This window comes from Saonia flava (genome assembly GCF_011927795.1).
Classification (GTDB): Bacteria; Bacteroidota; Bacteroidia; order Flavobacteriales; family Flavobacteriaceae; genus Saonia; species Saonia flava.
Map to the genome: position 1 here is coordinate 518,926 of NZ_JAATJJ010000001.1, position 57,671 is coordinate 576,596.

46 protein-coding genes (2 of these 46 only partly in view) are annotated in these 57,671 nt (G+C 37.0%); 24 read left to right on the forward strand and 22 right to left on the reverse strand.

The window, feature by feature from the left end:
- Positions 1-173, forward strand: the end of a protein-coding gene (locus tag GGR42_RS02435; protein WP_245201377.1) for a response regulator. The gene continues 331 nt to the left of window position 1, outside the view; only the last 173 of its 504 coding nucleotides appear in the window; the start codon falls outside the window, past its left edge; its stop codon occupies positions 171-173.
- 310 nt (positions 174-483) lie between these two features.
- A complete protein-coding gene (locus tag GGR42_RS02440) occupies positions 484-2,289 on the forward strand; it encodes a sensor histidine kinase (protein ID WP_167960502.1) in 1,806 nt (601 codons plus the stop codon).
- Positions 2,290-2,335: 46 nt separating this feature from the next.
- Here the strand turns inward: GGR42_RS02440 and GGR42_RS02445 are convergent, their stop codons facing one another.
- On the reverse strand, positions 2,336-3,094 hold the full coding sequence (locus GGR42_RS02445) for an XRE family transcriptional regulator (RefSeq protein ID WP_167964304.1): 759 nt from the start codon (positions 3,092-3,094) through the stop codon (positions 2,336-2,338).
- Positions 3,095-3,430: 336 nt separating this feature from the next.
- On the opposite strand from GGR42_RS02445, the gene GGR42_RS02450 reads away from it, so the two are divergent.
- The 7 genes from GGR42_RS02450 to GGR42_RS02480 all read left to right on the forward strand — a co-directional run bounded on the left by GGR42_RS02450 (position 3,431) and on the right by GGR42_RS02480 (position 15,268).
- Positions 3,431-4,432, forward strand: coding sequence for an alpha/beta hydrolase family protein (locus GGR42_RS02450; RefSeq protein ID WP_167960504.1), 1,002 nt, complete (start codon positions 3,431-3,433; stop codon positions 4,430-4,432).
- Positions 4,433-4,733: 301 nt separating this feature from the next.
- Positions 4,734-5,558 carry a class I SAM-dependent methyltransferase gene (locus GGR42_RS02455; RefSeq protein ID WP_167960506.1) on the forward strand — a complete coding sequence of 275 codons (825 nt, stop codon included), beginning with the start codon at positions 4,734-4,736 and terminating at the stop codon, positions 5,556-5,558.
- A gap of 139 nt (positions 5,559-5,697) precedes the next feature.
- Positions 5,698-6,222 (forward strand): DinB family protein, encoded by a 525-nt coding sequence (locus GGR42_RS02460; RefSeq protein WP_167960508.1) that lies wholly within the window; start codon positions 5,698-5,700, stop codon positions 6,220-6,222.
- 105 nt (positions 6,223-6,327) lie between these two features.
- A complete protein-coding gene (uvrA, locus tag GGR42_RS02465; RefSeq protein ID WP_167960510.1) occupies positions 6,328-9,183 on the forward strand; it encodes an excinuclease ABC subunit UvrA in 2,856 nt (951 codons plus the stop codon).
- Positions 9,184-9,245: 62 nt separating this feature from the next.
- Positions 9,246-9,932: an LOG family protein gene (locus GGR42_RS02470; RefSeq protein WP_167960512.1), complete on the forward strand. Its 687-nt coding sequence runs from the start codon at positions 9,246-9,248 to the stop codon at positions 9,930-9,932.
- Positions 9,933-9,935: 3 nt separating this feature from the next.
- Positions 9,936-12,779: a gluzincin family metallopeptidase gene (locus GGR42_RS02475; protein WP_209023916.1), complete on the forward strand. Its 2,844-nt coding sequence runs from the start codon at positions 9,936-9,938 to the stop codon at positions 12,777-12,779.
- 77 nt (positions 12,780-12,856) lie between these two features.
- Positions 12,857-15,268, forward strand: a complete 2,412-nt coding sequence (locus tag GGR42_RS02480) for an alpha-ketoacid dehydrogenase subunit alpha/beta (protein WP_167960514.1) — start codon at positions 12,857-12,859, stop codon at positions 15,266-15,268.
- A 65-nt stretch (positions 15,269-15,333) separates the two neighbouring features.
- On the opposite strand, the gene GGR42_RS02485 is transcribed toward GGR42_RS02480, so the two are convergent.
- Complete coding sequence (locus tag GGR42_RS02485) at positions 15,334-18,114, reverse strand: M16 family metallopeptidase (RefSeq protein ID WP_167960516.1); 2,781 nt, start codon at positions 18,112-18,114, stop codon at positions 15,334-15,336.
- A gap of 209 nt (positions 18,115-18,323) precedes the next feature.
- Here GGR42_RS02485 and GGR42_RS02490 point away from each other — a divergent pair, with 209 nt between their 5' ends.
- Positions 18,324-18,701 (forward strand): DoxX family protein, encoded by a 378-nt coding sequence (locus tag GGR42_RS02490; protein WP_167960518.1) that lies wholly within the window; start codon positions 18,324-18,326, stop codon positions 18,699-18,701.
- 1 nt (position 18,702) lies between these two features.
- Here the strand turns inward: GGR42_RS02490 and holA are convergent, their stop codons facing one another.
- On the reverse strand, positions 18,703-19,704 hold the full coding sequence (gene holA, locus GGR42_RS02495) for a DNA polymerase III subunit delta (RefSeq protein ID WP_167960520.1): 1,002 nt from the start codon (positions 19,702-19,704) through the stop codon (positions 18,703-18,705).
- Between the two features lie 26 nt (positions 19,705-19,730).
- On the opposite strand from holA, the gene GGR42_RS02500 reads away from it, so the two are divergent.
- The 3 genes from GGR42_RS02500 (at position 19,731) to GGR42_RS02510 (ending at position 22,139) form a co-directional block, all read left to right on the forward strand.
- Positions 19,731-20,177, forward strand: coding sequence for a type I restriction enzyme HsdR N-terminal domain-containing protein (locus tag GGR42_RS02500; protein WP_167960522.1), 447 nt, complete (start codon positions 19,731-19,733; stop codon positions 20,175-20,177).
- A gap of 12 nt (positions 20,178-20,189) precedes the next feature.
- Positions 20,190-21,191: a glycosyltransferase family 2 protein gene (locus tag GGR42_RS02505; protein WP_167960524.1), complete on the forward strand. Its 1,002-nt coding sequence runs from the start codon at positions 20,190-20,192 to the stop codon at positions 21,189-21,191.
- 96 nt (positions 21,192-21,287) lie between these two features.
- Entirely contained in the window at positions 21,288-22,139 is an 852-nt protein-coding gene (locus GGR42_RS02510; RefSeq protein WP_167960526.1) for an OmpA family protein, read from the forward strand.
- A 57-nt stretch (positions 22,140-22,196) separates the two neighbouring features.
- Here the strand turns inward: GGR42_RS02510 and GGR42_RS02515 are convergent, their stop codons facing one another.
- The 4 genes from GGR42_RS02515 to GGR42_RS02530 all read right to left on the reverse strand — a co-directional run bounded on the left by GGR42_RS02515 (position 22,197) and on the right by GGR42_RS02530 (position 26,926).
- On the reverse strand, positions 22,197-22,817 hold the full coding sequence (locus GGR42_RS02515) for an L-threonylcarbamoyladenylate synthase (RefSeq protein ID WP_167960528.1): 621 nt from the start codon (positions 22,815-22,817) through the stop codon (positions 22,197-22,199).
- Positions 22,818-23,288: a DUF6624 domain-containing protein gene (locus GGR42_RS02520; RefSeq protein ID WP_394352758.1), complete on the reverse strand. Its 471-nt coding sequence runs from the start codon at positions 23,286-23,288 to the stop codon at positions 22,818-22,820.
- Between the two features lie 166 nt (positions 23,289-23,454).
- Entirely contained in the window at positions 23,455-24,567 is a 1,113-nt protein-coding gene (locus GGR42_RS02525; protein WP_167960532.1) for a serine hydrolase domain-containing protein, read from the reverse strand.
- A gap of 31 nt (positions 24,568-24,598) precedes the next feature.
- Positions 24,599-26,926, reverse strand: coding sequence for an ATP-dependent helicase (locus GGR42_RS02530; protein WP_167960534.1), 2,328 nt, complete (start codon positions 26,924-26,926; stop codon positions 24,599-24,601).
- A gap of 142 nt (positions 26,927-27,068) precedes the next feature.
- Between GGR42_RS02530 and GGR42_RS02535 the strand changes: the two genes are divergently transcribed.
- From GGR42_RS02535 to GGR42_RS02555, 5 genes are all read left to right on the forward strand, one after another.
- Entirely contained in the window at positions 27,069-27,614 is a 546-nt protein-coding gene (locus GGR42_RS02535; RefSeq protein WP_167960536.1) for a DsrE family protein, read from the forward strand.
- A 10-nt stretch (positions 27,615-27,624) separates the two neighbouring features.
- A complete protein-coding gene (locus tag GGR42_RS02540) occupies positions 27,625-28,935 on the forward strand; it encodes an amidohydrolase (RefSeq protein WP_167960538.1) in 1,311 nt (436 codons plus the stop codon).
- Positions 28,935-30,506 (forward strand): FMN-binding glutamate synthase family protein, encoded by a 1,572-nt coding sequence (locus GGR42_RS02545; protein ID WP_167960540.1) that lies wholly within the window; start codon positions 28,935-28,937, stop codon positions 30,504-30,506. The genes GGR42_RS02540 and GGR42_RS02545 overlap by 1 nt, the downstream gene beginning before the upstream one ends.
- A gap of 43 nt (positions 30,507-30,549) precedes the next feature.
- Positions 30,550-31,332 (forward strand): OmpA family protein, encoded by a 783-nt coding sequence (locus GGR42_RS02550; RefSeq protein WP_167960542.1) that lies wholly within the window; start codon positions 30,550-30,552, stop codon positions 31,330-31,332.
- An 81-nt stretch (positions 31,333-31,413) separates the two neighbouring features.
- Positions 31,414-31,932, forward strand: a complete 519-nt coding sequence (locus GGR42_RS02555; protein WP_167960544.1) for a DUF7935 family protein — start codon at positions 31,414-31,416, stop codon at positions 31,930-31,932.
- A 5-nt stretch (positions 31,933-31,937) separates the two neighbouring features.
- On the opposite strand, the gene GGR42_RS02560 is transcribed toward GGR42_RS02555, so the two are convergent.
- The 3 genes from GGR42_RS02560 to GGR42_RS02570 are packed head-to-tail and all read right to left on the reverse strand — an operon-like array spanning position 31,938 to position 35,815.
- A complete protein-coding gene (locus GGR42_RS02560) occupies positions 31,938-32,828 on the reverse strand; it encodes a patatin-like phospholipase family protein (protein ID WP_167960546.1) in 891 nt (296 codons plus the stop codon).
- On the reverse strand, positions 32,829-33,734 hold the full coding sequence (locus GGR42_RS02565) for a patatin-like phospholipase family protein (protein ID WP_167960548.1): 906 nt from the start codon (positions 33,732-33,734) through the stop codon (positions 32,829-32,831).
- Positions 33,734-35,815 (reverse strand): M1 family metallopeptidase, encoded by a 2,082-nt coding sequence (locus GGR42_RS02570; protein ID WP_167960550.1) that lies wholly within the window; start codon positions 35,813-35,815, stop codon positions 33,734-33,736. Before GGR42_RS02570 ends, GGR42_RS02565 begins: the two co-directional genes overlap by 1 nt.
- Positions 35,816-35,861: 46 nt before the next feature.
- Between GGR42_RS02570 and recG the strand changes: the two genes are divergently transcribed.
- From recG to leuB, 5 genes are all read left to right on the forward strand, one after another.
- On the forward strand, positions 35,862-37,967 hold the full coding sequence (gene recG, locus GGR42_RS02575) for an ATP-dependent DNA helicase RecG (RefSeq protein WP_167960552.1): 2,106 nt from the start codon (positions 35,862-35,864) through the stop codon (positions 37,965-37,967).
- A gap of 95 nt (positions 37,968-38,062) precedes the next feature.
- Positions 38,063-39,478, forward strand: a complete 1,416-nt coding sequence (gene leuC / locus GGR42_RS02580) for a 3-isopropylmalate dehydratase large subunit (protein WP_167960554.1) — start codon at positions 38,063-38,065, stop codon at positions 39,476-39,478.
- Between the two features lie 24 nt (positions 39,479-39,502).
- A complete protein-coding gene (gene leuD, locus GGR42_RS02585; protein WP_167960556.1) occupies positions 39,503-40,099 on the forward strand; it encodes a 3-isopropylmalate dehydratase small subunit in 597 nt (198 codons plus the stop codon).
- 63 nt (positions 40,100-40,162) lie between these two features.
- Positions 40,163-41,677, forward strand: a complete 1,515-nt coding sequence (locus GGR42_RS02590) for an alpha-isopropylmalate synthase regulatory domain-containing protein (protein ID WP_167960557.1) — start codon at positions 40,163-40,165, stop codon at positions 41,675-41,677.
- A 21-nt stretch (positions 41,678-41,698) separates the two neighbouring features.
- Complete coding sequence (gene leuB, locus GGR42_RS02595; RefSeq protein ID WP_167960559.1) at positions 41,699-42,754, forward strand: 3-isopropylmalate dehydrogenase; 1,056 nt, start codon at positions 41,699-41,701, stop codon at positions 42,752-42,754.
- A gap of 74 nt (positions 42,755-42,828) precedes the next feature.
- Here leuB and GGR42_RS02600 read toward each other — a convergent pair whose 3' ends face one another.
- The 12 genes from GGR42_RS02600 to GGR42_RS02655 form a co-directional block, all read right to left on the reverse strand.
- Positions 42,829-44,028 carry an MFS transporter gene (locus GGR42_RS02600; protein ID WP_167960561.1) on the reverse strand — a complete coding sequence of 400 codons (1,200 nt, stop codon included), beginning with the start codon at positions 44,026-44,028 and terminating at the stop codon, positions 42,829-42,831.
- 213 nt (positions 44,029-44,241) lie between these two features.
- Complete coding sequence (locus tag GGR42_RS02605) at positions 44,242-45,834, reverse strand: NADP-dependent glyceraldehyde-3-phosphate dehydrogenase (RefSeq protein WP_167960563.1); 1,593 nt, start codon at positions 45,832-45,834, stop codon at positions 44,242-44,244.
- 11 nt (positions 45,835-45,845) lie between these two features.
- Positions 45,846-47,111 carry a threonine ammonia-lyase IlvA gene (gene ilvA, locus GGR42_RS02610; RefSeq protein WP_167960565.1) on the reverse strand — a complete coding sequence of 422 codons (1,266 nt, stop codon included), beginning with the start codon at positions 47,109-47,111 and terminating at the stop codon, positions 45,846-45,848.
- 118 nt (positions 47,112-47,229) lie between these two features.
- Positions 47,230-48,705, reverse strand: coding sequence for a ketol-acid reductoisomerase (gene ilvC, locus GGR42_RS02615; protein WP_167960567.1), 1,476 nt, complete (start codon positions 48,703-48,705; stop codon positions 47,230-47,232).
- A gap of 31 nt (positions 48,706-48,736) precedes the next feature.
- Positions 48,737-49,270: an acetolactate synthase small subunit gene (ilvN, locus tag GGR42_RS02620; RefSeq protein ID WP_167960569.1), complete on the reverse strand. Its 534-nt coding sequence runs from the start codon at positions 49,268-49,270 to the stop codon at positions 48,737-48,739.
- A gap of 52 nt (positions 49,271-49,322) precedes the next feature.
- The gene (locus GGR42_RS02625) at positions 49,323-49,916 is read right to left on the reverse strand and encodes an O-methyltransferase (protein WP_167960571.1); all 594 of its coding nucleotides are present in this window, start codon (positions 49,914-49,916) and stop codon (positions 49,323-49,325) included.
- Positions 49,917-49,918: 2 nt separating this feature from the next.
- On the reverse strand, positions 49,919-51,652 hold the full coding sequence (ilvB, locus tag GGR42_RS02630; protein WP_167960573.1) for a biosynthetic-type acetolactate synthase large subunit: 1,734 nt from the start codon (positions 51,650-51,652) through the stop codon (positions 49,919-49,921).
- A 27-nt stretch (positions 51,653-51,679) separates the two neighbouring features.
- Positions 51,680-53,356 carry a dihydroxy-acid dehydratase gene (gene ilvD, locus GGR42_RS02635; RefSeq protein WP_167960574.1) on the reverse strand — a complete coding sequence of 559 codons (1,677 nt, stop codon included), beginning with the start codon at positions 53,354-53,356 and terminating at the stop codon, positions 51,680-51,682.
- Positions 53,357-53,711: 355 nt separating this feature from the next.
- Positions 53,712-54,551, reverse strand: a complete 840-nt coding sequence (locus GGR42_RS02640) for a 5-oxoprolinase subunit C family protein (protein ID WP_167960576.1) — start codon at positions 54,549-54,551, stop codon at positions 53,712-53,714.
- Entirely contained in the window at positions 54,544-55,281 is a 738-nt protein-coding gene (gene pxpB, locus GGR42_RS02645) for a 5-oxoprolinase subunit PxpB (protein ID WP_167960578.1), read from the reverse strand. Before pxpB ends, GGR42_RS02640 begins: the two co-directional genes overlap by 8 nt.
- Positions 55,281-56,021 carry a 5-oxoprolinase subunit PxpA gene (gene pxpA / locus GGR42_RS02650; RefSeq protein WP_209023917.1) on the reverse strand — a complete coding sequence of 247 codons (741 nt, stop codon included), beginning with the start codon at positions 56,019-56,021 and terminating at the stop codon, positions 55,281-55,283. The genes pxpB and pxpA overlap by 1 nt, the downstream gene beginning before the upstream one ends.
- Positions 56,022-57,215, reverse strand: a complete 1,194-nt coding sequence (locus GGR42_RS02655) for an Nramp family divalent metal transporter (protein ID WP_167960580.1) — start codon at positions 57,213-57,215, stop codon at positions 56,022-56,024.
- A 202-nt stretch (positions 57,216-57,417) separates the two neighbouring features.
- Here GGR42_RS02655 and GGR42_RS02660 point away from each other — a divergent pair, with 202 nt between their 5' ends.
- Positions 57,418-57,671, forward strand: the 5' portion of a protein-coding gene (locus GGR42_RS02660; protein ID WP_167960582.1) for a hypothetical protein. It continues 190 nt past the right edge of the window; the window shows 254 of its 444 coding nt (coding positions 1-254); its start codon is at positions 57,418-57,420; the stop codon falls past the right edge of the window.

Genomic DNA, 57,671 nt, shown 5'->3' on the forward strand with positions numbered 1-57,671 from the left:
TAAACACCAATGAACAAGGTGACATTATTTTAATTATGCTGACCACATCCTTAAATCCTGACGATTTAAAGAAGGCCAATGGTTTTTCATCCATTAGTGGGTATCGGAACAAACCATTAACCGTTGAAATGATTGATGAAATCTGCGAAGAATTTTTTGCGAAAACCATTTAAAAATGCATCAATATGGCCATGGTCCTAATGAAAACAACTTGTTAAACAACCCATAAATAAAATTTAAAGCCCTTTTCTAATAAAGGGCCTATAGCACATAGCTTATTACTTCCCCCTTTATAATATCCTTAAAAAGGATGATTCAAATTGAATTTTTTCTAAACCTTGTATGGCATTCATTTCGATAAATAACAAATCAAAAAACATTAAGTTCGTCGGTATACTAAGTTTAGTTGTTGGCATAATTGTTAGTGCTGGGTGGTTGTTTAATTTACCCCTAATTTTAAACAGCATCCCCGGTGTTCCAACAATGAAATTTAGTTCCGGCCTTTGTTTTTTTCTTCTAGGTTTTGGGATTTTGGCAATGCAAAGAAAATCTGCTTTTTATATACTACTTAGTAGGGTCGCTACTAGTGCCGTGTGGATTATATCTATCCTTACCATGGCATATTATTTTTTTGGTTTTAACTATTCCATCGATAGCCTATATGTAGATGACATCTATTACTCAATATCGTCAAAAAGAATTTCGCTTATCACGGCAGCTTGCTTCTCTCTTTTAGCTCTTGCTATTTCTGGAATGCAATCAAAATCCCAGAGAACAAAAAGGATTATGCAATATGTTTTTTTTGCTGTAATATTAATCTCTTTTATTGATGTTCTTATTCATATATTAAACATTCCAGTTAAAGGTGGCAACAAGTTTCCCAATGCAATGGCAGTTCAAACCTCCTTTCTGTTATTCTGGTTCTCCAGTCTGTTATCGTTAAAAAACGCCACTAAAGATTTTAACAAGTTTTATTTTGGTAATTATGCGGGGAGCAAGATCATAAGGATTGTAGCTCCTTATAATTTTACCATGATTATGATTATGGGTATTCTATTGTTATACCTAATTAATAATAATATAGTAGATGTAAATTTTGGTTTTATTATTTATACCGTGGTAGCTGTGTTTGTTTCAATCGTATATCTCATTGTTGTAGCCAAACAATTGAACGAAACCGAGCATGAAAGAGAGGTTTATGAAAGTGCTTTTAGGGCTTCTACAAAGGAAATGAATCAATTTAAAGAAGCTTTGGATGATAGTTCCCTTGTAGATATTACAGATGCAAATGGCGTTATTACCTCTGTAAACGACAAATTTTGTGAAATATCAAAATATGAACGAAGTGAGCTTATAGGAAGAACGCATAGGATCCTAAACTCTGGCCACCATTCCAAAGAATTTTTTACGGAACTGTGGACAAAAATTAAAAAGGGTGAAGTCTGGGTAGGAGGCATTAAAAACAAAACAAAGACGGGTGAATTTTATTGGGTCCATACAGCAATTATCCCCTTTAAAAATGAATCTGGAGAAATATACCAGTTCCTCACCATTAGACAAGATATAACCAAACTTACCTTGTTATCTGTACAATATGAGAACCTTAAACTAAGAAATAAGGAAATTGAACAATTTACCTACATCGCCTCCCATGATTTACAAGAACCCCTGCGAACTGTAAGGAGCATGATTGATATTCTGCAGGATCAATATCAGGGAAAACTTGATAAAGATGCCCAATTATCACTTAATTTTATAACCGAAGCAACGGATAGAATGAGTGATCTAATAAAGGGGCTTTTGGATTACTCTAGAATTGGTGGTGGAAAAGAGCTGAGGTCCTTTGATAGCAATGACACTATTCGTATTATAAAAAGAGATCTAGCTTCTGCAATAAAAAGAACAAACACCTCTATTACAATGGATCAATTGCCTGTTTTAAAAGCCTACAGAACAGAAGTCCGTCTGCTATTCCAGAATCTGATTAGCAATGCCATAAAATTCCATAAAGAAGGAGTTTTTCCAAGAATTCACATATCGGCAAAAGAAGACGATGGCTACTGGAGGTTCTCGGTTCAAGATAACGGCATTGGTATTGCAGAAAAAGACAATAGAAATGTCTTTGCCATTTTTCAACGCCTTAATAAAAGAAATGCTTACGAAGGAACGGGTATAGGCCTCGCCCATTGTGAAAAAATAGTTCATTTGCACGGGGGAGAAATATGGGTAGAATCTAAATTAAATGAAGGAAGTACATTTTATTTTACGATACCCCGAAACCTAAATTAATTGCCCAAATAAGTTCCTTAACAACCCTTCTTTCTCCTGTAAGGTTTTACTTTGGCGTGCCCAATTGGGTTTTTAATTCTTCCATGGATTCTTGCAACTGCCTTAACAGCCCTTTTTCCGTAGTGGCATCCACTCCAAAGGTAATTTTACTGTTAACCTGCCAAAGTTCCTGTATGTGATAAGGTTTTATTTTATAGGGCGGATAGCTTTCGTTCAAGGAAATAAGGGTTATATCGTTAGATTTTGGCAACCGTTCTATTTTTTTAACCAAAACGGCATCTTCCAAAACCACCACGTACATTTTGTTTGGGCTAACATCATCAATTTTTTCTATAGCTTTTGCCAACACCCATTCGCCTGGCTTTAAATTGGGCAACATACTGTCCCCTTCCACTTGGAACCCTCTATAGGTAGCGTTCCTAAATTCTGGTATGGGAAGGTTAAAGGCGGGCAACTCCTTATACCAACTGGTATCCTGTATGTTTTGGGGATAGCCGGCAGCAGCTTTGGCATTTACCATCACAATATTCTCTTGTTCGGCATTGCTAACGGTCACCACTTTGGGAATCACCTGTACGGCATCTGTTGCCAAATGCTTTTGGTCGCTTTCTCCATACAGCCACATGGGATTTATCTTAAACTGTCGCAAAAGCTCTGTCACCAATTTGCCCGAAAGTTTAGTCTTCCCTCGCTCAATATCGGCCGTGGTATTTTTAATGCCCAAAAGAGCGGCAAACTCAGCCTGGGTGTACCCCAACTCCCTGCGTATATCTATAAAGCGTTTTATAGTCAATTCATTCTCCACCCTCAAATATACAAATTTTGGAATATTTCCAAATTAAAATATGGAAAATTTCCTTTTTTAGTGATTTTTATGTGGTTTTATAAGTAGTATATAATCAATAACTATATACCCTCTTAAGTTTGAAACTTATTGATATACATTTATAAATCAGAAAGAACAAAAGAGAGGATTAAGGTCAATATAGCCATAGGAAGTAATGATTCCGTCAACATTGAAGGCCCCCTCTCTCTTTTCCGCTAAGAATTCGTTAAGTTCTGTGAGACCCATGTTGGCAGTCATTATGAAGCAGTCAGTAACATTTTGACTTTAAAGTCGTCAAATAGAAAACTTAAATCAATGAAAATATTCTTTGCAACTTTATTCACTTTCATATTCTCTATTTGTTTAGCCCAAAAGGGTAATCCAACTATTTATAACGCGCTCATAGAGTATGACTTTATCCAAGAGCAAATAATCAGTGATAACGACACCATAATTTATTACCTAAAGAACCCTAAAGCAAAACCAAATAAATTGGTGGTCTTTATTCAAGGTACAGATGCAAATCCTATTTTTTCATATAAAATAGATAAAGATAAAATCACTTATTACCGTTGGTTTGGAGATGATTATAAAAAGTTGGATTCGACTTACACATATGCTATCATTCCAAAGCCTGGAATGGAGGGGCTTTATAAAGATGGAGAAATAGTTATTCCAAAAAGCTATTATAAAAAAAACTACCTTGAGTACAGAATAAAACAAATTAATACATCAATTAGCCATATCACCGAGAATCATCTTACTAATCCTGAAAAAATTATTGTTTACGGTCATTCAGAGGGTGCTGCAATTGGAGCTGCTCTGGCTACAACAAATAAAAAAATAACACACCTAGGTTTTTGGTCAGGAAATGTTCTAAACAACTTCTATGAATTTTCTCTCTTCAATAGAATTGAGTCATTAAAAGGTAAACTTTCCGATAAGGAAGCCCATCAGAACATAATGGGTATTTTAGAATGGTATACGTCAGTAGTGGAGAATCCAAATTTAACTGAAATAGACCATTTTGGATTCACTAATAAACGTTGGTCTACCTACGAAAAAGCACCGCTTGATTATTTAATTGAACTATCTATTCCAATATATGCCCTCTTCGGAACTGAAGATGAAAGTACGCCTATTGAAACAGCTTATTTGCTTCCAATTAAATTTATAGAAAATAGGAAAGATAATTTAACTTTTGAGGTTTGTATTAGTTGCAATCATTCCTATAAAGTAAAAACAGAAGATGGACAAAAGTCTTATTGGAGTGAGCAGTTTATAAAGTTCATTGAATGGACCGATAAAACAAAATAATGAACTGCCAACAAAGAACTGAGTTAAAAAGCAAGTTCTTTTAAGTTAATCCAGACGCATAATTCGCATCATAGGGCTCCCTGATTTTGCAATTGCAAATGCTTGTTTTTAAAAGTATTCATCGGTCGCTAGACTCGGTGGCACGACAAATTTTATTCCCAATACAGTCCAAAACCAAAAAAGATTTTTACTATATTTCCTTAAAATTAGCCCTAGCACTCTAACTCGCACACTGCTTTCGCAGATATCTTACATAGTGCGGTGGTATGCAATATTTCGAAACTCATTACGACCCTTTAGTTTGGAAGATTTAAATAGCAACATAGAGAAACATTACCTTAAAGAAGGACTTTATGAGGATATTGTAAATCGTTTAAAAGAGCAAAATATTTCTCAAAATAAGGTGAAAAGGTCAGATATTGCAGGTGCGGACGAGTTTCATGTGCGTGGAGCAGCAGTATCTAAAGAGCTTGCCAATAGTATTAACCTTAATGGACTTAATGTTTTGGACGTAGGCTGTGGATTAGGAGGCCCTTGTAGAATGCTTGCAGATGAATATAATTGTCACGCTACGGGAATAGACCTTAGCCAGGAATATATACGAACAGCCAACAAATTATCACAACTTGTAAATCTACATAATAATACAACCTTTATACAAGGTGATGCTACCGAGCTACCGTTCGAGAACCAAACCTTTGATGTAGTCTGGACACAACATGTCCAAATGAATATTCCAGATAAAAAAAAGTTCTATTCAGAAATAAATCGTGTTCTTAAAGAAGGCGGATATTTTCTCTATTATGAAATCTTAAGAAAAGGGACTGGGGAGATTAATTATCCAATGCCATGGGCAAGTGATTCCAATTTAAGTTTCTTATTCAAGGAAGAAGAAATGCACAACTTGTTGAAGGGATTAGGCTTAGCAAGCAAACAAACTAATGATCAGACCCAAGCAGGAATAGCTTTTTTTAATACCCTTCTTGCTAGATTGAAAGATTTTGGACCTCCTAAAATAGGGTTGAATGTTCTAATGGGTGAAACAACCCAACCCAAATTAATGAACTTACTTGCCCATCTAAGAAGTGGTGACCTAGAACTTAAAAGTGGAGTCTATAAAAAATAAAAACCAAATGCATTATGTAATTAATTGGGGGCGGGATTTCCACTTGGAAATTCTGGCAATCAATTATCTTTATGGTCATGTGAACATTTTTCTCTGGAAAAGTCCGCAACCAATAACTCATTACCGTTGATAAATACATATGAAATTTTCATTAGAAAAATCATTAGAAATACTAGAAAAAACACCTGAAACTTTGGAGCACTATTTGGGCAATTTGTCTACGGAATGGTTAACAAATAATGAGGGCAAAGACACCTGGAGTCCTTATGATGTCCTTGGACACTTATTATTTGGAGAAAAAACAGATTGGATGGTGCGTATTCAAATCATCATGAGTAACTCAGAAAACAAAGTTTTTAAGGCCTTTGATAGATTTGCCCAATTAAATGAAAATCAAAATAGGCCAATTGGTGAATTACTCAAAGAGTTTTACAAAATTAGAGCTAAAAACTTAAGCGAGTTAAAATCATTACAGATCACGGAACAAGATTTAAAACGGATTGGCTATCACCCAGAATTGGGAGAAGTTACCTTACAGCAGTTGATTGCTGCTTGGGTAGTACATGATTTAGGGCATATTGCCCAAATTTCCAGAGTTATGGCCAAACAATACAAAACAGAAGTTGGCTCTTGGAAGGAGTATTTGGGAATCCTAGAAAAGTAACATCTACAGCAATTAGCACATCCCTAAGTCCTTTAACAAAATCTAAAAGAACCCCACTTCCTTTTTAGGGGTCAAAATTGTACCTTTGCAACTTTGCAAAATACAATGGTAAATTACGAGGAAAATATTGAGGTTAAAGGTGCCAGGGTGCACAACCTTAAAAACATAGACGTTACCATTCCGAGGGAAAAACTGGTGGTCATCACCGGACTTTCTGGGAGTGGCAAATCCTCTTTGGCTTTTGACACCATTTATGCAGAGGGACAACGTAGGTACATTGAAACCTTTTCTGCCTATGCCAGACAATTCCTTGGTGGACTGGAGCGCCCAGATGTGGACAAAATAGATGGCCTCTCCCCTGTTATTGCCATTGAGCAAAAAACCACATCCAAATCGCCTCGATCAACAGTAGGTACCATTACAGAGGTCTATGATTTCCTTAGGCTGCTCTTTGCCAGAGGTGCCGATGCCTATAGTTACAATACGGGCGAAAAGATGGTAAGTTATAGTGATGAGCAGATAAAAGAACTCATTAAAACAGACTACCGGCACAAAAAAATAAACATTCTTTCCCCCGTTATAAAATCCAGAAAAGGCCATTACAGGGAACTATTTGAACAAATTGCCAAACAAGGTTTTGTAAAAGTGCGGGTGGATGGTGAAATTTTGGACATTGTAAAGGGCATGAAAGTGGACCGTTACAAAACCCATGATATAGAAATTGTCATAGACCGCCTAAAAATGATGGATAGTCCAGAGATGGACAAACGCCTTACGGAAACCATAAACACAGCCATGTACAGTGGGGAAAATGTGCTTATGGTCTTGGAAGAGGGAGAAAAAGTGGCTCGCTATTTTAGTCGGGATTTAATGTGTCCCACTACAGGTATATCCTATCCTTCCCCAGAACCCAATACCTTTTCCTTTAACTCCCCAAAAGGAATGTGCCCAAACTGCAATGGGTTGGGACATGTGTACCAGGTAAACGAAAATAAAATTTTCCCAGATATAAAACTGTCCATAGCATCTGGAGGAATTGCCCCTTTGGGTGAATATAAAAAATCTTGGGCCTTTAAACAGATAGAGACCATTGCACAGCGCTACAATTTTGAATTAACAGATCCCATTTCAAAAATTCCACAGGAAGCATTGGACATTATCCTGCACGGTGGTAAAGAGAGTTTTGAGGTAAATTCCAAAACATTGGGCGTAAAAAGGCAGTACAAAATTGATTATGAGGGTATTTCCAACTTTATAAAAAATCAGTTTGAGCAGGCGGATTCCACTTCCATAAAACGCTGGGCAAAGGAATACATGGACAAAACAGAATGTCCTACCTGTAATGGTTCCCGTCTCAAAATTGAATCCCTTTACTTTAAAATTGATGAAAAGAACATTGCCGACCTATCCAAAATGGATATTGTTGAGCTAGCGGGTTTCTTTAAAGATCTAGAAGAAAAGTTGGATGGGAATCAATTAAAGATTGCTGAAGAAATCATTAAAGAAATAAAGACCCGCGTTCAATTTTTATTGGATGTTGGGTTAGATTATCTATCGCTTGGGAGAAGTTCTAAATCCCTCTCGGGTGGGGAAGCACAACGTATAAGATTGGCAACCCAAATAGGTTCACAACTAGTTGGGGTACTTTATATTTTAGATGAGCCTAGTATTGGGCTCCACCAAAGGGACAATGAACGGTTGATAAAATCGCTTTTGTCCTTACGGGATATTGGAAACTCCGTCATCGTTGTGGAGCACGACAAGGACATGATAGAGCATGCGGACCATGTAATAGATATTGGCCCAAAAGCTGGAAAACATGGGGGCGAAATTATTTCCGAGGGAAAGCCAGGAGACTTAAAAAATTATAGCACACTTACAGCTGATTATATTACTGGCAAAAAACAGATTGAAGTCCCCAAAAAGCGTAGAAAGGGAAATGGAAAATCCATAAAGCTTTCCAATTGTACTGGCAACAATCTAAAAAACATTACGGCAGAATTTCCTTTAGGAAAAATGATTGGTGTTACTGGTGTTTCGGGAAGTGGTAAATCTACTTTAGTTAACGAAACCCTCTACCCTATTATGAATGCCCATTATTTTAATGGAGTTAAAAAACCGATGCCTTATGGCAAAATAACAGGGCTGGAACATATAGACAAGGTAATTGACATTAACCAATCGCCCATTGGAAGAACTCCACGGTCCAATCCGGCTACTTATACCGGTGTTTTTAGTGAAATTAGAACATTGTTCACCAAAACTCCAGAGGCGGCCATAAGAGGATATAAACCAGGAAGGTTTAGTTTTAACGTTAAAGGTGGGCGATGTGAAACCTGCCAAGGTGGTGGCCTAAAAGTCATAGAAATGAACTTTTTGCCGGATGTATATGTGGAATGCGAAACCTGTTATGGCAAACGTTTCAATAGGGAAACCTTGGAAATTCGCTATAAAGGAAAATCCATTTCCGATGTGTTGGAAATGACCATAAACGAAGCCGTCCCATTCTTTGAGAACATTCCCAAAATATATAGAAAACTCAAGACCATTCAAGATGTGGGTCTGGGGTATATCTCATTGGGGCAACAGTCCACCACCCTATCCGGTGGAGAGGCACAGCGTATTAAATTGGCCACAGAGCTTTCTAAACGGGATACGGGAAATACTTTCTATATTTTGGACGAACCTACCACAGGGCTCCATTTTGAGGATATTCGTGTTTTAATGGAAGTTTTGGATAGATTGGTTAATAAAGGAAACACCGTTTTGGTCATAGAGCATAATATGGACGTCATAAAAATCGTTGACCATATTATAGATATTGGATATGAAGGTGGACGTGGCGGTGGAATGATTGTTGCAGAGGGTACACCGGAAAAAGTAGCTAAAGACAAGAAAAGCTATACGGCAAGATTTTTAAGAAAAGAATTGGATATAATCCATCCTGTAACAAACAATTAATACAATCAAACTAGTAATTGTAAATCGATTATTGTTAATTGCAAATTGATATTTTATAAAATATGAGAAAAGAACAGCACCATAAAGGTTGGAATGAAATGAAAACCAATGATTCTTGGGCCATTTTCAAGATCATGGGAGAGTTTGTCAATGGATTCGAGAAAATGAGTGTTATAGGACCTTGTGTGTCCATCTTTGGTTCTGCACGTACCAAAGAAAATGAAGCGTATTATCAACTAACCATTGATATTGCAAAAAGTGTTTCAGAAGCTGGTTATGGAATCATTACAGGTGGTGGTCCTGGAATAATGGAGGCAGGAAACAAAGGGGCACATTTGGCCGGGGGGACTTCCGTTGGACTCAATATCGATTTACCATTTGAACAGCATGATAATCCTTATATTGACAGTGATAAGAGCTTGGATTTTGACTATTTCTTTGTGAGAAAGGTCATGTTTGTAAAATATTCCCAAGGTTTTGTTGTAATGCCTGGAGGATTTGGAACATTGGATGAGCTTTTTGAGGCAATAACCCTGATACAGACGAACAAGATTGCAAAATTTCCCATTATATTGGTTGGCACCAAATTTTGGCAAGGCTTATGGGATTGGATAAAAGAAACCATGCTTGAAGCCGGTAATATAAGTCCTAAAGATTTAGATTTGGTAAAACTTGTTGATACCAAAGAAGAAGTTGTTGAAGTTATTGACGCCTTTTATAAAGGACATATTCTCAGTCCTAATTTTTAATGCATGTCCATTAAACCTCACATACCCACTTACTGGATAATTGTTTTTTCCCTATGCGTATTGTGTGGAAAAAAAATCCATGGGCAGCATACTAATTCCATTACTGCTACTTTGGATGGTGAGACCAAGAAAATTGATGTCCAACAACAGTTTGTATATGTAAACGATTCCCGAGATACCTTAACCACAATCTATTTCAATGATTGGGCACATGCCTACGCCAATAAGCATACAGCACTCGCCAAACGTTTTGCCGAAGAATTTAAAAAGAGCTTGCATTTGGCCAAAGAAAATGAAAGAGGACATACAGATATAGTCAGTATTGTGGCAAGTGGATACCAAGGTTTACAATGGAAAAGAATGCCAGGGCATGACATCATAAAAATTGAGCTGAACAGACCATTGGCCCCCGGTGCATCTACAAGCATGTTCCTTACCTATAATGTTCAACTTCCTCCAAGTAGGTATACTCCTTATGGCTACAGTCAGTATGGGTATTATTTAAAAGATTGGTATTTGTCACCAGCAGTTTATGATGGAGAATGGCATTTATATTCCAACAAAAATCTTGAAGACTTATATACTGGAATGACCAATACGCGAATCAATTTTATTTATCCCGAAAACCTTTTTCTTAATTCCAATTTTAAAGTGAACAATAATTCCAGTTTTCCCAGTGGGCAGCATGCCTCATTGGAAGGTATTAACCAAAAGAATTGCGAAATCATTTTAAGCCCTCATAATACCTATACCAATCATGTAACCCATTCCTTGAACATTGTATCCAATATAAGTTCGCCAAAGTACAATGCCATTTCCCAAAGTATCTCTATAGACAAGGTAGCGAAGTACATCACAGAGAAATTGGGGACTTTCCCCCACCACCAGCTATTGGTAAGCCAAATAGATTACAACAAGGACCCTCTTTATGGTATAAATCAGCTACCCTCCTTTATACGTCCCTATGATGAGCAGTTTCAATTTGAGATGAAATTTTTAAAAACCGCATTGAACAGTTATATAAAGGAAACTATCTATCTAGACCCAAGAAAGGAAAAATGGGTGTCGGATGCCATTATAAACTACCTCATGATCAACTATGTTGAGGAAAAATATCCAGACTATAAACTGTTGGGGAAATTATCCAACACATGGGGATTTAGAAACTACCAGTTGGCAAAAATGAATTTTAATGAACAGTATCCCTTCCTGTACATGCTTTCTGCCCGTAAGAATTTAAATCAGTCTCTTAAAACTCCCAATGATTCTTTAATAAAGTTCAACCAGAAAATAGCCAATAGGTATAAGGCGGGTCTGGGTCTTGCCTATTTATCAGAATACATAGGAAAAGGGGAAATAGACAATGGTATTAAGGTGTTTTATCAAAATTATCAACTTAGAGAAGTGGATCCACAGGATTTTCAATATTTATTGGAAAGCTCAACTAACAAAGATGTGGACTGGTTTTTTAATGAATATGTATCCACCAATGACCGAATAGATTTCAAAATCAAAAAAGTTTTTAAAGAGAAGGACTCTGTTCAAGTAACCATCAAGAACAAAACAGGTACCAATGTTCCTATTTCACTCTTTGGCTTAAAGAAAGATACTGTGGTTTCAAAACATTGGTTTTCCAATATTGTTACTAAAAAAACATATACCATTCCCCGAAACGAAGCAGATAGGCTGGTATTGAATTATGATCAGAAAATACCAGAGTTTAACCAAAGGGACAACTGGAAAACCATGAATGGCTTTTTTTCCAGCAATAAAAAATTAAGGCTCCAATTTTTTAAGGATGCCGAGGATCCTAATTATACCCAAATCTTTTATGTGCCAGTGGCAAGTTTCAACGTATATGATGGGCTTACCCCAGGAATGAGGGTGCACAACAAAACCCTTTTGGAAAGACCCTTTGTGTACGATTTTTCACCATCCTATTCCTTTGGTGAGAAAGCCTTTGTGGGATATGGTAGGTTTACTTATCGTAAATACCACGGAAAAAGCGGCCTGTACGTTTCCAATTATTCCTTTGGTGGGTCTACGTTCCATTTTCAGACCAATTCAAGGTACTCTACCCTTACCCCAGCTGTTTCTTTTGGTTGGAGACCGGGTGATTTAATTTCCAACAAAAAGCAGTTTTTATCCCTAAGGTATATCAATGTATTTAGAACCATTGATGAAAGTCTGGGAGACTTGGAAACAGAACCTGATTATAGCGTGTTTAATGCCAGATATATTAATACAAATCGAGGAATAATTGATTATTCTTCTTGGTTTATTGATGCGCAACAATCCAGTGATTTCACGAAATTGGTATTCAACATGGAATATAGAAAGTTGTTTGAAAACAATAGGCAATTTAACTTTCGCTTTTTCGCAGGTAAGTTCATAAGAAACAATACAGACCCCAATACTACTTTTTTTAGTTTTGCCCTAGATAGACCTACAGATTATCTTTTTGATTATAATTATTTAGGACGTTCCGAAGATACTGGGATTTACAGTCAACAAATTATTATAGCAGAAGGAGGCTTTAAATCAAAGTTGGACAATCCCTATGCCAATGATTGGATGACAACCGTTAACACCAGTTTTAATCTTTGGAAATGGATAGAATTATATGGTGATGCCGGGTTTTTAAAAAACAAAGGTCAGAGCACTCGATTTGTTTATGATTCCGGGATACGACTTAATTTGGTTACCGATTATTTTGAATTGTACTTTCCGCTATACTCCAACAATGGATGGGAAGTTTCTGATCCTCATTACAATGAAAAAATTAGGTTTATTGTAACCTTAAGCCCAAAAACACTTACCGGACTCTTTACTAGAAAGTGGTTTTAATCTAGCTAAACCTAACCCCTTTATTAATTGCAAAAAAGAGATGGTTTTGGTACTTTCGCAAAAACCCTTTTCAGATAATGAAAACCAAACCTAGTACAAGCAATGACATTTCTTTTAACGATTTTAAATCCCAAATTTTAAAAGATTATGAAATAGCTGTTACAAGTAGGGAATGTAGTTTGTTGGGAAGAAGAGAAGTCTTGAACGGAAAAGCTAAGTTTGGGATTTTTGGTGACGGAAAAGAACTTCCTCAACTGGCCATGGCTCGATCTTTTAAGAATGGGGATTTTAGAAGTGGCTACTATAGAGACCAAACTTTTATGATGGCATTGGGTCTTTTAACCCCAAAAAGTCTTTTCCACGGGCTATATGCCACCACAGATATTGAGAAAGAACCCATGAGCGCAGGAAGACAAATGGGAGCACACTTTGTTACCCATAGTCTGAATGAGGATGGCAGTTGGAAAAATTTAACCCAACAGAAGAACAGCAGTGCAGATATTTCCTGTACGGCCGGTCAAATGCCAAGATTATTGGGGCTGGCACAGGCCTCCAAGGTATATAGGGAAATTAAAGGTATTGATGCTTCCAAATTTTCTAAGAATGGAAATGAAGTCGCATGGGGTACTATTGGAAATGCCAGTACCAGTGAAGGTCATTTTTTTGAAGTAATCAATGCTGCCGGAGTAATGCAAGTGCCCATGGTCTTAAGTGTCTGGGATGATGAATATGGAATCTCTGTTCCTGCCAAATATCATACCACCAAAAGTGATATTTCCAAAGTATTGGAAGGCTTTAGAAAGGACAATGACCATGCAGGGTATGAATTGATTAAGGTAAAAGGATGGGACTATACTGCATTGATACATGCCTATGAAAATGCATCGGACATGGCACGTGAAGAGCATACACCCATACTTGTTCATGTAACTGAATTGACACAGCCCCAAGGACACTCAACCTCTGGATCCCATGAAAGATACAAAACCAAAAAAAGACTGGAATGGGAAAAGGAAAACGATTGCAATAAACGCTTTCGTGAGTTTATTTTAGAGAACAACATCGCTACAGAAGATGAATTAACGGCTTTAGAGAAAAAGGTTAAGGAAGAAGTTCGTATTGCAAGAAGAGAAGCCCTTGAAGAGTTTCTTGCTCCTCATAAGCAAGCACAAAAGACCTTGGTAAACTTGTTGGACAAAGTTGCAAATACCAGTCCCAACAAGGTTTTCATAAATAAGATAAAAAACAGTCTAAGTGCTTTAAAAGAACCCATCAATAGAGATATGGCCTCCAGTTCCAGAAGAGCGTTACGGTATCTTGTAGAGGAAAACAGCCCCGAAAAAAGGGCTTTGCAAGACTGGACAAAAAACTTTTTAAATAATGTACAACCAAAATACAGCTCTCATCTATACAGTGAATTGCCCAATAAAGCAACACGAATAGAAGCCGTAAAACCAACCTACTCCGAAACTTCGGATAAAGTGGATGGTAGAATTGTTTTAAGGGATAACTTTGATGTCCTTTTTTCCAAATACCCAGAACTAATGATTTTTGGTGAAGATACAGGTGCCATAGGAGATGTGAACCAAGGATTGGAAGGGTTGCAAAAAAAGTATGGAAAAACAAGATTGGCAGATACAGGAATAAGGGAAACAACCATTATTGGCCAAGGAATAGGGCTTGCATTACGAGGGTTACGCCCTATTGCAGAAATTCAATATTTAGATTATATTTTATATGCCATTCAAACCTTAAGTGATGATTTGGCATCATTACATTACCGAACAGTTGGTAAGCAAAAAGCGCCCCTGATCGTAAGAACACGCGGGCATAGATTGGAAGGAATTTGGCATTCTGGATCCCCAATGGGAGGTTTAATTCATTTTCTAAGGGGAATGTATATTCTATCCCCAAGAGATATGACCGTTGCCGCTGGTTTTTACAACACATTATTAAAAAGTGATGAACCCGCATTGGTAATTGAAAGCTTAAATGGTTATAGACTAAAAGAAGCCATGCCTAATAATTTAGGTGAATTTTGCACTCCTATTGGTGTTGTGGAAACCCTAAAAGAAGGTTCAGATATTACATTACTTTCCTATGGTTCCACACTTAGGATTGTTATGCAAGCTGCAACAGAATTAAGGGAAGTTGGGATTGATGTTGAAGTAATTGACGCTCAAAGTCTATTGCCTTTTGATATTAAGCACGATGTCATTAAAAGTGTGCAAAAAACAAATAGGTTGCTAATTATAGATGAAGATGTGCCAGGGGGATGTTCCGCCTATCTATTGGGTGAAATTATGGAGAAACAAGGTGGCTATCAATATTTGGACAGTCCTCCACAAACTTTGACCGCTAAAGACCATAGACCAGCTTATGCAACCGATGGGGATTATTTTTCTAAACCCAATGAAGAAGATGTTTTTGAAAAGGTATATGCCATTATGCACGAAGCCAACCCTATAGACTTTCCAATGCTTTTTTAAAATACAATTGAACAAAAAAAAAATCCCGCCAAATGCGGGATTTTTTGTTTCTATCTAGATTGTTTTTAATTTTTTATATCAGTTTCTATTTCCTGAAGGGCTGGGGTAATAGGATTCCCATCCGCATCAATCTCAATTATAGCATCAAAACCTAGTTCATCCAATTTAGATGCAATTTTGGCCCTGTCCCCTACCATAAACCAGTTTACAGCTTCAGGTTTTACCACCTTATTGCTTACACTCTTCACATCTTGCAATGAAAGATTTCTTACTTCATCATCATACCCTTGATAATAATCATCTGGCAACCCATACTTTACAATATTTATAACTGAGCTATTAACTGCGTTATTGGTTTCCCATTGCCCAGGAAGGCTTAAAATCTGATTAGTCTTAACCTTGTCTAATTCAGCCTGGGTTGCAGGCCTAGTGCTAGTGAACTCTGATATTTCTTTTCTTAGTTCTGTAACCGATTCCGCAGATTTGTCTGTCTGTACTGGAGCATACAGCAAAAACAACCTTTCTTGTTTTGCCCCCATTACAAAACCACTGGCGCCGTAGGCCCAATGTTTATCCTCACGCAAGTTCATGTTTATTCTAGATGTGAAATCACCTCCTAAAATACTAACCATTTGTTCCATGGCCACTTGAGAAACATCCCCATACTTTTCCGTTAAATGCCCTGCAAGTATTAATGATTGAGGGGATTCTGGTCTGTTCATTAAATATAAAGTGTTCTTGGAGTTCACTTGAGGTTTATTAAAGGTAATGGTAGGTATGGTTCCTTTTTTCCATTTGCCCAAAGACTTGTTCAGTTTTTTTGTCAATTCAGATAACTCAACATCACCCGTTACTACCAAAGTGGCATTGTTTGGTTTGATCCATGTATCATAAAAAGAGACCACATCTTCCCTAGTTAACTTTTCTACAGTATCCTCATAACCAGTTCCAGTGTATGGGTTGCTATACGGATGGCCATCACCATATAAATATTTGTTCATGACCCTTAATGCCATAGCAATGGGTTGCGACTTTTCTTTCTTTATATCATTTATCTGTTCTTCTTTTAATCGGGTAAATTCATTCTCAGGAAAAGAAGGGTTTAAAATAACATCTGCAAATAAATCCAAACTTGCGTCCAAACTTGGTTTTAGTGTATTCATTGAAATATGTGACATGTCCTGATTGGAATATGTGGAAAGACTAGCTCCCAATAATTGCAATTTCTCATTAATTTGCAACGAATTCATTTCCTTGGTTCCCTCGTCCATAAGGTTCATGGCTAATGAAGCTGTTCCGGGACTGGCAAGATAATCCGTCTTATATCCAGCATCTACCATCAAATTCATTACCACCGTAGGCACTCCTTTTCTTTGCGCCAATACAACATTTAAACCATTGGAAAGCTTGGCACGTTGCAATACAGGGAATTTAGATTTTTTTGGTTCTCCAACTTCTGGTAATTTAGAACGATCAACAGTGGATTTCTCAACTGTATAATCAGGAAATGGGTTGCAAACCAAGGTATGCTTTCCTTTGGTCAACCACTTTGTCGCCGTAGCTCTAATATCTTCAGCTGTTGCGTCCTCCACAAATTTTAAAGCTTTTTTATAATAAGAAGCATCTCCAAAATATGTTTGATTAGAAGCCAACCTATCCGACGTACCGCCAAAACCACCTATGCGCTCCAATCCTTTTATAAAACTGGAAAAATAGGCAGCCTTTACCCTTTTAAGTTCTGCCTCTGTTGGTCCATTTTTTATTAAATCATCGATTCCCGCCAACAACTTCTGTTTAACCTCTTCTGCATCTCCTCCGGGCTTTACATTTCCATATACTATAAATTGACTAGCTATCTCTCTGGAATACTGAAAAGAAACTACCGAACTGGCAATCTGATCTTCATATACCAGTTTTTTATACAGTCTAGAATTTTTACCACTTGTCAACAGTGCAGAAATTAAATCAAAATGCAAATCCTCTTTTTGGCCCAGCTGTGGCGTATTCCAAGAAAATAATATTCTTGTTTCCGGCACTCTATCCTCGTACACTTGGTATGTATCCCCATTGTGAACAGGTATATTTACCTCTTGTCTTTCTACCGTAGGTCCCGAAGGGATATCACCAAAATATTTTAATACCCTTTGATATATGTCTTGTGGCTCAATGTCACCGGCAATGGCAACTACTGCATTAGCAGCTCCATAGTATCCAGAAAACCATTCTTTTACATCCTCAACAGTAGCTGCATTAAGGTCTTCCATTTCCCCAATAATGGACCAAGAGTAAGGATGTCCTTTTGGATACATGGCCTTAGTTAAATAATTAAATTGTTGTCCATAAGGATTGTTCTCACCTTGCCTTTTTTCATTTTGAACCACACCACGTTGTTCATCCAACAGTTCTTGTTTAATGGCGCCCAAAAAATGCCCCATTCTATCCGATTCCAAAAACAATACTTGGTCCAAAGCGGCCACAGGTACATTTTGAAAATAGTTGGTCCTATCCGAGTTTGTAGTTCCATTTACATCTGTCCCCCCAATTCTTTCTATGGCTTGAAAATAATCATCATTAAAATTTTCACTGCCATTGAACATTAAATGCTCAAAAAGATGGGCAAATCCACTTTTACCTGGTTTTTCGTTTTTAGAACCAACATGGTACCAAACATTAACAGCCGCAATGGGTGCTTTATGGTCCTCATGCACCAAGAGTGTCAGTCCATTGGGCAACACAAATTTTTCATGTGGTATATCTATATCCGAAGCCTTGAACTCAAAACTTTGAGCTTGTTGTTTTTGGACAACAAAGGCAAATAAAAAAATAAAAAGAAGAAGTTTTTTCATGATTGATGTTGTTTTTTAAATTAAATTGGAATAAATATATGTATTATGTTAATCCTTAACAATTATATACATTGATATGTGCAATAAAATAACAAAGAAAGTAATCCTATTCTTTCTATTACCCTTAACAACTATGGATAGATTTATGAATTTTTAATTTTGTTATAAAAAATCAATATATTTAAGGAACCAAAACCCCCCTACTAAAAATGAAAAACTCTTTAAAGAATGACATGGGTCTTGCAATTTTAAGAATTGCACCCTCTGTGATGTTAATGACGCATGGAATAGGTAAATTCCAAAAACTGATCAATGGTAATTTCGAATTTGGAAACCCAATTGGGATTGGAGCAACACCTTCTCTTTTTTTGACCGTTATTGGCGAATTTATATGTCCAATACTAATAATTTTAGGTTTTAAAACTCGTTGGGCCGCCATTCCACCTGCAATAACAATGTTGGTAGCTGCATTGATCGTGCATAGTGCCGATCCCTTTGGCACAAAGGAAAAAGCCTTGATGTACCTTGTGTTTTTTGTGGCCATATTTTTATTGGGCCCAGGCAAATACAGTATTGATAAAAGATAATCTAGACAATCTTTACGAGAAGCTCTTTTAGAAGATCTGCATGGGAAATATTGGTAGCACCAACTCCCTTACCCTTTAAATCCAAGGTTCTAAGCTGTGATATAATTTGGCTTACTTTTTTCATGGGGTAATTTCTTGCTGCAATTTGAAATTCTGATACAAAAAAAGGGTTTACTCCTAATGCGCTCGCCACATTTTTTGATGAATGGTCGCTTAAGCCATGGTATTTTAATAATTGTGTGAAAAATGTATTGAGCAAAGTTATGGTAACCACAAATGGGTTGTCCTTTGGATTCTGGGCAAAGTAATTGATTATCCTAGTTGCTTTTATCACATTCTTTTCCCCAATAGCTTTTTTAAGCTCAAAATTGTTGTAATCCTTACTTATACCAATATGCTCTTCAATGACATCTGGCGTAATTTCGGTTCCCTTAGGAACTACCAATTGTAGTTTTTCTAGTTCATTGTTTACTCTACTTAAATCTGTTCCCAAAAATTCTACCAGCAAAATAGCGGCCTTAGGAGAGATTTTATATCCCTTACCCTGCAATATCCTTCGTATCCAATCTGATACCTGATTTTCATACAATTTTTTGCTTTCAAACAAAACCCCATTTTTTTTAATGGATTTGTACAATTTTTTTCTCTTGTCCAATTTTGCATATTTATAGCAGATAACCAGCACCGTAGAGGTTTGTGGTTGGTCACTATAAGAGGTCAAGTTTTCTATGGTTCTGGACAAATGTTGGGCTTCTTTCACAATAACCACTTGTTTCTCAGACATCATAGGGTATCGTTTTGCATTGCTTACAATGTCATCTACACTCGCATCTTTTCCATACAAGATGATTTGGTTAAAACCTCTTTCTTCTTCTGTTAAGACATTCTTTTCAATATATTCTGCAACCCTGTCTATATAATAGGCCTCATCACCCATTAGAAAATATATGGGCCTTAAATTACCATTCTTAATATCTGTAACTATTTGCTTAACTTCATCCATCCAAAAAAAATCATCAAATTTGTCTTATGCAACCATTAAATTTTCCAGCATATGACTTTAGATTCAAAAATAGCGAAAATAAAGTCCAGATTTTTGATGTCATTCGTAAAAAATTTGTGGTTTTACAACCCGAGGAATGGGTACGCCAACATGTGGTCCATAGTTTAATTGATGACAAAAAATACCCCAAATCCCTTATCAATGTTGAAAAACAGCTAAAAATCAACAACCTAACAAAAAGGTATGATGTCGTTGTCTATAATCCAGATGGCAGTATTCATGTTTTAGTGGAGTGCAAGGCTCCAAAAATTAAAATTTCTCAAACAACTTTTGACCAAATTGCACGGTACAATATGCAATTAAGGGCCAACTATTTAATAGTAACCAATGGTCTAGAGCATTATTATTGCAAAATGGACTCCGAAGAAGAAAAATATACTTTTTTGAGTCAAATTCCTGATTTTAGCCGTTAATTTGCTTTCGTTTTGAAGATAGCCATTGTCATACTCAACTGGAACGGTGCCACTCTGTTGGAAAAGTACCTTCCTTCTGTTACTAAATATTCACAAGGTGCAGATATTTATGTGGCTGACAATGCTTCTACCGATTCTTCCATCCCTTTCTTAAAAGAACACTACCCCAATGTTCAAATTATTCAAAACCAATCCAATGGCGGTTTTGCCAAAGGATACAATGATGCATTGCAACACGTTATTGCAGATATATACTGTTTATTGAATTCCGATGTAGAGGTGACCAAAGACTGGTTGGTTCCCATAAAAAAAGCATTTACTGAACTACCTGAAGCGGCGATTATCCAACCAAAAATTCTGGATTTAAAAAAGAAAAACTACTTTGAATATGCCGGCGCTGCCGGAGGTTTCATAGACCAATTGGGATACCCTTTTTGCCGGGGTCGTATTTTTCAGGCCTTAGAGGAAGATAAAGGACAATACAATGATATAAAAGAAATATTTTGGGCAACTGGTGCATGTATGTTCATTAAAAGTGGGCTTTACCACTCCCTTAAGGGTTTTGATGAGGACTATTTTGCACATCAAGAAGAAGTAGATCTTTGTTGGAGGGCCAAAAATGAAGGCTATAAAGTATTTTATGTAGGTACTAGTAGTGTTTATCATTTGGGCGGTTCCACTTTAAGCAATATGAACCCAAAAAAAACGTACCTCAATTTTAGAAATTCATTGTACTCTATTACAAAAAATCTCCCTAGAAGAAAAGCTTTTATAATTATTGGTCTACGATTGTTGCTGGATGCCGTGGCTGCGGTACGTTTTATCTTTCAATTAAAGTTTAAACATTGTGCGGCAATTCTTAGGGCCCATTTTAGTTTTTATCGTAACTTTAGGAACATGTACAAGAAGAGGGAAAAGGTTAATTTCATCCAAAAGTATTATACCACGAAATCCATAGTATGGTCTCATTTCGTACATCAAGTAAAGAATTTTAACATTTTAGTAAAAGATTAACTAAAATGTTAAAATGCGGATTGACAAATTATATAATTTTGGTTGCTTAATTAAGTAAAAAAAGAAATAACTAAACAATTAATATAAAGAATAATTATGAAGAAAATCATTTTAGGATGTCTGGGAGTAACACTTTTATTGTCGTCGTGTGTGTCTCAAAAGAAGTATGCAGCGTTGGAAGCACAGCAGCAGGAAACTCAAGATTTATTGAATTCTGCAACTGTAAAATTAAATGACTGTTTGGAAGAGAAGGCTTCAGCCTCTGCAAGATTACAAACTTTGGAAGATCAAAACGCTTTCTTAAAAGCAAACAATCAGGAGTTAATAAACAATATGGGGGATTTAACTACCTTAACAACAAAAGGTGCTGAGAATCTAGAAAAATCTTTGGAAAGTTTACAAGAAAAAGATTTGACCATTAGAAGATTGCAAGATGCCATTACAAGAAGAGATTCAGTGAACCTATCTTTAGTACAAAGTTTAAAAGGTGTTCTTGGAAATTTGGATGACGAGGATATAGAAATAAGCGTGGAAAAAGGTGTTGTTTTTGTATCTATTTCAGATAAGTTATTATTCAGTAGTGGCAGCTATAATATTACCAATAGAGCTAAAGAAGTTTTAGGTAAAGTTGCTAAGGTTGTTAACAATAAACCAGATTTTGAATTTATGGTAGAAGGTCATACAGATGATGTGCCATATAGAAAGGGTGTATTATTGGACAACTGGGATTTAAGTACAAAAAGAGCTACTGCCATAGTGCGAGTACTACAAAATGATTATAACGTAGATCCTAAGCGTATGACTGCTGCTGGTAGATCAGAGTATATTCCTGTATCTGCTACGGACAAATCGAAAAACAGAAGAACCAGAATTGTTGTTCTTCCTAAAATTGACCAATTCTATAGCATGATTGAAGAGGGAATGAAAGATCCCGCAATCAATAAATAATTAGAAACAAATGATATGATAAGGGCGGCCAATGGCCGCCCTTATTTTTTTTGCTATTTATAAAATATCCAAGCTCCCTTTTCCTTCTCTTAGCACAACCGGTTCTGCTTCGGATAAATCAATAATTGTTGATGCCATGTTACCTCCATACCCTCCATCAATAACCACATCAACCAAGTTTTGCCACTTTTCAAAAATAAGTTCAGGGTCAGTTGTATACTCCAATAGTTCATCCTCATCATGAATGGATGTGGAAACAATGGGATTGCCCAATCCTTTGACCAATTCTTGGGGAATACTGTTGTCCGGAACACGAATACCCACCGTTTTTCTTTTTTTAAAGTTCTTGGGCAAATTGTTATTTCCGGGAAGAATAAAAGTGTAAGGCCCAGGTAGGCACCTTTTTAATATTTTAAAAGTAGCAGTATCAATTTGACGTACATAATCGGAAAGATTGCTTAGGTCTGCACATACAAAAGACCATTTGGCTTTATCCAATTTTACACCCTTTATACGGGCCAAGCGATCTAGAGCCTTAGTATTGGTGATATCACATCCCAGACCATATACCGTATCAGACGGATAAATGATCAAGCCCCCTTTTTTAAGGACCTCCACTACCCTTCTAATTTCTTTTGGGTTCGGGTTCTCTGGATATATTTTTATAAATTCTGCCAACTATTCCTTTTTATTTGTCTCAAATTCTGCAGTCCTCGCTATTTGCTCTTCAAGATTCCAAGTAAAATTAAATCTATTTTTTAAATGTTCAGCTATAGGTTCTAACCCTATTTCGGCTCTTCTTTTATCAATATTGATCGGGTCATATACGGGCCAAACGTTAAAACTTTTAGTTTCCTGATAATATTTCATTTGTCCTCCATAAATCTGTAATTCGCCATGTTCGGTTGCAATTCTATCCTCTGCCCTTACCAAATATCTTGCTTGCAATTTTCCTTGCTTTACAGCCTCTCTCATCATTGGTAGATATTTTATTCTAACCTCATTATCTGAATGCTGAATTACATTGCAAAGGGTTAAACTGCCTTCAAATCCAATTGCATCTTCTCCCAACCAACCATATTCCTTTAATATGTTAGTAACTTTTTCTTTATTAACAACATGGTTCCTTCTATATATTTCTTGCTGAATACGAACTTCTTCAGATTCCGCACCGTATTTCTTTGTTTATTAATTTCTGCCTCTTCGGAAATAGAATCTGCCTTATTATTTGTTGACTTACCCTTCTGTTGCCCACAGGCCACTATGGATATAAGCCCTAAAAATGAAATAACAACCTTTATTTAGTCATGCATATTTATTTGGTATACTCCTCGTCAATAGCTTTCATTATATCAAAACCCAGGTCATCAATATTGTTTCTTTTTGGATGAAATGCAGAAACATTGGAAAGTATTACAATTCCATTTTTTGTATCTGGATTTAATAGTATTAATGAGCTATAGCCACCCGTACCGCCGCTATGACAGTACCAAACAGCTTTTGATTTTCTATTGATGATATGCCATCCTAAACCTATATCCGTAATGTCACTGATTTGAAACGTCTTAGTTCTAGTCAATTTTAGTTCTTTGTGTGATTCATCAAATTGTGCTGTTGCAAATTTTGCTAAATCTTCCGTTGTTGAAAGCATTCCACCAGCTCCGACCAGTGCAGCTAAGTCCCAATTGGAAGTTTCATTACCACCCACATCACGACCCTTTACTAAAATGTTTTCAATTTCATCTCTAATCGTTGTAGAGTTTTTCATTTCATATTTTGAAGTGATATACTTCTCCAGTAAATTCTGATAACCTGTACGCTCTATTTTACAAAGCACATAGCCCAAAAGTCCCGCTCCAAAATTAGAGTATTCATATTTTTCACCTGGCTGTTGGGACAAGAATAGTTCATTGGACAAGTAATCCTCTAACTTTTCTTCATTGTAGTTCTTATAAGGGTTATTGGGATTAGAGATTAGGTCTAAGTTGGAGGGCAATCTATCTAGACCAGAAGTGTGGTTGGAAAGTTGTTTAAAAGATAGTTTTTTGTCTCCTTTTATTGGCGTATCTATATAGTTATGTATATAATCGTCTAATTTTAACTTATTTTCCAATGCAAAATTGGCAAGAAGGGTTGCCGTAAAGACTTTGGTAATTGAGCCAATTTCAAAAGCACTTGTATTATTTTCTATATTGATAAGAGAATCATTGGCACGTTTAACACCATAAAATTCTGTAAAACCATTGGTTATAAAGGCAAAAGCCACTTCCGTATGGTCTGGAAACTCTTTGGTTTTTTCAAAAATTAAGTTGGCTTGTTTTTTCGAGATAAGATTATCAACCCCTAACTCATTAATCGTAGTTGTCTTCGTTTGTGATTCTCCACAACCATAAATAATAAGAGCAATAAGAGTGAAAAAAAACCTCATAATTAATTGTATTAGCGGTGATAACTAACTGCTACCCAATAACCTCCAACTTGGCAAAGCGCAACAACAACTTTTTAATAGTGGTCTCAAATTGTATTTCTGCCTTTTTATCATTCCCAACCCCCTCTATTTTTATAACTTTTCCTTTACCAAAACGGGTGTGGTTTACCAAAGAACCTTCTGCTAAATTAGGGTCAATAGTATTGGTGTTTCCTACTGGTGTAGCTATCTCCGGTTTTAACTTCCGTAATTTACGCAACTGATTTTCATTGGGTCGGGCAATAGTAGGTGGTGTCCCGCTCTTTGGTTTAACCTGGCGAAGGGTACTTTTATCCACCTCTCCAAAAATATCAGAATCAATCAACGATTTATACCGGTACCCAGCATTATCTATTGGAGTGAGGTTCTCAATATATTTTTCATCTATTTCCTCTAAAAAACGGCTAGGTTCAGCATCTATCAACTTTCCCCATCGGTATCTATTTTGCGCATAGGTAAGATAGGCCTGTTTTTCTGCTCTAGTCAGAGCTACATAGAACAAGCGTCTTTCTTCTTCCAGTTCGCTACGGGTATTCATACTCATGGCAGAAGGAAATAAATCTTCCTCCATCCCAACAATATATACATAGGGAAACTCCAACCCCTTTGCCAAGTGAATGGTCATTAAGGCCACTCTATCATCGTCCCCTGTATCTTTGTCCAAATCTGTTGCCAAGGCCACATCTTCCAAGAATTCTGACAAACCTCCTGTTGCATCCGCCAATTCCTTCTGACCTTCCACAAAATCTTGGATTCCATTCAACAATTCTTCAATATTTTCCATTCGGGCAATCCCTTCTGGTGTGCCATCTTTTTTAAATTCCAGTAAAATTCCTGTTTTCTTGGCTATATGTTCCGCAAGTACAAACGCATCCGAACCTTCATTCATAATTTGAAAGCTCTTGATCATAGTTACAAAATTCTGGAGTTTTGTTTTGGTACCGGAATTTATCTTTAAATCCAGTTTGCCCAAATGCTCCATCACTTCAAAAATGGAACGTCCGTAATGATTGGCGGCAACCACCAACTTGTCAATAGTAGTCTGCCCTATACCTCTAACAGGAAAATTAACAACTCTTTTTAAAGCCTCTTCATCCTTAGGGTTTATTACCAATCTTAAGTATGCCAAGACGTCTTTTATTTCTTTACGTTGATAGAAAGAAAGCCCACCATAAATACGGTACGGAATGTCCTTTTTCCTGAGTGCATCCTCTATTGCTCTAGACTGGGAGTTGGTTCGGTACAAAACGGCAAAATTTCCATTGGGCAATTGCTGTTGCATTTTGTTCTCAAAAATGGAACTGGCAACAAAACGACCTTCCTCTGCATCCGTTGGACTACGATGGATTTTTATTAACGACCCTTCATCATTACTGGTCCAAACCACCTTATCTAACTGGTTTTTGTTCTTAGCAATGATACTGTTCGCAGCATTTACAATATTCTTTGTGGAACGATAATTCTGTTCCAAACGATACATCCCAACCTCACCATAATCCTTCTGAAAATTAAGGATATTACTAATGTTTGCTCCTCTAAAGGAATAGATACTCTGTGCATCATCCCCTACCACACATATATTCTGATATCTATCTGAAAGTGCCTTTACAATTAAATACTGGGAGTGATTGGTATCTTGGTACTCATCTACCAATATATACCGAAATCTATCTTGATATTTCGCCAACACTTCTGGAAAACGGGTCAATAGTTCATTGGTACGTAACAGAAGGTCATCAAAATCCATAGCTCCAGCCTTAAAGCAGCGTTCTACATAATTCTGGTAGATTTCTCCTGTCCTTGGTCTTTTTGCCATGGCATCGGCTTCTACCAAATCAGGATTATTAAAATATGCCTTTACTGTAATAAGACTGTTTTTATAGGACGATATTCTATTCTGTATTTGTTTGTATTTATAGATATCCTTGTCCAACCCCATTTCCTTTATAATGGAAGCAATCAACCGTTGGGAATCTTGTGTATCGTAAATGGTAAAATTGCTGGGGTAACCTAATTTATCACCATCAAACCGAAGCAATTTGGCAAAAACCGAGTGAAAAGTTCCCATCCAAAGATTTTTGGCCTCAGAATTTCCAACGATATCAGCGATACGTTTTTTCATTTCACGTGCCGCTTTGTTGGTAAATGTCAGTGCCAAAATATTAAAAGAATCAACTCCTTGATTCATTAAATGTGCTATACGATAGGTCAACACCCTAGTTTTACCAGAGCCTGCTCCGGCAATTACCATTAATGGTCCATCCTTATGTACCACAGGAGCTCGTTGAGCCTCATTAAGTCCGTCTAAAAAATTATCCAATAGTATCGATTATTTAATCCTGAAAGGAAATGTGAATTTAGCCATTATTCATTTGATGTTAAAATCATCATTTTAATAATTATGAACAATGCCAAAGGAATTTCATCCTAATTTGAATATATTTATTGCACAAATTCATTACATGAAAAAATTATATCTTTTATTCTTTTCATTTTTTATCATACTGCATACCCATTCCATTTTTTCACAAGAAAAAGCAACTGGCCCTGTCATTGAGGAATATGGCCCCGTCTACAAAGTGGTAAATCCCGATTTTAAGGTTGATACTTCCACAGAGTTAAAAGTTGTATTTGATGTAATGAACAGTCCTGATGATAAGGGGTCTATAAATGCCAGTATTGAAACGGCTGCCCGTTTTTTTAATATGCATGCACAAGCTGGTATTCCTTTAAACCAACTACATGCAGCTTTGGTTGTACACAATAAAGCTGCAAAAGATATCATGACGAATGAAGCCTATAGGGAAAAATATCAAAGAGACAATCCCAACTTAAAACTCATCAACCTATTAATTGATTCCGGTGTACAGGTTGTTTTTTGTGGTCAATCCGCAGCGGCTCGTGGAGTTTCTAAAGAAGAAATGATTCCAAGAGTACAAGTATCACTATCTGCCATGACCGCGTTGATACAATTACAGAATCAAAATTATCGACTTATTAAATTTTAACACAAAGTACATGAACAAACTACTATTTATTGGCGCTCTGCTATTTGGAACTATTGCTTCTGCACAAAAAGTTAGCTTGGAATCTGAATACAATGCTATTGAAAACAAAATAATTGAATGGCGCCATGACCTTCATCAAAACCCTGAATTAAGTAATCGGGAATTTAAAACAGCAGAAAAAATTGCCAAACATTTAAAGTCTTTAGGGATTGAAGTGCAAACAGGCATTGCCAAAACAGGAGTTGTGGGTATTTTGAAAGGGGATTTACCAGGCAAAGTGGTCGCCCTGCGTGCAGATATTGATGCACTCCCAGTAACAGAACGAAATGATTTGCCCTTTAAATCCAATGTAACATCAATGTTTTTGGATACAGAGGTTGGAGTCATGCATGCCTGTGGTCACGATACGCATACTGCTATCCTTATGGGTGTTGCGGAAATCCTATCCAAGAACAAGGACAAAATCAAAGGAACCGTTAAGTTTATTTTTCAGCCTGCAGAAGAAGGCCCACCACCTGGGGAAGAGGGTGGCGCTCTGCTAATGGTACAAGAAGGGGTTTTAAAAAACCCCAATGTGGATGCCATTTTTGGTTTGCATATTGATTCGGAAATACCTGTTGGAGTTATACGTTACAAATCTGGTGGAACTATGGCAGCAGTACAACGTTTTGTCATCAATGTAAAAGGGAAACAAACACATGGCTCAGAACCATGGGCTGGTGTGGACCCCATTCTTATAAGTGCGAAAATTATTGATGGATTACAAACCATTATTAGTAGAGAAGTCAACCTTACCAATGAAGCAGCCGTAATAACCGTAGGAAAAATAACAAGTGGAGTACGTTTCAACATCATTCCAGAAAGTGCAGAAATGATTGGTACCATTCGTTCCCTGGATTATGATATGAAAGATTTGATTACCAAAAGAATGTCGGAAATGGTCCCAGCAATTGCGAAGGCCTATGGGGGTGATGCAACAATTGAATTTAGGAACAATACAGATATCACCTATAACAATCCAGATTTGGTGACCCAAATGCTTCCAACGTTAAAAAATGCAGCTGGTGAAGCCAATGTTTTAACACAAAAAGCGGTTACCGGTGGTGAGGATTTTTCCTATTTTCAAAACGAAATACCGGGTTTCTTCTTTTTTTTAGGAGGAATGACACCAGGAAGTACGGAAGCTTTTCCGCACCATACGCCAGATTTTAAAATTGATGATGCCGGGATGCTATTGGGCGTTAAGGCAATGACAGAACTTGCCATAGATTATTTAAGTAGTGGTTCAACCAACATAAAATCAGAAATCAAAGGTAAGTAATGCAAGAGATTATCAGTTTTTTTGCTCAAATTTCATGGTGGGTCTGGATATTGATTTTCCTGTTCATTGTTGCAATTCGAGATATCTTTTTTCAACGAGCACATACCATTAGCCATAATTTTCCCATTGTAGGCCATCTTAGATATTGGTTGGAAAGTATTGGTCCAGAAATGCGCCAATATTTTGTTGCCAACAATCGGGAGGAACTTCCTTTTAATAGAATTGAAAGGGGTTGGATCTACGCATCGGCAAAAAAAGAGAACAATTACGAAGGATTTGGTACAGACAGGGATGTTTATGCCCATCATCACGTTTTTATAAAAAACCAAATGATGGCCTATAAGGTGCCTATTGGCCATCCAAATGCCAAGGACAAAACATTCTTACCCTGTGCCAAAGTTATGGGAAGATACAATAAGCGTAGAAGACCATATAGGCCAGCATCCGTTATAAATGTTTCCGCTATGAGTTTTGGGTCGTTATCGGCTGCGGCTATAGAATCTCTTAATAAGGGGGTGGCCAAAAGTGGAGCTTTTCACAACACAGGAGAAGGAGGACTTTCCCCCCACCATAAACATGGAGGCGATGTTGTTTTTCATTTTGGGACAGGTTATTTTGGTGTTCGTACAGAGGATGGAAATTTTTCTATGGAAAAATTGAAAAAACTAGTTGAAGAAAATCCTTCCATAAAAGCAATTGAAATAAAATTATCCCAAGGGGCCAAACCTGGAAAAGGGGGTGTGCTTCCTAGAGCAAAAATAACACCTGAACTAGCCAGAATAAGGGGCGTTAAAGTAGGCAAAGATGTATTGTCGCCAGCTACCCACAAAGCATTCAGCAATATTCCGGAGTTAATGCAGTTCATAGAAAATATTGCCGAAGAAACAGGGTTGCCAGTTGGCATAAAGGGAGCAATTGGCAAACTGGATCAGTGGGAGCAATTGGCAGATTTAATGCTAAAAACGGGTAAAGGACCAGACTTTATTGCCGTAGATGGAGGTGAAGGTGGAACAGGGGCAGCTCCACCCAGTTTTGCGGATCATGTTTCCTTACCATGGGTATATGGTTTTAGTAATTTGTACAGACTGTTTCAACAAAAGAAATTAACCGAAAGGATTGTTTTTATAGGCAGTGGAAAATTGGGTTTCCCTGCAAAAGCGGCAATGGCATTTGCCATGGGAGCGGACTGTATCAATGTGGCTCGGGAAGCCATGATGAGCATTGGCTGTATTCAGGCTCAAATATGCCATACCAACAGGTGCCCTTCTGGGGTAGCTACTCAAAAGAAATGGTTGCAAAATGGGATAGATGTCACTTTAAAATCCAATCGATTAGCCCAGTATTTCATGACTTTTAGAAAGGAATTGGTCGAAATTACCCATGCCGCAGGATATGAACATCCATGTCAGTTTACCATGGAAGATATACAAGTAAATGTGGATGATATTGATTTAAGCAGAAATTTACGATATACCTATGGATATGACAAAACATCTGTTGAGTTCAACGGTATGGAAGAATTGAATACCTGTAATCATTTAGGCGGTAAGATATATATGGGAAAAGAATAATGAATTACTTTTACACTATATCTATTATCTTGAATTAAAACCTATGAAGAATACTTACATCTCTTACTTGTTTATACTTTTTACAAGTATAGCCGTCCATGCCCAAAAGAAAAGTGAACTTTTGATGGAAATACAAACCCTTAAAGTTCAATTGGATTCAACAAAGGCTTTAGTAACAGAGGCAAGAAAGAATGAAAGAGTAAGCCTAGCAAGGGCAGAATCTTTTGAGTCCCAGGTCAAAGAATTACAAGATGCCAATGCTACCCTATTAAAAAATTTAAACAGCTTTGCTGAAATATCCAACAAAAATTCGGAAAACATAAATAAAACATTGGCCAGTCTCGAAGAGAAGGAAAAACAGTTAAAGACCATCAATGATGCTCTAGCTTCGAATGATTCAACTGCTATCATTGTTCTTACCAATGCAAAACAAACACTTGGGGAAAATGCACAAATAGGTGTATCCAATGGAGCCGTGATTGTTTCAACTAAAAAGGATGCATTTTTTTCAGAGGATACTTCTACAACAGTTTTGGAGACGGGGATACCAACTTTGGAAAAAATAGCAGCTATCCTGACGGCAAACCCAAGTATGGGCCTTACCATTGAAGGCCTAAGTATGACAGGGGAATTGGATCTTGCAGCTTTACAAGCTTCTTCACTGTCCACCATACTTCAGAAGCAATTTTCTATAGCGCCAGAACGAATCATTATCTTAGGAAAAGATGGCAATTTAAAGGAAGGGTTTAATCTAAAAATACATCCTCAATTTGGTGCTTTTTACCTAAAGGTTCGCGAAAGTATGAAAGAGGGCAATAAGAAGTAGTATTCTAAAAGAGAGGATTATAATTTTTGTAAAATTCCTACGTTCTAAAGCCATAACTATCCAAACAAAATATAAATTACCATGACTGGAGACGAAATTTTTAAACTTTTTGCTTATTTATTACCTGCCGTAGTAACCGGAGCGGTGGCTTTTTACTTTTTTAGATTACATACCAACAATGAAGAAGGAAGAAGAAGATATTTATTACATAAAGACTCTCAAAAAAATACATTGCCTATACGATTACAAGCTTATGAGCGTATGGCCTTATTTTTAGAGCGGATTGCCATTCCAAGCCTTGTGGTTAGGGTAAAACCAAAATCTTCCGATAAAGTGGATTATGAAAATTTATTGATAAAGAGCATAGAAAATGAGTTTGAACATAATCTTTCCCAGCAAGTATATTTATCTGATGAATGTTGGAACGTAATAAAAGCCGCCAAAAGCGCTACCATACAAGCCATTAGAAGTGCTGGGATGAGCGAATCCGATAGTGCTGATAAATTACGGGAGGACATTTTAAACAACAGTATGGATAAACAATCACCTTCATCAACAGCCTTATCCTATGTTAAAAAGGAAGTTGGGGAGCTTTGGTAGCTTAATTATTTACTACTGTTTGCTTTTTCCTCAGCATAGTTGAACCCCTGATACCACCACTCGGTCATTAAACTCTTGTTAAATACCAATGAATTTTCAGTTAACCTAGTTGGGGTATAGTATAAGTTAAGCTTTACCCCTCTGTGTTTAGCTGCTAAAACACCTTCAGAAATATCATGGTGTTCTATTTGGTCCAAAACAAACCCATATATGCTCAACATTAAAGAAAAGGGATTTTTACCCAACACCTTATTGTGATCCATATTTTCCGATTCCAATATAATAGCATCTATTTCTTTGGCACCCCGTCTTACTGCCTCTCGTATAGGCAGTACACATCCTAATCCACCATCACCATATTCGTACCCATCCTTTTTAGCCAAAGACATAAAAGGAATGTAATTACAAGAAATCCAAATCCAGTCACAAAATTCCTCATAGTCAAAATCTTTAATCGATTTATATTCTACTCTGTTTTTGGAAAGATTGGATACGGTAACAACAACATCTTTGTGGGTGGCCCTTATTTCTTCAAAATCTTCCGGTAAAAAATTTCGACTAATGGTTCTCCGCAATGTTTTGCTTTCTCCAAAAGTTCTCTTCTTTTTTACAAATTGCAAAAAAGTAGTTAGAAAGTTAATCGAAACATATTCTCTGTCCCCTTTTTTCCTAACAACAAATGGATTTAAACTAAAAATTTTACGTTGGGTTACATTGGTGTAAAGGTCGTATAATTTATCAATGTTGTTTAAGGCCAAATGAGGGATAAGTAAACTCCCCGTTGATGTTCCAACAAAAATATCATATTCCTTTTTTTCTACTTCCATTAAATATTGTGCGACACCCCCAGCAAAAGCTCCTTTACTTCCACCACCGCTAATGACCAATGCTCTCATTTATTCCGGTTCAATTTGGTTAATCTCTATATTTTTTCTTTTGGCAAAATTATATCCGCTCTCCCACCAACTTGTCATTTTTTCGTGATCAAAAATAAGGGAATTCGTAGTAAGCACTGTTGGTGTATAATAAAAGTTGATAATTGTATCATTATGGTTAGCAACAAACTTTCCTATTCTAATATTTTGATATTCAATTCGGTCCAACATAAAACTGAACATATTTGTCAATAATGAAAAGACATTCTTGGATGGCATTCTATTTAGGTGTGTTACTTCTGTTTGTAAAATAATAGCATCTATTTCTGTTGCTCCCCGTTTTATTGCTTCTTCTATTGGCACCATATTTCCCATACCTCCGTCGGCATATTCGCACCCATTCTTTTTTACTAAGGTCATAAAGGGAGTGTAATTACAAGAAATCCAAATCCACTCACAAAACTCCTCATAGGTACAATCGTTAATTGATTTATATTCTACTTGATTTAGAGATAAATTGGAAACTGTAACAACAATATTCTTAGGGCCATTTTTTAGTGTATTAAATTCATTTTCTGTAATGGTGTCCTTTATTAAATTTAGAAGGTTTAAACTTTCCCCAAAAGTCTTGCTTCCCCTATAAAAGTTCTTAAGCACATTCCAATGGTGAATACTAATAGTTTCCACACCATGTTTTTTTTGAATTAAAAAGGGGCAATTGCTAAAAATACTATCCTGGTCCACAGAAGTATATACATTCTTTATTTTTTCAATTGCTTGTAGGGCCAAATGCGTTATTAATAGGCTTCCCGTTGAAGTCCCTAAGAACAAATCATAGTGATAGTCCAATTCTTCCATGAGATACTGGGCCACTCCCCCTGCAAAAGCGCCTTTACTCCCTCCTCCAGAAATTACTAATGCCCTCATTATAAGTTTAGTTTTTTATTTAAAAATTCCTGTTCTTCACCATCTACCTCCACAGATAATAACAAAAATCGCTCTTTTAATGCTTCATCCTTCAAGAGTTCATCCAATAAAGTTCGGGCGAACTTTTTAAATTGCCAAGAATGATGCATGCAAGCATTGACCAAATCCTTTAAATTTTCATTGGTATATCCAAACACATCCCGCAAATATTGAAACACAGTTTGTCTAATCTCAAAATTATATTGAGGAGATGTATAGTTACTTAACTCATTAAAATAGTCCTGTTTTTGAGCATCATCATAATCCTTTGTTAGGATGGCCAATGTTAACCACAACAAACGAATGTTCTTATTGGGTAATCCCGTTATATTTTTGGTTTCATCCAAATATTTAGCCCTATCCTCCGGAAAGTACACCCACAATTTATACAGGGCTTTTTCATTGGTAAGATAGCTTTCATCTTTTAACAAGGACTCAAATTCTGTTTTTAATTCTGATGGTACGTTATCGATTTCCAAAACCAAAGCCTGACGCACTTTTAAATCATTCTCCTTAAAAATTTCCTTGATAAAATCCAAAGAAAGTGATGAGTGGTAGTTAGTTACTATGGCTTCTTTTAGAAAAGTAGATTTAGCCTTTTCCCAATATCGTTTAATAATTGTCTCGTTGTTTTCAATACTGGAAGTAAGTTCCCATTGTAAATCAAAAAAAACAGATAGTGATTCATTTGATTCTTTAAGAGCTTGTTTTGCCTTTTCAAAAGGAAACTGTGTGCCATTTAACCACTCTTTTTCAAAATTGGTTAAATCCGTTCCACTTGTCATTCTTATTTCTTTTAAGAAATCTTCAATAACCACATTTTTAAAACTATACTTTTCCAAATACCTCTTGGTGCCAATTTTAAAGGCTTTCTCTCCTACTTCTTCTTTTAGCATATGCAATGCCCATGCTCCTTTTTCATAAAATGTAAGACTACTTGCTTTGGGATTGGTCAATGCTTCTCCTTTTTCTTCTCGAGACATTTTATCCAATTGTTGGGCTGTCTCCCAAAGCCCCCAATAATAATAATCTTTTCCAAAAATTTCCTTCTCAGCTAAGTAGGCATAATAGGTAGCAAAGCCTTCATGCAACCAATGATGCTCGCTACTCACTTCGGTCACCAAATCTCCAAACCATTGGTGTGCCAATTCGTGGGCATTTACATTAACATAGTTCTTATCCACAAACCCAATGGAATCTATCACATAAGAATCTGCAAAAATAGTAGCCGTGGTATTCTCCATACCCGCGTAGAGAAAATCTTTAACCGGAATCTGTTTGTAGTTTTGCCAAGGGTAAGGAATACCTATTTCTTCTTCCAAAAAATCAAAGATTTGTTGGGAGTACCTATAAGTAGGTTCCACCTTAAGACTATCCTGTGGCTCATAGTATAATTCTATGGGGATCCCAGAAGTAGATGTAATATTCTTTTTGTCAAAATTCCCAATAACAAATGCCAAAAGATAACTGCTCATTGGATGTTGCATGTCAAAACACTGCTTATTATTATAAATTGACAGTTTTGCTTGACTTATCCCATTTGCAACTACTTCATATGGGTCTTCAACAATATAACAAATATCAAACTCCACTTTTTCAGTCATATCATCAAAACTGGGCAACCAATGACTGGTATACTTTCCTTGACCCTGTGTCCAAATTTGACTTGAACTTTTTTCAGGGTCTTTCCAACCAACAAAGTAAACAGTTTGTTTTGGTTTAGTATCATAGGACAAAAGCAATTTATATTGCTTTCCTGCCTTAAACTTTTTATGAATAGTTATGGTTTTTCCGTCGTTGCTGTAATTAACCTTTTTTCCATTCAATTCAACTTCGCTAAATTTCATGTTTTTGGCATCCAAGAAAACGGAATCTACTTTACCTAAAACATTAAATGTATACGTAACATATCCTTTAATTTCTTTTTCAATAGGAAGAGGAAGAATTTCAGCTTGTGCATGAATAAAATCCACTTTATCTTGGATTTGCGCAGAAAGTGACAATGGAATTAAAAAAAGGAATAGGTATTTTAAATGCTTCATTTATTGAAAATAACAAAAGTCAATCCAAAATACATATTTTAGTCCTATGAATCCCAATTTTCTGCAAACTCCAATTGCATACCTAAAAGGTGTTGGGCCCAATAGAGCTGAAACATTACAGTCGGAATTGGGTATTACCACCTATCAGGACCTCATCAATTTATTTCCCAATAGGTATTTGGACAAAACCCAATACTATAAAATTGGTCAGTTACAACGCAGTAGCGCAGATGTTCAAGTTTTGGGGAAAATTGTGCATATAAAAACTGTGGAGCAAAAGAAAGGAAAACGTTTGGTGGCTTCTTTTGCTGATGAAACTGGTGAAATGGAACTAATTTGGTTTCGGGGTCAAAAGTGGATAAAGGAAAACCTGAAATTGAATACTCCGTATGTGGTTTTCGGAAAAACCAAATGGTATAATGGAAAATTCTCCATGCCACATCCCGAAATGGAGCTACTAACAGAGCATGAACAAGGGCTTAAGATATTTATGCAGCCCATTTATCCTTCAACAGAAAAACTGAGTGCCAAAGGAATTACAAATAGGGTACTCAATAAATTAATGCAACAGCTTTTTTTGGATACCAAAGGTCGGTTTATGGAAACCCTATCTAATGGAATCTTAAATGAATTGAATTTACTACCTAAAAGCGAAGCCCTATTCAACATACACTTTCCCAAAAATCAGGAACTATTGGCAAAAGCTCAATTTCGGCTAAAGTTTGAAGAGCTTTTTTACATACAACTACAACTTATTACAAAAAAGCTTATTAGAAAGCAGAAAATTAAAGGATTTAATTTTGATCAAGTTGGAGAGTTGTTCAACATCTTTTATGAGGAGTACCTTCCTTTTGAATTGACCAACGCCCAGAAAAGAGTAATCAAAGAAATTAGATCGGACTTGGGCAGTAATGCCCAAATGAATAGGCTTTTGCAAGGCGATGTAGGCTCAGGAAAGACCATTGTTGCACTAATGACCATGCTTTTGGCAATTGACAATGAATATCAAGCTTGTATAATGGCTCCTACAGAAATATTGGCAAACCAGCATTACAATGGAATAAAAGAGTTGCTAGGAAATTTAAATGTAAATGTTTCCCTTCTCACCGGCTCTGTAAAAAAATCTGAAAGAAAAGTTATTCATGAACAGTTAGAAAATGGAGAACTTCATATATTGATAGGAACCCATGCCGTGTTAGAGGATAAAGTTCAATTTAAAAATTTAGGCCTGGCTGTAATTGATGAGCAGCATCGTTTTGGTGTGGCACAGCGTTCCAAGCTTTGGCATAAAAATGAAATGCCGCCACATATATTGGTCATGACGGCTACTCCCATTCCAAGAACTTTAGCTATGAGTCTATATGGTGATTTGGATATTTCTGTGATTGATGAACTTCCTCCCGGAAGAAAACCCATAAAAACCGTACATAGATATGATTCCAATAGATTAAAAGTATTTCGGTTTATAAAAGATGAAATAAAAAAAGGAAGGCAAATTTATGTTGTATACCCACTTATTCAAGAATCTGAAGCCTTGGACTACAAAGATTTAATGGATGGGTATGAAAGTATAGTACGTGACTTTCCACTTCCAGACTATCAGATATCCATAGTACATGGAAAAATGAAACCTGCGGACAAGGATTATGAAATGGAACGCTTTGTAAAGGGTGAAACCCAAATTATGGTGGCTACCACAGTTATTGAAGTGGGCGTAAATGTGCCCAATGCTTCCGTAATGATTATTGAAAGTGCAGAGCGTTTTGGACTTTCCCAATTGCACCAGTTACGAGGACGCGTAGGTCGTGGCGGAGACCAAAGCTATTGTATATTAATGACAAGTCATAAGCTATCAACAGATGCCAAAACTCGCTTGGAAACCATGACACGTACCAATGATGGTTTTGAAATTGCAGAAGTAGACTTAAAACTCCGTGGACCTGGTGATCTTATGGGCACCCAGCAAAGTGGTGCACTGAACTTAAAAATTGCAGATATAGTTAAAGACAATGACATTCTTAAAACAGCTAGATTTTATGCTTTAAAAGTTCTAAAAGAAGACCCTACCTTGACGCATGATGGACATAAAGTTATAAGATATACATATGCCCAACTGATAAAACATAAAAACATTTGGACGTATATAAGCTAGTCATTCTTTCTGTTGAACATCGTAATTTTCATATGGTAAAAGTTTAATATGAATACTAGTTTTAATAGCTTTGTTTACTTAGAATAAACTAAAGAATGAGTGCACAAAAAACATTATTTGACAAAGTTTGGGACTCGCATGTAGTCCACAATATAGAGAATGGTCCCCAGGTACTTTTCATTGACCGTCATTTGGTTCATGAAGTTACAAGTCCCGTTGCATTTTTAGGATTAAAAAATAGGGGTGCAGATGTCCTATATCCAAAAAGGACTTTTGCAACTGCAGACCATAACACCCCAACTATCAATCAGCATTTGCCCGTTGAAGACCCATTATCCGCAAATCAACTCAGAGCTTTGGAACAAAATGCCAAAGAACACGGTATTAGCCATTGGGGCCTTGGACATGAAAAAAATGGAATCGTACATGTTGTTGGTCCCGAATACGGAATAACGCAACCTGGAGCAACCATAGTTTGTGGGGATTCACACACCTCCACTCATGGTGCTTTTGGTGCCATTGCATTTGGTATTGGAACTTCCGAAGTAGAAATGGTATTGGCAACACAATGCATTATGCAGCCAAAGCCAAAGAAAATGAGAATTAACATTACAGGCACACTCAACTTTGGGGTTACTCCTAAAGATGTTGCTCTGTATATTATTTCCAAATTAACCACTTCTGGTGCAACCGGATATTTTGTTGAATATGCTGGGGATGTTTTTGAAGACATGTCCATGGAAGGTCGTATGACCGTTTGTAACCTAAGTATCGAAATGGGTGCTCGTGGAGGTATGATTGCCCCTGATAAGAAAACATTTGAATATATAAAAGGTCGAGAATTTACACCAACAGGTACTGCTTGGGATAAAGCAATGGCCTATTGGAAAACTCTAAAAACAGATGAAGGAGCAACTTTTGATAAAGAATTGTCCTTTAATGCTTCTGATATAGAGCCCATGATTACTTATGGTACCAATCCCGGAATGGGAATGGGAATCTCCAAAAGTATACCTAATGCGGACCAAGTTGAAGGTGGTAAAGCTACCTATGAAAAGTCTCTTGGGTATATGGCCTTTAATCAAGGCGAGGATATGATTGGGAAACCTATCGATTTTGTTTTTATTGGTAGTTGTACCAATGGACGCATAGAAGATTTTAGGGCTTTTGCCTCTATTGTAAAAGGAAGGCAAAAGGCTACGAACGTTACGGCTTGGTTGGTGCCTGGTTCCCACAAAGTAGAAAGTGCCATCAAGGAAGAGGGGCTTTTGGATATTTTCACGGAGGCTGGTTTTGAACTTCGTGAGCCTGGGTGTTCTGCTTGCTTAGCAATGAATGATGATAAAGTTCCTGCAGGAAAATATGCGGTAAGTACATCCAATAGAAATTTTGAAGGAAGACAAGGTCCCGGTTCCAGAACGCTTTTGGCCAGTCCACTGGTGGCCGCAGCCGCAGCCGTAACAGGAAAAGTTACAGATCCACGGGAATTAATGGAGGCTACTGTCAACTAATTACTAACAACTATCAAATAGATTATGGCATACGATAAATTTAACATACTAACGTCTTCAGCTGTTCCACTTCCCATAGAGAACGTGGATACAGATCAAATTATACCTGCAAGATTTTTAAAAGCAACAGAACGGAAAGGTTTTGGTGATAATCTTTTTAGGGATTGGAAATACAATAGTGATAATTCTCCAAAAGAAAGTTTTGTATTAAACAACCCCATTTATGGGGGTAAAATACTTGTAGGAGGTAAAAACTTTGGATCAGGATCATCTAGGGAGCATGCGGCATGGGCTGTTTATGATTATGGTTTTAGATGTGTAGTTTCCAGTTTTTTTGCCGATATATTTAGAGGTAATTGCCTAAATGTTGGTGTTTTACCAGTACAAGTAAGTCCAGAATTCTTACATAAAATTTTCCAAGCCATTGAAACAGACCCAAAAACTCAATTGGAGGTTAATTTGCAAAATCAAACTATTACAATAAATTCAACTGGCGAGAGTGAGTCATTTGACATAAACGAATACAAAAAAGGCAATTTATTAAATGGTTTTGATGATATCGACTATTTATTGAACATCAAAGAGAATATTGAAACTTTCGCACAGAATACACCTTTGTAAAACTGTATTTATTCTAACTGAGTTTTAATGCTTTTGGGTATACTCTCGTATACCGCATAGAAAATGAAAAGAAGAATTGAAATAATGGACACAACCCTCCGAGATGGTGAGCAAACCTCCTCGGTGTCCTTTTCTGCATCAGAAAAACTTACATTGGCCAAATTACTTTTAGGGGAACTAAAAGTGGACAGGATTGAAGTTGCCTCTGCAAGAGTCTCAGAAGGAGAATTTCTAGCAGTAAAAAAAATCACTGAATGGGCGGAATCAGAGGGTTTAATTGACCGAGTAGAAGTATTAACATTTGTTGACAATGGTGTCTCGTTAAAATGGATGAAAGAGGCCGGAGCTAAAGTTCAAAACTTATTGACCAAAGGCTCTCTTAACCACTTAACACATCAACTAAAGAAAACCCCAGAACAGCATTTTAAGGCAATAGCCAAAAATATTACGGATGCAAAAAAAGTAGGCATAGAAACCAATGTCTATTTGGAAGATTGGAGCAATGGCATGCGCAATTCTCCAGAGTATGTTTTTCAGTATTTGGATTTTATGTGCCAACAACCTGTTAAACGAATTATGCTTCCTGATACCTTAGGAGTTTTAACGCATACGGAGTCCTATAGTTTTGTATCTCAAATAGTAAAAAGATATCCCAATATTCACTTTGATTTTCATGGGCACAATGATTACGATTTAAGTGTTGCCAATGTTATGGAAGCACTAAAGGGCGGTTGCCATGGATTGCATTTAACGGTGAACGGAATGGGAGAAAGAGCGGGCAATGCTCCTCTCGCAAGTGTGGTGGCCGTAATCAATGATTTTTTACCCGAAATTGAAATTTCAGTAAACGAATCTACCCTATTCAAGGTAAGTAAATTGGTATCAACCTTTACTGGTTTTGGCATTCCCGCCAACAAACCCATAGTTGGTGATAACGTATTCACTCAAACAGCTGGCATACATGCTGATGGAGATAGCAAAAAGAATCTATACTTTAATGATTTGTTACCAGAAAGGTTTGGTAGAAAGCGTAAATATGCTCTTGGGAAAACATCTGGAAAGGCAAACATTCTAAAGAACCTTCAAGAACTTGGACTCACACTAAACGATGAGGAACTAAAAAAGGTAACAGAGCGAATTATTGAGCTTGGTGACAAGAAAGAAAAGGTTACCAAGGAAGATTTACCATATATTATTTCCGATGTTTTGGATAGCGATTCTTACCAACAAAAGGTATTGGTTAAATCCTATGTCCTCACCCACTCCAAAGGATTAAAACCATCGACCACTGTTTCTGTTGAAATTGATGGCGAATCATTTGAAGAGAATGCTCAAGGTGATGGCCAATTTGACGCCTTTATGAATGCCCTTAGACAAGTATATAAAACCAAAAAAATACAGTTGCCTAATTTGATAGATTACGCTGTAAGAATCCCTCCAGGTAGTCACTCCGATGCCCTTTGCGAAACTATTATCACCTGGGAAAGAGATGGTAAAGATTTTACCACAAGAGGACTAGATTCCGATCAAACTGTTTCTGCCATTAAAGCAACAGAGAAAATGTTGAATATCATATAAATTAATATACAAAGCACGTACATGAAATTAAATATTGCCCTTTTAGCCGGTGACGGAATAGGACCAGAAGTAATAGATCAAGCAGTTAAGGTATCCAATGCCATTGCAAAAAAATACAATCATGAAATTAACTGGACACCGGCATTAACCGGTGCTGCGGCAATAGATGCGGTTGGCGAACCCTACCCAGATGAAACACATGAGGTATGTAAAGCTGCCGATGCAGTGCTTTTTGGAGCAATTGGCCATCCTAGGTTTGACAATGACCCATCTGCAAAAGTGCGTCCAGAACAAGGATTGCTTAAAATGCGCCAGAAATTAGGCTTATTTGCAAACGTTAGACCCACCTTTACATTTCCTTCATTGATTGATAAATCACCTCTAAAAAGAGAGCGTATTGAAGGAACAGACCTTGTTATACTTAGAGAACTTACTGGTGGAGTTTATTTTGGAGAAAGAGGAAGGAAAGACGATGGAAACACCGCTTTTGATACCATGACCTACACAAGACATGAAATCCAGCGTTTGGCAAAAAAAGGTTTTGAATTGGCCATGACCCGTTCCAAAAAATTATGCTGTGTTGATAAAGCCAATGTACTGGAATCTTCACGTTTATGGAGAGAAACGGTACAGGCTATGGAAAAAGACTATCCAGAGGTGGAGGTTTCCTATGAATTTGTAGATGCCGTTGCCATGCGCTTGGTACAATGGCCAAGTTCTTATGATGTTATAATAACTGAAAATCTTTTTGGTGATATTCTAACAGACGAAGCTTCTGTAATTTCAGGCTCTATGGGATTAATGCCTTCCGCCTCCGTTGGGGAAGAAGCATCTTTATACGAACCCATTCATGGTTCCTATCCACAAGCAGCCGGTAAGGATATTGCCAATCCATTGGCAACCGTATTATCAGCAGCCATTATGTTTGAAGATTTTGGGCTGACTGAAGAAGCTCAAGAAATAAGAAATGTTGTAAACAAATCTTTAGCCGAAGGCATTGTTACAGAAGATTTGGCAGAAGGTGGCAAAGCATACAAAACCAGTGAGGTTGGTGATTGGTTAGCCAGCAATATTTAAAAACAGTATGTATAAAATAAAAAAGCCCTGAAAAAATTTCAGGGCTTTTTTACAATCCTCTCTTTCAATATATTTTATGGATGATATGGCATAAGCCTTGTTCTTACCCTACTTCTTCTTCTAAAGAACAATATACCTAAAGCTATTATGATTCCAGAACTGGCCATTAACGAGCCCACTAATCCGGCTGTGGCAAATCCATATCCCAAAGCTATTGGCAAACCTCCTAGGTAAGCTCCTAAAGCATTGCCCATGTTAAATGCACTTTGCGTCATGGAAGAACCCAACATTGCCGAACCTTTTGCCGATTTAATTACTGCCATTTGAATAGGCGTTGCCACACTAAAAGAAACCACACCCACAGCAAAGGTCAGTACTAAAATTGCGATAGAGTTGGAGGCAACCATTGTGTTGATTATTAATACGCATACCATTAAAGTTAAACTAATGACTACAGCTTTCAATGGATAATACCTTTCTGCCATTTTTGCTCCAACAAAATTACCAACAACCATTCCCAAGCCGGCAATAATCATTGCGTAACTCACCATGCTTTCACTTAGTCCCGACACCTCTGTTAAAAGCGGAGCAATGTAGCTGTACCAGGCAAAGAAACCACCTGTGCCAATCATTGTCAATAAAATAAGCCCTATAAACTCCGGTTGCCAAAGTACTCGCACCTCCCTTTTAAAACTTGTTTCGGGTTCTTTTTCAATTGTTGGCATCCATAAATAGATACTCAACATGGTTAAAATACCAATAGCGCCCACCATTATAAAAGAAATACTCCAATGAAATTCATGTCCTAAATAGGTACCTATGGGCACCCCTATCACATTGGCTATGGTTAAACCAGCAAACATAGTGGCAATAGCACTTGCTGTTTTTCCAGGCTTGCTCAATTTACCTGCAACTACTGCTCCAATTCCAAAGAATGCACCGTGTGGAAGACCAGATAGAAATCTTGATACCAACAATACGGAATAGCTCTCCGCAAATGCGGATAATGTATTAAATACCGTAAACCACACCATTAAGTATAATAAGATTTTATGTGCTTGAAATCTACTGCCTATAGATGCTATCAAAGGAGCGCCAACAACAACACCAAGTGCATATGCCGCAATAAAATGTCCTGCCTGTGGTATGGTAATTCTTAATGCGCTTGCAATATCTGGTAGAATGCCCATTATAACAAACTCCGTCAATCCAATTCCGAATCCTCCTATTGCCAAAGCAATCAATGCTTTTTTATTTGTCTTTCCTAAAATCATATCTGTCGATTTTTAAATATCAGCTAACACAAAGGTTGGCCAATATGGTTAAACAGAATCATTAATTAGTTGACAAAATTAAGCGCACTTTACATTGTAATTATATGGTGTCTTATCCAATATATGTGGTTTTATAACATTATTTACTCCATTTTCACTAGATAATGGGTAATAAATAACATAATAAAACATTTATGGTATTTGTTTTCTTACCTATAAAATATAGTCCGTGCTTAAAAAATTAGACAGTTTTGCTTCTAAAAGCTGTTCTATAGTTTCATTGTTAAGATCATTATCCTTAAAGGCGACGAACGTTCTAATAGAGAAAGAACGTAATGCATCATGAACACTCAATGTGGACTGTGCAGAATCTTTTCTGCCCGTAAAAGGATAAACATCTGGTCCACGTTGGCAAGAACTATTTAAATTCACCCTACAGACCAAGTTGGCCAAGGTATCAATTAGCGGGGCAAGTGCGTATACATCCTTACCAAATAGACTTACTTGCTGCCCATAATTGGATTCCGCCATGTCATCCAACGGCTCTTCAATGTTTTTAAAAGAAACAATCGGAATTACAGGTCCAAATTGCTCTTCTTGATAGACTCGCATGTCTTTGGACACTGGATACAAAACAGCGGGCCATATATAATTATCAAAATGCTGTCCTCCCTTTTTATTCCATATTTCAGCTCCTTTTTCAACTGCATCATCAATTAATTCTTGAATATATGCTGGCTTATCTACTTCTGGAAGTGGTGTTAATTGAGCACCATCATCCCAAGGGTTTCCAAATTTTAAAGCATCAACTCTAGCAGTAAAACGTTTTTTAAATTCGGGCAAGATGTCTTCATGAACATATACCACTTTTAACGCAGTACATCGCTGTCCATTAAAGGATAAGGTTCCTGCAATACACTCATCAATAGTTAAATCCAAATCGGCATCTGGCAATACAATGGCCGGATTCTTGGCCTCCAACCCCAATACCAAGCGCAACCTATTGCTTTTAGGGTGTTGTTCCTGCAAGGCATTAGCCGATTTACTGTTGCCAATCAACGCCAGAACATCAACTTTACCAGTTTGCATAATTGGGGCCGCAACCGCCCTACCTCTTCCAAAAAGGATATTAATGACTCCTTTGGGGAAACTTGTTTGAAAAGCCTCCAGCAATGGAGTAATTAATAAAACTCCATGTTTTGCCGGTTTAAAAATAGCCGTATTGCCCATGATGATTGCCGGAATCAAAAGCGCAAAGGTTTCATTCAATGGGTAGTTATATGGACCTAAACACAAAACCACCCCTAAAGGCCCCCTGCGTATATGAGCATAAACCCCAGAATGTTTTTGGAATTTAGCTGAGTCTCTGTCCAGTTGTTTATAATCCTCAATAGTATCATAAATATATTCTACTGTTCGATCAAATTCCTTTCTAGAATCTGGTAAGGATTTACCTATTTCCCACATTAACAACTTTACGACTTCATCTCGTTTGGTTTCCATTTTTTTTACAAATGACTCCATGCATTCTATGCGATCTTTTACGCGCATGGTAGGCCATACACCCTGACCTTTATCATAAGCATTTAAGGCAGAATCCAAAGCCCCCAAAGCTTCTTTTTCCCCCATGCCTGGAATACTGCCCAATAATGTTGGAGCATAGGCCTCACTTGACGAAATAGTAGAATATACTTTTGTACTATCTCCTTCCCATTTCTTTAGTTCACCATTTACCAGATAATGGGCCTGGTTAATAGGGTGTGTAATTTGAAATTCTTCTGGAATGATCTCTACTTTTGTACTCATTAAGTGTTCTTTTATATTAGGTATTGAAACAAGTCTGGTTTATCATTTAAATAGTCGCCAAAAAAGTTATTTTCTTTCATTCTCTTCATCAGCGGTTCCAACTGGTCTGGGTTTTTAAGCTCTATTCCCACTATGGCAGGAGCATTTTCTTTACTCGATTTTTTAGAGTATTCAAAATGTGTAATATCATCATTAGGTCCTAGAATTTCACTAACAAACTCTTTTAAAGCACCTGGTCGCTGTGGAAATCTAATAATGAAATAATGCTTTAAGCTGGCAAAAAGCAATGCCCTCTCTTTTATTTCTGCCATTCTAACAATATCATTGTTTCCTCCACTAACAATACAGACTACATTTTTTCCCTCTATTTCCCCTCTATAACTATCCAGGGCCGATAAGGTCAAAGCTCCCGCAGGTTCTACAACAATAGCATCTTTATTATATAAATCTAGTATTGTTTGACAAACTTTCCCTTCTGGAACTGTTATCATATCGTAAAGATATTCTTTACATATATTAAATGCTAAATCGCCCACGCGTTGTACTGCTGCACCATCTACAAATTTATCTATTTGATCTAATTTTGTATTCTCTCCTTTTTCTATTGATGTTTTCATAGAAGGAGCTCCTTTTGGCTCTACTCCTATTATTTTTGTTGCGGGAGACAATTCCTTGAAAACACCACACAACCCAGAAGCCAAACCACCACCGCCCACTGCCACAAAGACATAATCAATGGGCTCTTTATACTGTTCCAACAACTCCAACCCTATAGTACCCTGTCCTTCAATAATTTTAGGGTCATCAAAAGGGTGAACAAATGTACCCCCTTGCTCCTTACAAGCTTTTAAAGCGGCTTTATTGGAATCATCAAAAGTATCTCCTTCTAAAACAATTCTAATTTTGCCCCCACCGAACAGTTGAGTTTGTTCTATCTTTTGTTTGGGGGTGACCATGGGCATATATATAGTTCCCAAAATATTAAGATGGCTGCAGGCAAAGGCCACTCCTTGCGCATGGTTTCCTGCACTAGCACAAAACACTCCATTTTCTCTTTCTTCTTTAGAAAGGGAACTTATTTTATTATAGGCGCCTCTAATCTTATACGAACGAACTTTGTGTAAATCTTCTCGCTTTAATAAAATATTGGAATTACATTTTTTTGAATAGCCTTCATTCCTAATCAATGGAGTTATTTTAGCTACTTGAGAGATCGTTTGAGCTGCACTTTTTATATCCTCAATATCAGGAAAGTAAGGCGTTACTCTTTCAGTCATATAACTTAATGGTTCGTTTTGGAAATAACTAAGATTCGCCTCATAAAAATACTCATTTATGAGGCGAATCTATCAAATAGTATTTAAATTATACTATTTTAAAAAACTTTGTATTATCCTAAACAATTGGCTTCATCGCCGTCATTGAAGCTCTTAATCTTGCTCCAACAACTTCCACCGGATGCTCTCTCAACGCCTTGTTCACTTCAATTAATTTTGCATTGGAAACTCCATTCCCTTTTCCCTCTCCATAAGTCTTACCAATAATGTCTGTGTCCACAGTTTTCATGAAATCCGCCAGCAAGGGCTTACATGCGTGATCAAACAAATAACAGCCATATTCAGCGGTGTCAGAAATCACACGGTTCATTTCAAACAGCTTTTTTCTGGCAATTGTATTTGCAATTAATGGAGTTTCGTGCAATGACTCATAATAAGCGGATTCTGCTATTATACCAGAATCGGTCATGGCCTCAAAAGCAAGTTCCACACCTGCTCTTACCATAGCTACCATTAATACGCCATTGTCATAAAACTCTTGCTCAGAAATTTCCATATCACCAGCTGGAGTCTTTTCAAAGGCAGTTTCTCCAGTTGCAGCTCTCCATGTTAATAGGTTTTTATCATCATTTGCCCAATCCTCCATCATTGTTTTGGAAAATTCGCCCTTTATGATATCGTCCATGTGTTTTCTAAATAAGGGGCGCATAATATCCTTTAATTCTTCGGATAATTCGAATGCCTTAATTTTTGCCGGGTTGGACAAACGATCCATCATGTTGGTTATACCACCATATTTTAATCCTTCTGTAACAGTTTCCCATCCATACTGAATCAATTTTGAAGCATAACCTGGCTCAATTCCTTTCTCGATCATTTTATCAAAACAAAGAATAGAACCTGTTTGCAACATTCCGCATAAAATAGTTTGCTCCCCCATTAAATCCGACTTAACTTCAGCAACAAAAGAAGATTCCAAAACCCCTGCCCTATCACCTCCTGTAGCAACCGCATAAGCTTTTGCTTGAGCCAAACCTTTTCCTTCTGGATCATTGTTAGGATGCACCGCAATTAATGTGGGCACTCCAAAACCTCTTTTATATTCCTCCCTAACCTCTGAACCTGGGCATTTTGGAGCAACCATAATTACAGTTAAATCTTCACGAATCTGCATTCCTTCTTCCACAATATTAAATCCATGGGAATAGGTTAAGGTTGCACCTTTCTTCATCAAAGGCATAACAGCAGAAACTACACTTGTATGTTGTTTATCTGGCGTTAGGTTACATACTACATCGGCACTAGGAATTAATTCTTCATAGGTCCCAACAGTAAAACCATTCTCACTTGCATTAATAAAGGATTGTCTTTTTTCTTTGATTGCGCCTTCTCTCAAAGCGTAAGAAATATCTAAACCAGAATCTCTCATGTTCAAACCTTGGTTTAGTCCTTGAGCGCCACAACCAACTATCACAACCTTTTTTCCTTTTAAAACTGATACACCATCTGAGAACTCTGAAGATTCCATAAATCTACATTTTCCCAATTGCTCCAACTGTTCTCTTAAGGATAATGTATTAAAGTAATTTGCCATTTTCTATTTAGTTTATCTTTTTATTATTTATTTACTTACTATAGTCATAATATCCATTTAATATGGATGAAATCGGCATTTCTGTTTTAGAAACCGCTATTCTTCCTGAGCGTACAAATTGCATAATTCCATACGGTTCCAAAAGATCGTGCATTTCATCTATTTCCTCTTTTCTTCCAGATTTTGCCAAAACAAAAAAGTCACGGGAAACTGTCACAATCTGCGAATTGCTCTCTTTTATTATATTCTGTATCTGCCTTTCGTCAAATAACAAATCAGAGGCAATTTTAAACAAAGCAGATTCTTGATATATTGTCTCCTCATCTGTATGATAAAATGCTTTTATCACCTCAATTTGTTTCTCAATTTGACCCACAATCTTACGTGTCCACTCAGGGGTCGTGAAGACCACAATGGTGAACTTAGATACGCCTTCAATTTCTGATTTAGAGACATTTAAACTCTCTATATTAATGTGTCTCTTTAAGAATATTCCTGATATTCTATTTAATAATCCTACGTTATTTTCTGAATAAACAGATATGGTGAACCACTCTTTTTCCATAAGCCCCTATTCCATTATTCCAATCAAGTTCATATGATTGGATTCAGTTAATTTAATTGTTATTTTCTTCTGTTTTAACCGCAATAATCACCCCAGTTGACCAGTTCATTTTGGTCAAATTAAAATCCTTTCTTCTTTCCAAATAATCAACCAGTCCATCTACTTTTTCCTGATGTCCTTCTGGCCAATTTGATTGGGCAGTCATATCATCAATCACATAAAAACCTCCAACTTTTATTAAATCTAAAACCTCATTAATGTGACTGTATTTACCTGGCCATGCATCTGCAAAAACCAAGTCGAATTGATTTCCTTTATACTTTTTAATCCATTCAGCCCCATCCTCGCAAATCACTTCTACCCTGCTATCATTGCCAAAATAATCTTTGGCAATTTTAATTAGTTTAGGGTCATTGTCAACTGTAACCAAATGAGATTCTGCATCCATTCCATCCACCATCCAAGATAAGGAAAGTCCAATTCCTGTCCCCAACTCCAATATATTAGCATTGGGTTTGGAGGAAATCAAAGTTTTCAACAAAGTGCCAATATGCAAATCAGATGGCATTGTAAACCCAATTTCTTGGGACTTACGCTCTATCTCAGCATGAATACTTGGCTTATCTAAAATGTTCTGGTCGTTCATGGTTATTTTAGTCTAACATCAGAAACAGATGCCCCAGAAGGAATCATTGGAAATACATTGTCTTCTTTCTCAACACATACCTCCAAGAAAAAGGCATCTTTAGAAGCCATCATTTCCTCTACCGCAGCTTTTAAATCTTTTCTTTCTTTAACCCTTGTGGATTTTATATGATAGCCTTCTGCTATTTTCACAAAATCTGGATTAACCATTACTGTAGAAGCATAGCGACTATCAAAAAATAGTTCCTGCCATTGTCTTACCATTCCTAAGTGGTCATTGTTCAGCACAACAATTTTTACCGGAGTTTTATTTTGAAAAATAGTTCCTAATTCCTGAATGGTCATTTGATAACCTCCATCTCCAATAATTGCTACTACTTCCCTATCCATAGCTCCCATTTTGGCCCCAATGGCAGCTGGTAGCGCAAACCCCATAGTTCCTAAACCTCCAGACGTGATATTACTTTTAGTTTGCTTAAACTTGGCATATCTACATGCGAACATTTGATGTTGGCCAACATCGCTCACAATGACTGCTTTGTTTTCTGAGGCTATGTTTATTTCTTCCATCACCTCTCCCATAGTCAAACCTTCTTTGGTTGGGTGAATGTCATTTTTTATAACCGCGTCAAACTCAATTTCGTACTTTTTCTTAAACTCATTGTGCCAAGCTTCATGTCTGTTTTCATTTAACAAAGGCAACAATAAATCCAATGTTTCTCTAGCATTGCCTAGAACGGCTACATCTGTCTTTACATTTTTGTCTATTTCAGCTGGGTCAATGTCAAAATGAATAACTTTTGCTTGTTTGGCATAAGTGTCCAAATCCCCTGTTACCCTATCATCAAAACGCATCCCAATAGCTATCAATACATCACACTCATTGGTCAATAAGTTGGGTCCATAATTTCCATGCATGCCTACCATACCCACATTTAAAGGATGGTCCGTGTCCATGGCCGAAAGACCAAGAATAGTCCATGCAGCAGGTATTCCCGCTTTTTCCACAACTGACTTAAGCTGTTCTTCTGCCTTCCCCAAAATAACACCTTGGCCAAAAACAATATAGGGCTTCTTGGCTGAATTTATCAATTCTGCAGCTGCCTCGATTGCTTTTTTGTTGGGTTTAGGAACTGGATTATAGCTTCTTACTTTTTTACAAGGTTCATAAAAAAAGTCAAGTTCCTCAAATTGTGCATTTTTAGTTATATCAACCAAAACCGGGCCTGGACGACCAGACCTGGCAATATAAAATGCTTTTGCCATAATTTCTGGTATTTCTTCAGCTCTTGTAATCTGGTAGTTCCATTTAGTCACAGGAGTTGAAATACCAATAATATCGGTTTCTTGAAATGCGTCTGAACCCAATAAATGTCTGGTAACCTGACCAGTAATGCATACCATAGGAGTTGAATCTATCTGGGCATCTGCCAGACCAGTAACTAAATTAGTCGCTCCTGGACCAGATGTTGCCATGGCAACCCCCACATCACCTGTAACTCTGGCATAGCCTTGAGCCGCATGTGTGGCGCCTTGTTCATGTCTAGTTAAAATATGCGTCAATTTATCTTGAAACTTATATAGCTCATCATAAATGGGCATAATGGCACCTCCTGGATATCCATATACCAAATTTGCCCCTTCCGCAAGCAAACAATGGATAATAGCCTCGGCTCCACTAATTTTAATAGGTGTCTGTTTATTGGTCTTTGTTTCCTCCTTCTTCAATGTTTCCATATCAAAATATTAATAACACGCTATTCACTAAAATTCATCAGTTACACAACCTTTGGATGCCGATGAAACTGTTTTAGCATATTTGTATAAACTTCCTTTTCTTACTTTAAGAGCCGGCTGTACCCAGGCTGCTCTTCTCTTTTCGATTTGGTCATCTGTAAGGTCAACAGAGATACTGTTTTTCTCTGCATCAATGGTTATAATGTCTCCATCTCTGACCAATCCAATTGTTCCTCCATCCTGAGCTTCAGGAGAAACATGACCTACAACAAAACCATGGGTTCCTCCAGAAAAACGACCATCGGTAATCAAGGCAACATCCTTCCCAAGACCTGCTCCCATAATGGCAGCCGTTGGCTTTAACATTTCTGGCATTCCAGGCCCTCCTTTAGGACCTTCATAACGAATAACCACTACATCTCCTTTCTTCACCATTCCTGCCCCAATTCCGTCATTAGCTTTAAACTCGTCCTCAAAAACCTTGGCGGGACCAGAAAAATACAGCCCTTCTTTACCCGTAATTTTGGCTACTGCACCATCCTTGGCCAAGTTTCCGTATAAAATACGCAAGTGACCTGTTTCCTTAATGGGAGCATCCAACGGTTTCACCACTTTCTGGCCATCGGTTAAACTTGGAACATCTACCAAGTTCTCCGCTATTGTTTTTCCAGTAACGGTAAGGCAATCCCCATGTAACATACCATTCTCCAACATAAACTTCATAACAGCAGGAATACCACCCACCCTATGAACATCCTCCATTAAATATTTACCACTAGGTTTTAAATCTGCCAAAAATGGGGTTGTATCACTTATTCTTTGAAAATCATCTAATGTAAATTCTATTTCAGCAGCTTTGGCTATTGCCAAAAAGTGAAGTACCGCATTTGTTGAACCTCCTAAAACTGTAAGTAACCGAACCGCATTCTCAAATGATTTTTTGGTAATAATATCACTTGGCTTAATATCGTTCTCCAATAAGTATTTCAGTGCTTTTCCTGATTCTATACAATCGCCTTTTTTTTCACTTCCCGTAGCGGGGTTGGATGAGTTGTATGGTAATGCCATTCCCAAGGCTTCTATTGCGGAAGCCATTGTATTCGCTGTATACATTCCTCCACAAGCCCCTGCTCCTGGGCAAGCGTTTTGTATAACTCCCTTGTAATCTTCTTCATTCATTGTCCCGGCCACTTTCTCGCCCCAAGCTTCAAAAGCTGATACTACATCCAGTTTTTTATCCTTAAAACAACCAGATGCAATAGTTCCACCATATACCAAAACCGAAGGTCTATCCAAACGAATCATTGCCATTAAGGCTCCAGGCATATTTTTATCACAACCCACAACAGTGACCAATCCATCATAGTTCATGGCCTGCACCACAGTTTCCATGGAATCAGCAATAATATCTCTTGAGGGCAAAGAATAGCGCATTCCATAGGTTCCCATGGATATACCATCACTTACACCAATGGTATTAAATACAAGACCCACTAAATCCTTGGAATTTGTACCTTCCTTTACATACTGGGCCAAATCATTTAAATGCATATTACAGGGATTCCCCTCATAACCTGTGCTTCCAATCCCTATTAAAGGCTTTCTAAGATCATTGTCTGTAAGTCCTATAGCATGCAACATAGCTTGTGCAGCCGGTTGTGTTGGATCTTGGGTTACATTTTTACTGTACTTATTTAATTCCATTCTGTGTTTCGCTTCAATTTTTTAATATAAAATGAATCCTTCTATCAAAGATAAATCTTTAAAAAAGTCAATTCTTTCAACAATAGTTTTAGGTTTAAATTCAGTTTCAAATATATTTATTTAAAATACTGATAATCAATTATATAAATGTGTTATTCGTACCATATTCAACACTTTTCCATCTACAAAGAAAAAGCCTGTATCTCTATTTGATACAGGCTTTAACAATCAATTGAAAGTCCATATCATCCCCTAAAGGGGACAACAATGAACAAATTGATTAAATTTTTTCTTCTATTCATTTCTGTAAAATTAATTAAAAAATGCAACTCCACAAACAAATGAGACCTGCTCTTTATTTTAATTTAAATGAAACTTTATCCCCAGATTTTTTTTGTGCCAAAATAGATATGGCCCGGTCCGACAACTGCAATATTCGCGGGTAACCTCCTGTAGTTTGCCCATCTTTCATTAAAACAATCAATTTTCCCGATGGGGTTAACTGAACCGTGCCTGGTAGCGTAGCAGATGTTAGCATGGAAAAGGAATGCCCTTTTATTAAATCTTCTAATTGGTAGGCCATTCTATTATTTTCTTTTGCTATGGAGAATTCCCTGAAAAACAAAGCTTCTAAATGTTTGTCATTTAACAAATCATATTCTGGTCCTTTATAAACTTCCAAAACAACTTCAGTTAAAAAAGAATCGGTTGGAAATTCATCATGCTCGACATGGAAATGGGGATAAGCATCATAGGGAATTTCTGCTCCTTTCTTTATATATGCATTGGGAGTAATAGGATAATAAAGAGATTTACTGCCCAATTTGTCTTCAACTTTAAACCCTCCCTTAATGGCCAAATAGGATCTAAATCCTTTCTCCAGTTTACCAAAGGACACTATATCTCCTTTTTCAATTTTATAGACCTTACAATTAACGATTGGCTCACTATTCAATGTAGCTGACATTTCTGCCCCTCCCAATACGATATAGGTATCCTCTTCAAATTCAAGGGTTGGTCCAGTCATGGTAATTTCCAAGGCCGCCGCATTCTCATTGTTCTTTAATAATTTATTGGCCTTATGGAAAGAATAGGAATCCATAACACCCGAAACTGGAACCCCTTTATCCCTAAAGTTAAATCTGCCCCTATCTTGAATTGTAGTGAAAAAACCTGATTTAAGTACCTTAAGCATTTATAATCTCTTTTTCCAATTCGTAAATTCCAACTTCTCCTTGGATTTTATGTAAATCATATTCTGCTCGTGGAATTGGATAAAATTGGATTTTGTCCCCAACATTGACTAAGCATGGGTCCTTCTTATTGCTATTGAAAATTGGAACAGGGCAGTTGCCAATGATGTTCCAACCTCCGGGAGATTCCTGAGGATAAACCCCAGTTTGTTTTCCTGCAATTCCAACAGCGCCTTTTTCCACTTTTAATCGAGGACTAATTCTTCTTGGGATTTCCAATTCTTGTGGCAATCCACCTAAATACATAAAGCCAGGCAAGAAGCCAATTCCAAAGACTGTATATATATGCTGGGCGTGCAAAGCAATTATCTCATCCGTGCTTTTATTAAGTTCTTTTGATATTGTTTCTAAATCAATTCCAAAATTAAGATCATAACAAACAGGAAGCTTCCATATATATCTTTCTACAGAATCAACTATGTTCTCTTCTGAATACCAATCCTTAAGTTGTTCTTTGAAATTATTAAATTCTATTGGGTCATCTTTTTGAATAAGAGTAAGGGAATTATAGGCAGGTACGGTTTCCCATCCATTTTTCTTTAAACAATTCTGCTTCAGATATTGATTGAACTGAATGATATCTTCCAAGATTTTCTCATCGACCTTGCTTGGCCATTCCACGAGAATAGCATGCTCGCCAAATGGCTTTATGGAAATGGAAAACGTGCTCACTATTTAATGTAAATATTTAGTTTACTCAATTCAACTGAAAGATACATCAATATTTTTAATGCGTTTGGTGTGTCTCCATGAATACAATAGGTGTCGGCGTAAATTTCAACAATTTCACCATCAGATGTTTTAATATTCTGGTTTTTAATCATGTGCAATAAATGTTTCATTACATCTTTAGGGCTAGTAATCAAAGCATTGGGCAAGCTTCGGGAAACCAAACCTAAATCTGCATTATAATTCCTGTCCCCAAAAGCCTCTCTTTTTATTTTATATCCATTCTCTTTGGCCAATTCTTCTATAACAGAATTATAAGGGACGTAGAGGTAGACATCCTCTTTATATTGCTCAATGGCTTCAAGAAAAACAGTAGCCATCTCCAAATTCATTGCTATGTCATTATATAGGGCTCCATGAGGTTTTATGTGATGTAATGGAGCCTTGTTCTTTTTCAGAACTAAAATTAAACTGTTTATTTGCTTTTTAATACTTTCCTGAAGTTCTAACAATGGAATATTCAAAGAAATTCTTCCGAAATTGGCTTTATCAGGATACGAAGGATGAGCTCCAATTTTTATGTCATTTTTTATAGCCAACTGCACCACCTCATCCATAGTATTACTATCTCCAGCATGACCACCACAAGCAATGTTACAAGAAGAAATAAAGGGAAAGAGCTTCTCTTCATTGCCCATTCCTTCTCCTACATCACAGTTAATATCAATTTCTATTCTCCCCATTTAAAACAATCCGAAAACTTTAAAAATACTTTTTGCACCCAAAACTATAGCAAGCAATATGATTATAATGCCTAAAATATTCTGCATGGCCTTGTTTTTATACTCTCCCATAACAGTTGTTTTGTTAACCACCCATAACAAGAAAATTGCAATTACAGGAAGTAATATTCCATTTGCAACTTGGGCAAACTTTATAATTTCAATGGGTTTTATTCCAAATGACAAAAAGAATACTCCCAATGCCAATATAAAGAACCATACCATTCTAAACCGAATGTCTTTCATGCTTGCATTCCATCCAAAACAACTATTCACAACATAGGCCGCTGCCAAAGGTGCTGTAATGGCAGAGGTAATCCCCGCTGCAAATAGACCAATCCCCATAAAATATTTGGCACTTTGCCCATATAGTGGCTCCAATCCTTTTGCCATATCCAATACATTGGAAACCCCATCAGCGGAAATACTATTGGCCGCAACAACAATTGCCATGGAAACCAATCCGCCAAGTGCAATGGATATAAAAGTGTCCTTCTTGGCAAATTTTAAATCTTTTTTTGTTTTCCATTTTTCGCTTACAAGTGAGGCATGTAAAAATAGATTGTAAGGCACCACAGTTGTTCCCACCAAAGCAATAATGGTTAAAATACTGTTCTTGGACATGGTAGGGACAAAAAGTCCCTTTAAAATTTCACCTACATTAGGTTTTGTAATTATGGCAGTGACCAAAAAAGATAGGCTCATAAAAATGACCAAAGTAACCAACACTTTTTCAAGAACGTTGTAGTTTCCAAAAAATAAAAGTACAAATGCTAAAAAACCAACAATAAGGGGGTAAAAAGCTCCTGTTTGTTTTCCAAAAACCGCCTCCATACCCAAAGTTGCCCCACCTATATTTCCCGCTTCATATGCCGCATTTCCGACCACAATAGCCCCCAATATAATGACTATTACCACATATCTAACCCAAGGGGTTTTTAACTCACCTCTAATGACCTCAGCCAATCCTTTTTGAGTGATAATCCCCAATCTAGCCGACATTTCCTGTAGCACTATGGTAGCTATTATGGATAACAATAGTGCCCATAGTAGGGAATAACCAAATTCAACCCCAGCTAAAGTGCAGGCAGTAACCGTACCTGGACCAATAAATGCAGCAGCCACTAAAACACCAGGCCCAACTTTTTTAAACATTTAGGTTTACATTTTATGTTGAGTAAATATAAATGGTAGTAAATTAAAATTGACCGATGAACTGCTGGAATTACATAAAAACCATGCATTTCATCTAAAAATTTGCATTTCGTCTAAAAGTAGGGTTCCATACGTCGATACTTTATAATATTCCAAAAAAGTTAGGGTTATATTAATCCCGAATCTTAAACAACTAACTTGAATGACGTGCTTAGAGTGCAATAAAGAGCTGAATGAAACAGACCATAGGAAATCTATTGATGCCTTTGGAGTAGAATTATGTGATCCCCATAGAACACGAATCGAAAAATTAGTACAAATTAATGACACACCCATAGAAGCTATCCAATTATACTATGCCTTAAAGGAAGTTGGGGTATATACCATGTTGGAATGGTGGGATGGAAAAAAGTTTGTTGACCTGGCAGTTTCCAGGGTCAAATTAAATATTGAGGT

What these genes read in the sequence shown, in the direction of transcription:
- GGR42_RS02440 (WP_167960502.1), top strand. Translation starts at nt 484, where the DNA reads ATGAAATTTAGTTCCGGCCTTTGTTTTTTTCTTCTAGGTTTTGGGATT.
- GGR42_RS02450 (WP_167960504.1), top strand. Translation starts at nt 3,431, where the DNA reads ATGAAAATATTCTTTGCAACTTTATTCACTTTCATATTCTCTATTTGT.
- GGR42_RS02460 (WP_167960508.1), top strand. Translation starts at nt 5,698, where the DNA reads ATGAAATTTTCATTAGAAAAATCATTAGAAATACTAGAAAAAACACCT.
- uvrA (WP_167960510.1), top strand. Translation starts at nt 6,328, where the DNA reads ATGGTAAATTACGAGGAAAATATTGAGGTTAAAGGTGCCAGGGTGCAC.
- GGR42_RS02470 (WP_167960512.1), top strand. Translation starts at nt 9,246, where the DNA reads ATGAGAAAAGAACAGCACCATAAAGGTTGGAATGAAATGAAAACCAAT.
- GGR42_RS02475 (WP_209023916.1), top strand. Translation starts at nt 9,936, where the DNA reads ATGTCCATTAAACCTCACATACCCACTTACTGGATAATTGTTTTTTCC.
- GGR42_RS02480 (WP_167960514.1), top strand. Translation starts at nt 12,857, where the DNA reads ATGAAAACCAAACCTAGTACAAGCAATGACATTTCTTTTAACGATTTT.
- GGR42_RS02485 (WP_167960516.1), bottom strand. Translation starts at nt 18,114, where the DNA reads ATGAAAAAACTTCTTCTTTTTATTTTTTTATTTGCCTTTGTTGTCCAA.
- GGR42_RS02490 (WP_167960518.1), top strand. Translation starts at nt 18,324, where the DNA reads ATGAAAAACTCTTTAAAGAATGACATGGGTCTTGCAATTTTAAGAATT.
- holA (WP_167960520.1), bottom strand. Translation starts at nt 19,704, where the DNA reads ATGGATGAAGTTAAGCAAATAGTTACAGATATTAAGAATGGTAATTTA.
- GGR42_RS02500 (WP_167960522.1), top strand. Translation starts at nt 19,731, where the DNA reads ATGCAACCATTAAATTTTCCAGCATATGACTTTAGATTCAAAAATAGC.
- GGR42_RS02510 (WP_167960526.1), top strand. Translation starts at nt 21,288, where the DNA reads ATGAAGAAAATCATTTTAGGATGTCTGGGAGTAACACTTTTATTGTCG.
- GGR42_RS02525 (WP_167960532.1), bottom strand. Translation starts at nt 24,567, where the DNA reads ATGAGGTTTTTTTTCACTCTTATTGCTCTTATTATTTATGGTTGTGGA.
- GGR42_RS02535 (WP_167960536.1), top strand. Translation starts at nt 27,069, where the DNA reads ATGAAAAAATTATATCTTTTATTCTTTTCATTTTTTATCATACTGCAT.
- GGR42_RS02540 (WP_167960538.1), top strand. Translation starts at nt 27,625, where the DNA reads ATGAACAAACTACTATTTATTGGCGCTCTGCTATTTGGAACTATTGCT.
- GGR42_RS02545 (WP_167960540.1), top strand. Translation starts at nt 28,935, where the DNA reads ATGCAAGAGATTATCAGTTTTTTTGCTCAAATTTCATGGTGGGTCTGG.
- GGR42_RS02550 (WP_167960542.1), top strand. Translation starts at nt 30,550, where the DNA reads ATGAAGAATACTTACATCTCTTACTTGTTTATACTTTTTACAAGTATA.
- GGR42_RS02555 (WP_167960544.1), top strand. Translation starts at nt 31,414, where the DNA reads ATGACTGGAGACGAAATTTTTAAACTTTTTGCTTATTTATTACCTGCC.
- GGR42_RS02560 (WP_167960546.1), bottom strand. Translation starts at nt 32,828, where the DNA reads ATGAGAGCATTGGTCATTAGCGGTGGTGGAAGTAAAGGAGCTTTTGCT.
- GGR42_RS02565 (WP_167960548.1), bottom strand. Translation starts at nt 33,734, where the DNA reads ATGAGGGCATTAGTAATTTCTGGAGGAGGGAGTAAAGGCGCTTTTGCA.
- GGR42_RS02570 (WP_167960550.1), bottom strand. Translation starts at nt 35,815, where the DNA reads ATGAAGCATTTAAAATACCTATTCCTTTTTTTAATTCCATTGTCACTT.
- recG (WP_167960552.1), top strand. Translation starts at nt 35,862, where the DNA reads ATGAATCCCAATTTTCTGCAAACTCCAATTGCATACCTAAAAGGTGTT.
- leuC (WP_167960554.1), top strand. Translation starts at nt 38,063, where the DNA reads ATGAGTGCACAAAAAACATTATTTGACAAAGTTTGGGACTCGCATGTA.
- leuD (WP_167960556.1), top strand. Translation starts at nt 39,503, where the DNA reads ATGGCATACGATAAATTTAACATACTAACGTCTTCAGCTGTTCCACTT.
- GGR42_RS02590 (WP_167960557.1), top strand. Translation starts at nt 40,163, where the DNA reads ATGAAAAGAAGAATTGAAATAATGGACACAACCCTCCGAGATGGTGAG.
- leuB (WP_167960559.1), top strand. Translation starts at nt 41,699, where the DNA reads ATGAAATTAAATATTGCCCTTTTAGCCGGTGACGGAATAGGACCAGAA.
- GGR42_RS02600 (WP_167960561.1), bottom strand. Translation starts at nt 44,028, where the DNA reads ATGATTTTAGGAAAGACAAATAAAAAAGCATTGATTGCTTTGGCAATA.
- GGR42_RS02605 (WP_167960563.1), bottom strand. Translation starts at nt 45,834, where the DNA reads ATGAGTACAAAAGTAGAGATCATTCCAGAAGAATTTCAAATTACACAC.
- ilvA (WP_167960565.1), bottom strand. Translation starts at nt 47,111, where the DNA reads ATGACTGAAAGAGTAACGCCTTACTTTCCTGATATTGAGGATATAAAA.
- ilvC (WP_167960567.1), bottom strand. Translation starts at nt 48,705, where the DNA reads ATGGCAAATTACTTTAATACATTATCCTTAAGAGAACAGTTGGAGCAA.
- ilvN (WP_167960569.1), bottom strand. Translation starts at nt 49,270, where the DNA reads ATGGAAAAAGAGTGGTTCACCATATCTGTTTATTCAGAAAATAACGTA.
- GGR42_RS02625 (WP_167960571.1), bottom strand. Translation starts at nt 49,916, where the DNA reads ATGAACGACCAGAACATTTTAGATAAGCCAAGTATTCATGCTGAGATA.
- ilvB (WP_167960573.1), bottom strand. Translation starts at nt 51,652, where the DNA reads ATGGAAACATTGAAGAAGGAGGAAACAAAGACCAATAAACAGACACCT.
- ilvD (WP_167960574.1), bottom strand. Translation starts at nt 53,356, where the DNA reads ATGGAATTAAATAAGTACAGTAAAAATGTAACCCAAGATCCAACACAA.
- GGR42_RS02640 (WP_167960576.1), bottom strand. Translation starts at nt 54,551, where the DNA reads ATGCTTAAGGTACTTAAATCAGGTTTTTTCACTACAATTCAAGATAGG.
- pxpA (WP_209023917.1), bottom strand. Translation starts at nt 56,021, where the DNA reads ATGGGGAGAATAGAAATTGATATTAACTGTGATGTAGGAGAAGGAATG.
- GGR42_RS02655 (WP_167960580.1), bottom strand. Translation starts at nt 57,215, where the DNA reads ATGTTTAAAAAAGTTGGGCCTGGTGTTTTAGTGGCTGCTGCATTTATT.